Annotated in this window: 43 protein-coding genes; 28 read left to right on the plus strand and 15 right to left on the minus strand. The window is 61.4% G+C overall.

Annotation, left to right across the window (positions count from 1 at the left end; genetic code table 11):
- Window positions 1–353 precede the first annotated feature (353 nt).
- Both rhtA and AO064_RS02175 read left to right on the plus strand, forming a co-directional pair.
- Complete coding sequence (gene rhtA / locus AO064_RS02170) at window positions 354–1241, plus strand: threonine/homoserine exporter RhtA (RefSeq protein ID WP_064052258.1); 888 nt, start codon at window positions 354–356, stop codon at window positions 1239–1241.
- Between the two features lie 164 nt (window positions 1242–1405).
- Complete coding sequence (locus AO064_RS02175) at window positions 1406–1687, plus strand: hypothetical protein (RefSeq protein WP_016980214.1); 282 nt, start codon at window positions 1406–1408, stop codon at window positions 1685–1687.
- Window positions 1688–1845: 158 nt separating this feature from the next.
- Here the strand turns inward: AO064_RS02175 and AO064_RS02180 are convergent, their stop codons facing one another.
- From AO064_RS02180 to AO064_RS02190, 3 genes are all read right to left on the minus strand, one after another.
- Entirely contained in the window at window positions 1846–3654 is a 1809-nt protein-coding gene (locus AO064_RS02180; protein WP_064052259.1) for an aminopeptidase P family protein, read from the minus strand.
- A 49-nt stretch (window positions 3655–3703) separates the two neighbouring features.
- A complete protein-coding gene (locus AO064_RS02185) occupies window positions 3704–4864 on the minus strand; it encodes a cysteine desulfurase family protein (protein WP_012723305.1) in 1161 nt (386 codons plus the stop codon).
- A gap of 233 nt (window positions 4865–5097) precedes the next feature.
- Complete coding sequence (locus AO064_RS02190; protein WP_064052260.1) at window positions 5098–5367, minus strand: hypothetical protein; 270 nt, start codon at window positions 5365–5367, stop codon at window positions 5098–5100.
- Between the two features lie 400 nt (window positions 5368–5767).
- On the opposite strand from AO064_RS02190, the gene msuE reads away from it, so the two are divergent.
- The 4 genes from msuE to AO064_RS02210 are packed head-to-tail and all read left to right on the plus strand — an operon-like array spanning window position 5768 to window position 9823.
- Complete coding sequence (gene msuE, locus AO064_RS02195) at window positions 5768–6331, plus strand: FMN reductase (RefSeq protein ID WP_012723304.1); 564 nt, start codon at window positions 5768–5770, stop codon at window positions 6329–6331.
- 9 nt (window positions 6332–6340) lie between these two features.
- Window positions 6341–7483, plus strand: coding sequence for an FMNH2-dependent alkanesulfonate monooxygenase (gene ssuD / locus AO064_RS02200; RefSeq protein ID WP_012723303.1), 1143 nt, complete (start codon window positions 6341–6343; stop codon window positions 7481–7483).
- A gap of 37 nt (window positions 7484–7520) precedes the next feature.
- Window positions 7521–8708, plus strand: coding sequence for an acyl-CoA dehydrogenase family protein (locus tag AO064_RS02205; RefSeq protein ID WP_064052284.1), 1188 nt, complete (start codon window positions 7521–7523; stop codon window positions 8706–8708).
- 11 nt (window positions 8709–8719) lie between these two features.
- Entirely contained in the window at window positions 8720–9823 is a 1104-nt protein-coding gene (locus tag AO064_RS02210; RefSeq protein ID WP_012723301.1) for a sigma-54 interaction domain-containing protein, read from the plus strand.
- On the opposite strand, the gene AO064_RS02215 is transcribed toward AO064_RS02210, so the two are convergent.
- Window positions 9812–10177: an antibiotic biosynthesis monooxygenase gene (locus AO064_RS02215; RefSeq protein WP_046036543.1), complete on the minus strand. Its 366-nt coding sequence runs from the start codon at window positions 10175–10177 to the stop codon at window positions 9812–9814. The genes AO064_RS02210 and AO064_RS02215 overlap by 12 nt on opposite strands.
- A 100-nt stretch (window positions 10178–10277) precedes the next feature.
- Between AO064_RS02215 and soxR the strand changes: the two genes are divergently transcribed.
- From soxR to AO064_RS02235, 3 genes are all read left to right on the plus strand, one after another.
- Window positions 10278–10727 (plus strand): redox-sensitive transcriptional activator SoxR, encoded by a 450-nt coding sequence (soxR, locus tag AO064_RS02220; protein WP_012723299.1) that lies wholly within the window; start codon window positions 10278–10280, stop codon window positions 10725–10727.
- A gap of 332 nt (window positions 10728–11059) precedes the next feature.
- Complete coding sequence (locus AO064_RS02230) at window positions 11060–11935, plus strand: alpha/beta fold hydrolase (protein WP_064052262.1); 876 nt, start codon at window positions 11060–11062, stop codon at window positions 11933–11935.
- Between the two features lie 54 nt (window positions 11936–11989).
- Window positions 11990–12904, plus strand: a complete 915-nt coding sequence (locus AO064_RS02235) for a LysR substrate-binding domain-containing protein (RefSeq protein ID WP_208602883.1) — start codon at window positions 11990–11992, stop codon at window positions 12902–12904.
- A 126-nt stretch (window positions 12905–13030) separates the two neighbouring features.
- Here the strand turns inward: AO064_RS02235 and leuD are convergent, their stop codons facing one another.
- On the minus strand, window positions 13031–13645 hold the full coding sequence (gene leuD / locus AO064_RS02240; RefSeq protein ID WP_064052264.1) for a 3-isopropylmalate dehydratase small subunit: 615 nt from the start codon (window positions 13643–13645) through the stop codon (window positions 13031–13033).
- Entirely contained in the window at window positions 13642–15060 is a 1419-nt protein-coding gene (gene leuC, locus AO064_RS02245) for a 3-isopropylmalate dehydratase large subunit (RefSeq protein WP_012723295.1), read from the minus strand. The genes leuD and leuC overlap by 4 nt, the downstream gene beginning before the upstream one ends.
- Window positions 15061–15348: 288 nt before the next feature.
- Here leuC and AO064_RS02250 point away from each other — a divergent pair, with 288 nt between their 5' ends.
- Genes AO064_RS02250 through AO064_RS02285 form a run of 8 tightly spaced genes read left to right on the plus strand, consistent with a single transcriptional unit; the run spans window position 15349 to window position 21460 of the window.
- Entirely contained in the window at window positions 15349–16551 is a 1203-nt protein-coding gene (locus AO064_RS02250; protein WP_012723294.1) for a PepSY-associated TM helix domain-containing protein, read from the plus strand.
- Window positions 16548–17084, plus strand: a complete 537-nt coding sequence (locus AO064_RS02255) for a hypothetical protein (RefSeq protein ID WP_046036537.1) — start codon at window positions 16548–16550, stop codon at window positions 17082–17084. The genes AO064_RS02250 and AO064_RS02255 overlap by 4 nt, the downstream gene beginning before the upstream one ends.
- Window positions 17081–17410 carry a hypothetical protein gene (locus AO064_RS02260; RefSeq protein ID WP_064052265.1) on the plus strand — a complete coding sequence of 110 codons (330 nt, stop codon included), beginning with the start codon at window positions 17081–17083 and terminating at the stop codon, window positions 17408–17410. Before AO064_RS02255 ends, AO064_RS02260 begins: the two co-directional genes overlap by 4 nt.
- Window positions 17407–17967 carry a DUF6162 family protein gene (locus AO064_RS02265; protein ID WP_046036536.1) on the plus strand — a complete coding sequence of 187 codons (561 nt, stop codon included), beginning with the start codon at window positions 17407–17409 and terminating at the stop codon, window positions 17965–17967. Before AO064_RS02260 ends, AO064_RS02265 begins: the two co-directional genes overlap by 4 nt.
- A 19-nt stretch (window positions 17968–17986) precedes the next feature.
- Window positions 17987–18907: a metal ABC transporter substrate-binding protein gene (locus tag AO064_RS02270; RefSeq protein ID WP_012723290.1), complete on the plus strand. Its 921-nt coding sequence runs from the start codon at window positions 17987–17989 to the stop codon at window positions 18905–18907.
- Window positions 18904–19650, plus strand: a complete 747-nt coding sequence (locus tag AO064_RS02275; protein WP_064052266.1) for a metal ABC transporter ATP-binding protein — start codon at window positions 18904–18906, stop codon at window positions 19648–19650. The genes AO064_RS02270 and AO064_RS02275 overlap by 4 nt, the downstream gene beginning before the upstream one ends.
- Window positions 19647–20546, plus strand: coding sequence for a metal ABC transporter permease (locus tag AO064_RS02280; RefSeq protein WP_012723288.1), 900 nt, complete (start codon window positions 19647–19649; stop codon window positions 20544–20546). The genes AO064_RS02275 and AO064_RS02280 overlap by 4 nt, the downstream gene beginning before the upstream one ends.
- Window positions 20546–21460 (plus strand): metal ABC transporter solute-binding protein, Zn/Mn family, encoded by a 915-nt coding sequence (locus AO064_RS02285; RefSeq protein WP_064052267.1) that lies wholly within the window; start codon window positions 20546–20548, stop codon window positions 21458–21460. The genes AO064_RS02280 and AO064_RS02285 overlap by 1 nt, the downstream gene beginning before the upstream one ends.
- Before the next feature lie 155 nt (window positions 21461–21615).
- Here AO064_RS02285 and AO064_RS02290 read toward each other — a convergent pair whose 3' ends face one another.
- Window positions 21616–22329 (minus strand): UTRA domain-containing protein, encoded by a 714-nt coding sequence (locus AO064_RS02290; protein ID WP_043205112.1) that lies wholly within the window; start codon window positions 22327–22329, stop codon window positions 21616–21618.
- Between the two features lie 347 nt (window positions 22330–22676).
- On the opposite strand from AO064_RS02290, the gene AO064_RS02295 reads away from it, so the two are divergent.
- From AO064_RS02295 to AO064_RS02320, 6 genes are all read left to right on the plus strand, one after another.
- Window positions 22677–23753: an ABC transporter substrate-binding protein gene (locus AO064_RS02295; protein ID WP_012723285.1), complete on the plus strand. Its 1077-nt coding sequence runs from the start codon at window positions 22677–22679 to the stop codon at window positions 23751–23753.
- A gap of 126 nt (window positions 23754–23879) precedes the next feature.
- Entirely contained in the window at window positions 23880–24686 is an 807-nt protein-coding gene (locus AO064_RS02300; RefSeq protein ID WP_064052268.1) for an alkaline phosphatase family protein, read from the plus strand.
- On the plus strand, window positions 24683–25519 hold the full coding sequence (locus AO064_RS02305) for an ABC transporter permease (RefSeq protein ID WP_012723283.1): 837 nt from the start codon (window positions 24683–24685) through the stop codon (window positions 25517–25519). Before AO064_RS02300 ends, AO064_RS02305 begins: the two co-directional genes overlap by 4 nt.
- Window positions 25506–26306: an ABC transporter permease gene (locus AO064_RS02310; RefSeq protein WP_012723282.1), complete on the plus strand. Its 801-nt coding sequence runs from the start codon at window positions 25506–25508 to the stop codon at window positions 26304–26306. Before AO064_RS02305 ends, AO064_RS02310 begins: the two co-directional genes overlap by 14 nt.
- Complete coding sequence (locus AO064_RS02315) at window positions 26303–27292, plus strand: ABC transporter ATP-binding protein (RefSeq protein ID WP_064052269.1); 990 nt, start codon at window positions 26303–26305, stop codon at window positions 27290–27292. Before AO064_RS02310 ends, AO064_RS02315 begins: the two co-directional genes overlap by 4 nt.
- 30 nt (window positions 27293–27322) lie before the next feature.
- Window positions 27323–27976, plus strand: a complete 654-nt coding sequence (locus AO064_RS02320) for an HAD family hydrolase (RefSeq protein WP_064052270.1) — start codon at window positions 27323–27325, stop codon at window positions 27974–27976.
- Between the two features lie 73 nt (window positions 27977–28049).
- On the opposite strand, the gene AO064_RS02325 is transcribed toward AO064_RS02320, so the two are convergent.
- Complete coding sequence (locus tag AO064_RS02325) at window positions 28050–29012, minus strand: zinc-binding dehydrogenase (protein ID WP_064052271.1); 963 nt, start codon at window positions 29010–29012, stop codon at window positions 28050–28052.
- Window positions 29013–29150: 138 nt separating this feature from the next.
- On the opposite strand from AO064_RS02325, the gene AO064_RS02330 reads away from it, so the two are divergent.
- Complete coding sequence (locus tag AO064_RS02330) at window positions 29151–31232, plus strand: carboxy terminal-processing peptidase (RefSeq protein ID WP_012723278.1); 2082 nt, start codon at window positions 29151–29153, stop codon at window positions 31230–31232.
- Between the two features lie 118 nt (window positions 31233–31350).
- Window positions 31351–33120, plus strand: coding sequence for a bifunctional diguanylate cyclase/phosphodiesterase (locus AO064_RS02335; RefSeq protein WP_012723277.1), 1770 nt, complete (start codon window positions 31351–31353; stop codon window positions 33118–33120).
- On the opposite strand, the gene AO064_RS02340 is transcribed toward AO064_RS02335, so the two are convergent.
- The 4 genes from AO064_RS02340 to bamJ all read right to left on the minus strand — a co-directional run bounded on the left by AO064_RS02340 (window position 33117) and on the right by bamJ (window position 35497).
- Complete coding sequence (locus AO064_RS02340) at window positions 33117–33488, minus strand: hypothetical protein (protein ID WP_005786715.1); 372 nt, start codon at window positions 33486–33488, stop codon at window positions 33117–33119. The two genes, AO064_RS02335 and AO064_RS02340, sit on opposite strands and share 4 nt — an antisense overlap.
- Window positions 33485–33826, minus strand: a complete 342-nt coding sequence (locus AO064_RS02345) for a helix-turn-helix domain-containing protein (protein WP_064052285.1) — start codon at window positions 33824–33826, stop codon at window positions 33485–33487. The genes AO064_RS02340 and AO064_RS02345 overlap by 4 nt, the downstream gene beginning before the upstream one ends.
- Before the next feature lie 97 nt (window positions 33827–33923).
- A complete protein-coding gene (locus AO064_RS02350; RefSeq protein ID WP_034103060.1) occupies window positions 33924–34379 on the minus strand; it encodes a YkvA family protein in 456 nt (151 codons plus the stop codon).
- A gap of 386 nt (window positions 34380–34765) precedes the next feature.
- On the minus strand, window positions 34766–35497 hold the full coding sequence (gene bamJ, locus AO064_RS02355) for a BamJ family beta-barrel-assembly machinery protein (protein WP_012723274.1): 732 nt from the start codon (window positions 35495–35497) through the stop codon (window positions 34766–34768).
- A 258-nt stretch (window positions 35498–35755) separates the two neighbouring features.
- On the opposite strand from bamJ, the gene AO064_RS02360 reads away from it, so the two are divergent.
- The 3 genes from AO064_RS02360 (at window position 35756) to AO064_RS31455 (ending at window position 38959) form a co-directional block, all read left to right on the plus strand.
- Window positions 35756–37564 carry a di-heme-cytochrome C peroxidase gene (locus tag AO064_RS02360; protein WP_046036531.1) on the plus strand — a complete coding sequence of 603 codons (1809 nt, stop codon included), beginning with the start codon at window positions 35756–35758 and terminating at the stop codon, window positions 37562–37564.
- The gene (locus AO064_RS02365; RefSeq protein ID WP_064052272.1) at window positions 37561–38727 is read left to right on the plus strand and encodes a catalase family protein; all 1167 of its coding nucleotides are present in this window, start codon (window positions 37561–37563) and stop codon (window positions 38725–38727) included. Before AO064_RS02360 ends, AO064_RS02365 begins: the two co-directional genes overlap by 4 nt.
- A 109-nt stretch (window positions 38728–38836) precedes the next feature.
- Window positions 38837–38959, plus strand: a complete 123-nt coding sequence (locus tag AO064_RS31455) for a hypothetical protein (protein ID WP_012723271.1) — start codon at window positions 38837–38839, stop codon at window positions 38957–38959.
- Between the two features lie 7 nt (window positions 38960–38966).
- Here the strand turns inward: AO064_RS31455 and AO064_RS02370 are convergent, their stop codons facing one another.
- The 3 genes from AO064_RS02370 to AO064_RS02380 all read right to left on the minus strand — a co-directional run bounded on the left by AO064_RS02370 (window position 38967) and on the right by AO064_RS02380 (window position 43661).
- A complete protein-coding gene (locus AO064_RS02370) occupies window positions 38967–39899 on the minus strand; it encodes a LysR substrate-binding domain-containing protein (RefSeq protein WP_064052273.1) in 933 nt (310 codons plus the stop codon).
- A gap of 83 nt (window positions 39900–39982) precedes the next feature.
- The gene (locus AO064_RS02375) at window positions 39983–41992 is read right to left on the minus strand and encodes a CocE/NonD family hydrolase (protein ID WP_064052274.1); all 2010 of its coding nucleotides are present in this window, start codon (window positions 41990–41992) and stop codon (window positions 39983–39985) included.
- A gap of 85 nt (window positions 41993–42077) precedes the next feature.
- Window positions 42078–43661 carry a BCCT family transporter gene (locus AO064_RS02380; protein ID WP_064052275.1) on the minus strand — a complete coding sequence of 528 codons (1584 nt, stop codon included), beginning with the start codon at window positions 43659–43661 and terminating at the stop codon, window positions 42078–42080.
- Window positions 43662–44010: the final 349 nt, after the last annotated feature.

Here is a 44010-nt window from a genome sequence, read left to right on the forward strand (position 1 = left end):
CAACACCTCTTTTTCTCCGCTTTCGACCGAGAGGATCGAAACGTTAATAGAGCCAAACAACACTGCTCTACCAACTCCTTCTGAGCTTCGATGAACTGAAGAAACTCGCTGTCGAATTCTGCGTAACTCTTTGTTTACCAAGGAGTTTTCCGTTTCGACTGCGCCGGAAGTGGGGCGAATTATAGNACGTCAACCCTTAATTTGCTTTTTCTATCAAAGGACCTGAAAACCGCCAACATGGCCCCTTAAAGGGTGTCGGAAAGGATAATTGAGCACTATATTGCTCAACAGCAAACACTTAAGCATCATAGCGCCCACGCTTCTATCAATATGACCTCGGACAAACACTTCCAATGACCACCTCCCCCCGCAGCCTGGCCTCGACATTGTTCCCCGTCGGCCTGCTGTTGATCGCCATGGCTTCCATCCAGTCCGGCGCCTCGCTGGCCAAGAGCATGTTTCCTATCGTCGGCGCACAAGGCACCACAGCCCTGCGTCTGATTTTCGCCAGCGTTATCATGCTGCTTCTCCTACGTCCTTGGCGCGCCAAGCTGACGGCCAAATCCCTGCGCACCGTCATCGTTTATGGGATGGCACTGGGTGGCATGAACTTCCTCTTCTATATGTCCTTGCGCAGCGTGCCTCTGGGTATTGCGGTCGCCCTCGAATTTACCGGGCCGCTTGCCGTAGCCATCTATGCCTCTCGACGCGCAGTAGACTTCCTGTGGATTGTCCTCGCAATTATCGGCCTTCTCCTACTCATCCCCATGGGGGAAGCCAGCAGTGGCATCGACTTGCTCGGTGCTGGTTACGCGTTGGGGGCTGGTATCTGCTGGGCGCTCTACATTCTATATGGGCAGAAAGCCGGTAATGACAACGGCGTCCAGACCGCCGCTCTTGGCGTGATGATCGCCGCATTGTTCGTCGCGCCTATCGGCATCGTCCATGCGGGCAGCGCATTGCTGACGCCTGCACTGATCCCGGTCGCGATCGGCGTCGCCATTCTGTCCACGGCTCTGCCTTACACGTTGGAAATGGTGGCACTGACGCGCCTCCCCGCCCGCACCTTCGGCACGCTGATGAGCATCGAACCCGCTTTCGGAGCTGTTTCCGGCCTGCTATTCCTACATGAGCACTTATCCATCGCGCAGTGGCTGGCAATCACCTGCATCATTCTGGCCTCCGTAGGTGCCACAGTGACGATGCGCAGCGAGTCAAAGCCGTTGGTTCCAGCGGATTGAATTCTGTTTGAATGTAGCTCTGGCATTTAGCACGCATTTAGGCCATGTTTAAGCCGCAAACGAATGTCATTCATGGAGAATTTCGACAAGGACAGCGCGAACGCTACACCCGAGAGCGAGTAGAGCCTGCCTCTAACATTGCGAGGCGGCTATTAAGGATAGGAATGAAGCGAATTTTGATACTGTTAATGGTCATGGCCATTGCTGGCTGCGCCGCGACCACCAAGACAGAAGTAAAACGTGGCAAAAAAGGGCTGCATATCAACTGTTCCGGCCTGTCCTCTTCCTGGGACCAGTGCTACACCAGTGCAACCAACTCCTGCGGCGCCAAGGGTTACCGGGTAATCGCAAAGTCCGGTGACAACTCCGAGGAACCAGGGGATTACCCCTTCGGCCTCAACCCTGCCGGCTACACCAGCCGCAGCATGATCGTCATCTGCAAGTAATCGCTCGAGCAGTCTCCCTGACTGCTCCTATTAAACGCCAGATACACATTCGGCCCTTCATTGACGTCAATCCATGCGGTATCGGCGACAGCCGGCCCCAGGCGAGGGCGTCGACTCTATGGCCGAAGCCCTCGCCCAGGCTCCTGAACTGCAGCCGATCAGATAGCGGAGGTGCGTACCTGCAACCACTCCAGCGCGGCGCCGCTGAGCAACGGGCTCAAACGCTCACGCACGTGCGCGTGGTAAGCGTTGAACCACTCACGCTCATCCGCCGTCAGAAGCGACGGTTCCAGGCAGCGGGTATCGATCGGACACAAGGTCAGGGTTTCAAACTTGAGAAACTCACCGAACTCGGTCTCGCCCGCTTCGCGGTTCAGCACCAGGTTCTCGATGCGCACGCCCCAACGGCCCGGACGGTAAGTGCCCGGCTCGATGGAGGTGATCATCCCCGGCTGCATGGCCGTTTGCGGCGCGGTGGCGGCCTGATAGGCAATCACTTGCGGACCTTCATGCACATTGAGGAAATACCCTACGCCATGCCCGGTACCGTGGCCATAGTCCACGCCTTCAGCCCAGATCGGCGCGCGGGCAATGGCGTCCAGCAGCGGCGACAGAATTCCCTTCGGGAAATGTGCACGGGACAAGGCGATCACGCCCTTGAGTACGCGGGTGCAATCACGCTTCTGCTCGTCACTCGGCGTACCGATAGGCACCATCCGCGTGATATCCGTGGTGCCGCCCAGGTACTGGCCACCTGAATCGATCAGCAACAGGCCATCACCTTCGATCAGCGCATGTTCTTCTTCAGTGGCGTGATAATGCGGCATCGCGCCATTGGCGTTATACGCGGCGATGGTGTTGAAACTCAGCGACACATAACCGGGGCGACGGGTGCGCGCCGCAGTCAGGTGTTCGTCAATGGTCAGCTCGGTGATGCGCTCGCGGCCCAGTGCACTGTCCAGCCAAGCGAAAAATTCGCACAGCGCCGCGCCATCCTGCTCCATGGCTTGGCGGATATGCTCCGCGTCGGCCAGGCTCTTGCGGGACTTGGCCAATGTGGTCGGGTTGAGTCCTTCGACCAGCTTGACGCCCGCATCGAGGTTTTCCAGCAAGCCCGCGGTGACGCGAGCCGGGTCGACCTGCAAACTGGCGCCTGCCGGTACCGCGCGCAATGCGCCAGCCACTTCGCTGTAGTCGCGCAGCGTCACGCCATCTTGCTCCAGCACGCCCCGCAGTTGCGCATCGACTTTGCTCAGCGCCACAAACAGCGTGGCCTGCTGTTGATTGATCAAGGCAAAGGACACAAACACCGGGTTAAACGAAACGTCTCCGCCGCGCAGGTTGAACAGCCAGGCGATGTCATCCAGGGTGGCGATGAAGTGCCAATCGGCGCCCTTCTCTTTCAAGGCGGCGCGCAGTGAGGCGAGTTTTTCACCACGGCTGACGGTGGCTTGCGGTGGCAGGTGCGGATAAATCGGTTGGTTCGGCAACGCCGGGCGGTCCCGCCAGACTTCATCCAGAAGATCGATATCAGTACGCAAGCGCGCACCACGCTCCGCCAACTTGCCGCCTAGAGTGCGCGCCGAGGCCACGGCCATCACCGCACCGTCGACCGCAACGACACCCCCTTCCGGCGTTTGCTCGGCCAGCCATTCCAGCGGACCGGGTTGACCCGGCTGCAGCTTGACCAATTCGATGCCGCTGCCCTTGAGCTCCTTGCTCGCCTGTTCCCAGTAGCGGCTATCGGCCCACACACCGGCGAAGTCCGCGGTGACAATCAATGTCCCCACCGAACCATGAAAGCCCGACAACCATTGCCGCCCCTGCCAGTAACCCGGCAAGTATTCGGACAAGTGCGGGTCGGCCGACGGCACCAGCAGGGCGTGAATGCCCTCGCGGCTCATCATTTCACGGGTATGCGCCAGGCGCTGGGGTACCGTTCCATGGGTCAAGGGCTGCGTACTCATTGTGTCTCCTGCTAACCACGAATAATTATTATGTGTTGCGATAAATGAATCAGACCGCCCAGAACGCCGGTGCACTGGCAAGGGTCGCTTTGATCAACTGCACAGCCTGATCGATATCCTGCTCGGTGGTAAACCGGCCCAGGCTCAAGCGAATGGTACGGCCGGCGCTGCGTGCATCATGGCCCAAGGCAAGCAACACATGGGACGGCGTATTGCTCGCCGAATTGCAGGCGGACGTCGCGGAAAACGCGATCCCCGCACTCAACGCAGCGGCATTGAATTCGCCTTCACTGAAGGTGAGGCTCAGGGTGTGTGGAATACGTTGTGTAGCGCTGCCATTGAGGCGCACGCCGGCAATCGATTCCAACTGATCCAGCAGGCGCTGGCGCAAGGCAACGATCACGGCTTTTTCTTCAGCGAACGACGCCGCCGCCAAGGCGAACGCGGTGCCCATGCCGGCAATCTGATGAGTCGCCAACGTGCCGGAGCGCAGGCCGCCTTCGTGACCGCCGCCGTGAATCTGCGCCAGGACTTTCTGCTGCGCCCGTGGCCCGACATACAACGCGCCGATACCCTTGGGGCCATACAGCTTGTGCGCCGAAAACGACATCAGATCCACCGGCCACTGCGCCAGGTCGATCGCCACCTTGCCCGCGCCCTGCGCCGCATCCACATGCAGCAACGCGCCGTGTTCACGCACGCGAGCGCCAATGGCCGGGATGTCGTTGAGGGTGCCAAGCTCGTTATTCACCAGCATCAGCGAGACCAGGAAGGTGTCCTCGCGCAGCGCTTCGCTGACCGCCTCGACGCTGATCAACCCATCGGCATCCGGCACCAGGTAGGTCACGGCTACGCCAGCTTCCTGCAGTTGCCGCGCGGTATCCAGGGTGGCTTTGTGTTCGATCTGGCTGGTGATGATATGCCCACCCGCCACGCCCCGCGCCTGGGCCACGCCCTTGATCGCAAGGTTGTTGGATTCCGTGGCGCCGGAGGTCCAGACGATTTGTTCAGGTTGGGCACCGACCAGCTCGGCCACCTGGCGACGCGCCTGTTCAACCGTTTGCCGGGCTGCTTGGCCGAACGCATGGGAACTGGACGCGGGGTTACCGAAATTGGCATTGAAGCCCAGGCATTCGACCATCACCTGGATGACCCGCTCATCCACCGGTGTGGTGGCGGCGTAGTCGAAATACAGCGGACGTTTATTCATGACGTTAGAAACTCGCAGAGCAGGTTCCCGAGAGCAGCGTCTCAGGGGCACGGACCGGGACAGAGGTCGTCAGGTTTAACCGATCGAATGCCATTAAAGAAGGACCACTTTATGTAAATGTGCGTAGGAACGCTCCTGAAATTCAGCTTAACAGGCTGAAGTCGCCCAATGGCAAACAAAAAGCCCGAGGTTTCTTAAGGGAAACCTCGGGCTTTTTGTCGCCAGGCGCAAACTCAACTCGGACGACCGTGCAAGGTCACGCTGCGCTCGGCATTCATTTCACCTTGGCGATCAAAGCCGAAGGGTTTCTGTGGCTGGCCGGTCAGTGCAGCGCGCTGCTGTTGGTATTCATCAAACGACAAACCACGGCGGCTCAATGCTTCCAGGGCCAACTGTTTGGTTTCTTCCGCCGTGTAGGGACGCAATTCAGGTGAAGGATGATTCGCACATCCGGCAAGGACGGAGCTGACAATCAATAAGGAAACAGCGAGGAATCGGTTCATGGCGGTAGCCCTGCAAAGGAGGTTTCGAGTCAATGAACACAGGCTACTCCCGCCCCTGCACGGTGAAAAATCACCTCCCGTGATAGTTGCTATCAACCGCTTAAACACCTTCGATGGTTCCACCTTTATATTTCTTTATGATCTATAAATATGGAAATACGTTCATTTACGGAATAAAACTAACCCTCTATAAATGTCGCTACACAGCGACGGCACTGTTGCCCACGCAACTGTTGCTCACCCAACAGTCATTCAACAAATCACCAGGCAGCCAACAGCAGCAGTTTTCAGCAGTGAGCCTGCAACCCACGCCAATCAAGGCCTGCACCCGTTGGTACAGCTCTTGCTCAACAGGTTGCAACCCACCTGCTATGAACCACTGTTGAAAAAGGAACTGTTCATGACACGTCCACTGAATGTCGTTGCCCTCTCCGGCGGAACCTGGCGTCCGTCCCGCACCCTGGTGCTGACCCAGGCTGTGCTGGCTGAACTGGCCACGTTGCTGCCGATCCAGACCACCCTGATCGAATTGGGCGACATCGCCCGGCCGCTGGGCGGTGCACTGTCGCGCGATGAACTGCCCGCTGAAGTCGAAGCGCAACTGTTGGCAATCGAACAGGCCGACCTGCTGATCGTCGCCGCACCGGTCTATCGCGGGTCCTACCCAGGCTTGCTCAAGCATTTGTTCGACCTGATCGGCCTCAATGCGCTGATCAACACACCGGTATTGCTCGCAGCCACGGGCGGCAGCGAACGCCACGCACTGGTCCTCGATCATCAGTTACGACCGCTGTTCAGCTTCTTCCAGGCGCTGACCCTGCCGATCGGCGTCTACGCCACCGAGGCTGACTTCACCGACTACCAGATAACCAGCGAACTCTTAAAAGCCCGTATTCAACTGGCGGCAGAACGTGCAGCGCCTTTGTTCGCTGCGCACTCCCCCTCTCTGCTGAAAATTGCATAAGGATTTGTCATGGATGTTTTCTGGTTTCTGCCCACTCACGGCGACGGTCATTACCTGGGCACGACCCAAGGAGCACGGCCAGTCACGCTCAATTACCTCAAGCAAGTCGCCCAGGCCGCTGACAGCCTGGGTTACTACGGCGTATTGATTCCGACCGGGCGCTCGTGCGAAGACTCCTGGGTGATCGCCTCGGCGCTGGTGCCGCTGACCGAACGCCTGCGTTACCTGGTGGCGATTCGTCCGGGCATCATCTCGCCCACGGTCTCGGCGCGCATGGCGGCGACCCTTGATCGCCTGTCCAACGGTCGTCTGCTGATCAACGTGGTTACCGGCGGTGACCCTGACGAAAACCGTGGCGATGGCAGCTTCCTCGATCACAGTGAACGCTACGAAGTCTCCGACGAATTCCTACAGATATGGCGCCGCGTGTTGCAGGGCGAATCGGTGGATTTCGAAGGCAAACACCTGCGTGTACAGAATGCCAAGGCGCTTTACCCCCCGGTGCAGAAGCCTTATCCACCGCTGTATTTCGGCGGGTCGTCCGACGCCGCCCACGATCTCGCCGCCGAGCAGGTCGATGTATACCTGACCTGGGGCGAACCGCCCGCCGCCGTTGCGGAAAAACTCGCGGATGTCCGCGAGCGCGCCGCACGCCGCGGGCGCACCGTGAAGTTCGGCATCCGCCTGCATGTGATCGTGCGCGAGACCGAAGAAGAGGCTTGGAAAGCCGCCGACAAGCTGATCGAGCACATCAGCGACGACACCATCGCCGCCGCGCAAAAATCCTTCTCGCGTTTTGATTCCGAAGGCCAGCGCCGCATGGCCGCCCTGCACGACGGGCGCCGCGACAACTTGGAAATCGCCCCCAACCTGTGGGCCGGCGTCGGCCTGGTGCGCGGCGGTGCCGGTACCGCGTTGGTCGGCAACCCGCAACAAGTCGCCGAGCGCATCAAGGAATACGCCGACCTGGGCATCGAAAGCTTCATTTTCTCCGGCTACCCGCACCTGGAAGAGGCTTATCGCTTTGCCGAGTTGGTGTTCCCACTGCTACCGGAACCCTATGCCAGCCTTGCTGGGCGCGGTATTACCAACCTCACTGGCCCGTTCGGCGAAATGATCGCCAACGATGTGTTGCCAACAACAAAGGCCTGAATGCAATGAGATCGGCCAAATCATTGAGGAACACCGCGTGACAGCCACCCCCCACAGCGTCCTGCCGTCTCCTTTGCAGACCGCCAAACTGCTGGCCGCTGAATTCGCCCTCACCGCCGTCGAGCGTGACGAGCGCGGTGGCACGCCCAAAACCGAGCGTGACGCCTTGCGCCAGAGCGGCCTGCTGGCCCTGAGTATTCCCACCCAATACGGCGGGCTCGGCGCACGCTGGAGCGACACCTTGGGCATCGTGCGCGAGTTCGCCAAGGTCGACAGTTCCATCGCGCATGTCTTCGGTTTTCACCACCTGATGCTCGCCACCGTGCGCCTGTTTTCGCGCCCGGACCAATGGCAACCCTGGTTCGAACAGACCGCACGCAAAAACTGGTTCTGGGGCAACGCCCTCAACCCACTGGACACGCGCACGGTGGTCAAGGATTTCGGCGGCTGGCGCGAGTTCTCCGGCAAAAAGAGCTTCTGCTCCGGCGCCAGTGACTCGGAAATGCTGATCGCCTCGGCGGTGGATGAAACCGCCGGCGGCAAGCTGCTGATCGCGGCCATCCCCAGCGGTCGCAGCGGCATCACTTTGCACAACGACTGGAACAATATTGGCCAGCGCCAGACCGACAGCGGCAGCGCCAGCTTCGAGCGGGTACGCGTCGAAGAATCGGAACTGCTGCTCGACCCAGGCCCGCTGAGCACACCTTTCGCCTGCCTGCGCCCGTTGATCGCGCAGTTGACGTTCACGCATATGTTCCTCGGTATTGCCGAAGGCGCTTTCGAAGAAGCGCGCGACTACACGCTCACCGAGACCCGCTCGTGGCATAAGTCCAGCGCCGAAGACGTGCGCCAGGACCCTTACGTGCTGCACCACTACGGCGAATTCTGGGTCGCCCTGGAAGGTGTGCGCCTGTTGGTGGAACGCGCTGCCGAGTTGCTCGACCACGCCTGGGCGAAGGGCCCGAACCTCAGCGAAAGCGAGCGCGGCCAACTGGCTATCGCCATCGCCACCGCCAAAGTTGCCGCGACCCGCCAAGGCCTGGACCTGTGCAGCCGTCTGTTCGAAGTCACTGGCGCGCGCGCAACCCATGCATCGCTGCGCCTGGACCGTCATTGGCGCAACCTGCGCACGCAAACCCTGCACGACCCGGTGGACTACAAGCTCCATGAACTGGGGGATTGGGCGTTGAACCAATCCCTGCCGATTCCGACGTTCTATTCCTAAGAGAGGTGCCCATGCAGCTTTTGACCCTACCGCCCTCGCCCGCCCTCGCGACGTCGATCCGCGCCACGGCCCAGGTCTTCGAAGACCCCAAATCCCAGGCGCTGCTCGACCACATCCAGCAAGTGGCGCCCAGCGAAGCCAGCGTGCTGATCATCGGCGAGACCGGGACCGGTAAAGAGCTGGTGGCACGGCATATTCACAACCTCAGCGCGCGACGCAACCGGCCGTTCGTGGCGGTGAACTGCGGGGCGTTCTCCGAATCGTTGGTGGAAGCCGAACTGTTCGGCCATGAAAAAGGCGCCTTCACCGGCGCCCTCAGCGCCAAGGCCGGCTGGTTCGAAGAGGCCGACGGCGGCACCTTGTTCCTGGACGAGATCGGCGATTTGCCGATGGCGATCCAAGTCAAGCTGCTGCGCGTCCTACAGGAACGCGAAGTCGTGCGCCTGGGTTCGCGCAAGAGCATTGCGATTGATGTGCGTGTGCTTGCCGCCACCAACGTGCAACTGGAAAAAGCCATCAACGCCGGGCATTTCCGTGAGGACCTCTACTACCGCCTCGACGTGGTCAGCCTGGAACTCAGCCCGTTGCGCGAGCGGCCCGGCGATATCCTGCCGCTGACCCGGCACTTCATCGACGCCTACAGCCAGCGCCTGGGCTACGGCCCGATCACCATCAGCCGCGAGGCCGAGCACAAGCTCAAAAGCTACAGCTGGCCAGGCAATATCCGCGAGCTGGAAAACGTGATCCACCACACGCTGCTGATCTGCCGCAACGGCGTGATCGAACGCGACGATTTGCGCCTGTCGAACATGCGCATCGAGCGCCAGGACGACAGCCAGCACGGCACCGACAACAGCGCCGAAGCCTTGCTGGCGCGCGCGTTCCAAAAGCTCTTCGAGGAACAGGCCGGCGCCCTGCATGAAAAAGTCGAGGATGCCCTGCTACGCGCTGCTTATCGTTTCAGCCATTACAACCAAGTGCACACCGCCAACCTGCTGGGCTTGAGCCGCAACGTCACGCGCACGCGCCTGATCAAGATCGGCGAGCTGGCGGTGAACAAGCGCCGCCCCGGCGAAAACGTGCAGGGCGAACGCATGTTGCATCTATCCATTTAGGCGGCAATGCAGCGCGTTGTCATGGCTGCGCTCGAAACTGCGCAGCACCTGGAACGAACCAAAGGTCACGGCCGTGGCCTGGTGGGCGCGAATCAACGTCCAGAAATCTTCCTCGCCATGCTCAAAGCATTTGAAGGCCGCCTCGCCGTCCTCGCGCGAGCGCCATTGCAAGTAATTGAGCACCCGGCGCCCGTCGTCGCTGACCTGCACACTCGCATTGATAAAGCCGCCATGGCCCTGGGCCAAGCGCTCGCTTTGGGTGGACAGGGCCGCCACCAGCGCCCTTTGTTGCCGGGGCTCGATCTGAAATTCGATCAATTGAGTGAAGCTGCGATTTTTCTCTGATACCTGCATGAACACTCCCCTTTCTCTGTAGGCAGAATCTTGCGATTCGATGCCACGCAGGGTAAAACCTCTAGTTAAGTCAAGGTCAAGCGTTGTTTGGGAGTTTTTCATGCTTAACAAGGAACTCACCGTCGGCCAACTCGCCGCCCGCAGTGGTGTGGCCGTCACGGCGTTGCATTTCTACGAGACCAAGGGGCTGATCAAGAGTAATCGCAATGCCGGTAACCAACGGCGTTATCCACGGGATGTGTTGCGGCGCGTGGTGGTGATCAAGATCGCCCAGCGCCTGGGGATTCCGCTGGCAACGATTGGCGAAGCGTTGCAGGCGTTGCCGGAGGGGCGCACACCTAACGCCCGGGATTGGGAACGCTTATCGGCGCTATGGCGGGAAGACCTGGATGAGCGCATCAACAAGCTGACGCTGCTGCGCGACACACTCAATGGCTGTATTGGCTGTGGGTGCTTGTCGATGGAGGCGTGTCCGTTGCGCAATCAAGGCGACAAGCTCGGTGAGTGCGGTCCGGGCGCCCAACTGCTGGAGCCCACTCCACACCGCTGACCCGTTCCCAGTGCTTGGAGAGCACCGCGTCGGTTGCCTATAGGCCGCGCAATACGTGGCCTATAGTGAAAAAGCTGTCGCTCCACCACCGTCAAGGAGAACGATAGCGAGCCATGGAGAGGTTCAAGCAAAGCTGAGATCGGCTGAACACCACACACATTAACGGTGGGAGCGACGCACCGCCGCTCCCACAGGTGGCCTCCATTAGTGGAAAGATCGAGTCGTCACTCACCGCGCCTACACACTTCATGAACACCCCCTCCACGCTTTCGCCCTTGCCCCGAACGCCGCGTGATTCCAGGATGCAAGCACTCACCACAAGGAGCCATTCCATGTTCGCCGGATTCCAGAAAGACCAGTGCCACGTCAACGGCGTCAGCATCAGTTACCGCACAGGCGGTACAGGTCCCGGCCTGCTGCTGTTGCATGGGCACCCACAAACCCACGTCATCTGGCACAAAGTCGCCGAGCAACTGGCTGAACACTTCACGGTAGTGGCTGCCGACCTGCGCGGCTATGGCGACAGCAGCAAGCCGCCCGCCAATGACGATCACTCCAACTATTCGAAACGGGAAATGGCCCGCGACAGCGTGGAGCTGATGAAGGCCCTTGGCTTCGAACAGTTCTCGGTGCTGGCCCACGACCGTGGCGCACGCGTGGCCCATCGCGTGGCCCTGGACCATGCGGCCGCCGTGCAACGTATGGTGCTGTTGGACATCGCCCCCACCCTCTCGATGTATGCGCAAACCGACGAAGCCTTTGCCCGCGCCTACTGGCACTGGTTCTTCCTGATCCGCCCGGCGCCGCTGCCGGAGGCCTTGATCGAGAGCAACCCGCAGTTGTACCTGCGCAGCGTAATGGGCAGCCGCAGTGCCGGGCTCAAGCCGTTCACCGATGAAGCCTTCGCCGAATACCTGCGCTGCCTGAAACTGCCGGGCACCGCCACCGGTATCTGCGAAGACTACCGTGCCGCTGCCGGTATCGACCTTGAGCACGACCAGGCGGACATCGACGCCGGCCATCACCTGAACCTGCCGCTGCTGGTGATGTGGGGCGCCGAAGGCACCGTCGGCCGCTGTTTCGAGCCGCTCAAGGAATGGCAGAAAGTTGCCACTGATGTGCGCGGCAAGGCCTTGCCGGCCGGCCATTACATCGCTGAAGAAGTCCCAGAGTTGTTGCTGGGCGAAGTCCTGAGCTTCCTGCGCTGAGCCGTGGCCAGCGCAATGCTATTCTGGCGGCTCATGCCGCCACGCTTGTGTCTGATGACGAATAAGAAAGGTACCGTGCCCCTACCCGAAGACCTGCGGGTGTTCCTGACCGTGATCCGCAAGGCCGGCTTCGCTGCGGCAGCTGATGAGCTTGGGTTATCGCCTGCGTATGTCAGCAAGCGCATCCAGATCCTTGAAACCACCCTGGCCACCCGCCTGCTGCACCGCACCAGCCGGCGCATCGCCCTGACCGAAGACGGTGAACGGGTGCAGCGCTGGGCCGTGCGCATCCTGGAAGATTTCCAGCAACTTTCCGATGAACTCAGCGACGCGCATGACAGCCCGCGTGGCCGCCTGCATATCTGCAGCACGTTCGGCTTTGGCCGCAACCATGTGGCGCCGGCCCTGTCGTTGCTGGCCGAGCAGTACCCGGACCTGGAGATCCGCCTGGACCTGCTCGACCGTGTGGTCGATATCGTCAGCGAAGGTTTCGACCTGGAGATCCGCGTGGGCGACGACATCCCCGGCCAGCACATCGGCCGTCGACTGGTGAGCAACCGTCGCGTGCTATGCGCCGCCCCGGCGTATCTGCAACGACGCGGCACACCGCACCAATTGAGCGACCTGGAGCAGCACGACTGCCTGGTCCTCAAGGAGCGCGACAACGCGTTTGGCATCTGGAACCTGGAACACGACGGCGCCCAGGAAAGCGTGCGCGTGCGGGGGCCGCTGTCGTCGAACAATGGCGAAATTGTGTTGCAGTGGGCGTTGGATGGGCGCGGGGTGTTATTGCGTTCGATGTGGGATGTAAAGCCGCTGCTGGAGCAAGGCAAGCTGGTGCAGGTGCTGCACGGTTATACCCAGAGCGCCAACGTGTGGGCGGTGTACCCGACTCGCTTGGCGTATTCCGGGAAGCTGCGCGCCTGCGTGGAGTTTTTGCAGGCACACTTCAAGGGGCTCTCAATCTGAGGTCACAAACCCAATCAAAAATGTGGGAGGGGGCTTGCCCCCGATTGCAGGGTGTCAGTCACTCAAAAGTTAACTGACCCACCGCCATCGGGGGCAAGCCCCCTCCCACATTTGGATTTAAGTGTGTCAGTTGAGCCAGGGATTGGCTTGCAGGTGGCGTTGTTCGAACGTTTTGATTTGCTCGCTGCGTTGTAACGTACTGCCGATTGCATCCAGGCCAAGCAACAACGCCGTCTTGCGCAGGGTATCGATCTGAAACGGGATCACCTGGCCATCCGCCAAATGGATCTGCTGGGCTTCAAGGTCGATACTGATCTGCGCCTGTTCCGCCTGGCTGACAGTCTTGCCCAACGACTGCAACACCGCCTCGTCCAGTCTGATCAACAACACCCCGTTACGCTGGCAATTGTCATAGAAGATCCCGGCAAAGCTGCTGCCGATCAAAGCGCGGATGCCCAGTTGCTTCAGCCCCCATACCGCGTGCTCACGGCTGGAGCCGCAACCGAAGTTCGGCCCTACCACCATGAAACGTGCGCCCTGCCAGGCCGGCTGGTTCAGTACGAACTCGGGGTTGGGCTCGCCGGACGGTAAGAAGCGCAGGTCGAAGAACAGCCCCCGATCCAGGCCATTGCGGTCAATGCCCTTGAGGAACTGCTTGGGCATGATCACATCGGTGTCGATATTGGCCGCCAGCATCGGCGCGGCTTTGCCGGTGACCAGAGTGAAGGGTTGCAAGCTCATGGGCGCGCTCCAAAGTGGCGGACATCGGTGAGGCGGCCGGTAATGGCGGCAGCGGCAACCATCGCCGGGCTCATCAGGTGGGTGCGTGCGCCCGCACCCTGGCGGCCTTCGAAGTTGCGGTTGGTGCTGGAGGCGCAGCGATCGCCGGGGGCCAGCACATCGTCGTTCATCGCCAGGCACATCGAGCAGCCGGACTGGCGCCATTCAAAGCCCGCGTCGATAAAAATCGCTGCCAACCCTTCGGCTTCGGCCTGGTCACGCACTTCGGTGGAGCCCGGCACGATCATCGCCCGTACGTGCTCGGCCACCTGCTTGCCGCGCACCACGCGGGCGGCGTCGCGCAGGTCTTCGATGCGGGCGTTGGTGCAGGAGCCGATAAACGCATGGCTGATGACGATATCGCTCAACGGCATGCCGGCTTCCAGGCCCATGTAGCGGAGGGCGCGGCGCATGTCCTGGCGCAGGATCAGGTCGCTGACCTCCTGCGGGTCGGGCACGCGGGCGCCGATGGGGGCGACTTGGTCGGGGCTGGTGCCCCAGGTGACCATGGGTTCCAGGGTGGCGACGTCGAGTTGCACCTCTTGGTCGAAGACCGCGTTGGCATCCGAGTGCAGCAAGCGCCAGCCCACCAGCGCCTGCTCCCACAGCGCGCCGTGTGGCGCGCGCGGCTTGCCCTTGAGGTAGGCGAAGACTTTTTCGTCCGGCGCCATGAACGCGCCGCGCGCCCCGGCTTCCACCGCCATGTTGCAGAGGGTCATGCGCGCCTCGACGCTCAGCGCATCGACAGTGGCGCCGCAAAACTCAATGGCATAACCGGTGGCACCCGAGGCGCCGATCTTGCCGATCAGCGCCATGATCACGTCCTTGGACGTCAGGCCTGGCGCCAGGTCGCCGTATACGCTCACGCGCATGGTTTTCAGGCGCTTGTAGACCAGGGTCTGGGAAGCCAGCAGGTGTTCGATTTCCGAGGTACCGATGCCAAAACCGAAGGCCCCCAGGGCCCCGTACGTGGTGGTGTGGCTGTCGCCGGCGGCAATCACCATGCCCGGCAGGATAAAGCCCTGTTCCGGGGCGACCACGTGTTCGATGCCTTGGCGCTTGTCGAGGATGTCCAGCAGTTCGATGCCGAAGTCGCGGCAATTCTCCGCCAGGTAAGACACTTGCCGCGCGCCGCCGGCATCCGGCATCGCCGCTATGCGCTTGGGCGTAGTCGGGTTCACATGGTCGACCACCGCCAGCGCCGTGCCCGGGCGCCAAACGTTGCGCCCGGCCTCACGCAGGCCGCTGAAGGCCTGGGGGCTGGTGTACTCGTTGATCACCTGGCGATCTATATAAAGCAGGACATGGCCCTGGTCATCCAGGGCACACACCGTGTGGGAATCGATGTGTTTGTCGTAGAGGGTTCTGGCAGTCATTTTCCTGGGCTCACTTTTGTAGGCGCTCGCTCAACGGCATGCGCCCATCCTACGCAGCCGCCCCGCCCCATCAATGCCGCCAGGGTGATGGCTTGGAACATGTTTCGTGTTCGATCGAGGCGTTAAAGCGCCCTGAATGTGAACCTGAAACATTTTCTTTCATATACGCCTTAGGGATTTCTCATTCTCATCCGTCTTAACTTAGATACAGCCTGTCGCGTCAGCAAAAGCTACGACTGGCCTTTTTCGGGCCTTCACTGCCCCCCTCCGATCAAGACCCTCATTCACATGTCGAAGAAGTCGCGCTCCAAACTCTGGTTTCTCGTGCATAGCTGGCTGGCATTGCCCATCTGGTTCTTTGTACTGATCGTCTGCGTCACCGGCACCCTGGCGGTGGTCAGCCAGGAGATCGTCTGGCTGGCCAACCCGGATATCCGTGCGAGCAAACCGTCGGATGACGCCGAACCGCTGAGCTTTGACCAGGTGATCGCCGCGATCAAGCGTGACGAGCCCCAGGTGATCGTCCGCTCGATCATCCGCCCCGACGAATCGCACTTTGCACTCAGCGTCGGCCTGAGCTACCCCGACGGGCGTTCGGTCGAGGCTTACGCCAACCCCTACACCGGCGCGATCCAGGGCATCAGCCCGGCATTCAACTTCCAGCAATTCACGCGCGCACTGCACGGCTGGTGGCTGGTGCCGTTTACCAACGGCTATAGCTGGGGCTGGTACCTGGTGTCCTTCCTCGGCTTGCCGTTGTTGGCGTCACTGGTCACCGGGCTGGTGGTGTACAAGCGGTTCTGGAAAGGTTTTTTCCGGCCGACCCTGCGTATCCGCCACGGAGCGCGGATCTTCTGGGGCGACTTCCACCGCCTGAGCGGCATCTGGTCGATCTGGTTTATCGCGGTTATCTCGATTACCGGCACCTGGTTCCTGATCCAGGCATTCCTGGGGGACAACCAGATCTCCATCTCCAGCGAGCCGATTGTCCCGGTGATAGCCCGCGAGAAAGTGCCGACTTCCGCCCCTGGCGTACCGGCGCCCATGATCCCGCTCGACGACGCCATCAAGATCGCGACCCAACGCATTCCGGGCCTGGACGCAACGTTCGCGTTCCTGCCGCTCAACGCTTACAGCCATCTGCAGATTGGCGGGCGCGGTTGGTACCCGCTGATGTTCCAGACCGCGCAACTGAACCCCTATAACGGTGAAATCGCCGTCTCGCACCTGCTCTCCGACCGCACCACCCTGGAGTTCGTCACCGAATCCATGCGCCCCCTGCACACCGGCGACTTCGGTGGCCTGTGGATCAAGCTGATCTGGGCATTTTTTGGCCTGGTACTGAGCATGATGGTGTTGAGTGGCCTGCTGATCTGGACCAAGCGCACCGCCCTGGCAACGCTCAATGCGCTCAAGCGTGAAGCCAAGGCCCAACACAAGCCCGTGGCCATCCCGGCCATGCAGGCTGAAACCTCGGAGGCCCACCGATGAGCAAGGTCGCTGCTGTACCGCCTTCGCCGTTGCGCGCCTTCTGGCTGAAATGGCGCTTCCATATCAATGTGCTGCTGTTGCTGGTGCCCCTGGGCTTCATGCCCAAGTACTTCGCCGATGCGGCGCTGTTTCGCGGCGATGCCGGTATCGGCGAGCGCGTGGCCGGCGAGGTGCAGGTCGGGCCCTGGAGCCTGACCCTCGCGGAATTTCGCAATGAAGGCCCGAGCCCCGACCCGGCCGGCCCGATGAAGTTTTTCAACGCATCCCTGTGCGACACCTGCGCCAACCAGGTCAAGGCCACCTACCTGCGTATCGGCAAACCGCGCAGCCTGCGGGCCGCCGGGGTGATCTTCTTCGGCACGCCGTACCGCATGGGCGCCGCCCTGCCGATTCCGGAACGCACGCCAGCCGACGCTGAAGTCTGGATCACCATGGAAGGCTGGGACGGCAGCATGCACCAGGGTTCCATCCCGTTGAGCCAGGCCTCGCCTGCCACTATTGCCTGGCTGAACAAGCAAGGAGTTAAACCATGACTTTGATGCGCCTGACCCGCGCCTGCGGCGTGCTGTTGCTGAGCGCCGGTTTCAGTACCGTCGCCCTGAGCCACAACCCGATGTGCGAGTGCAAGGAAATCCCCGGCGAGCAGATCCAGTGCAAGGGAGGCTTCTCCGACGGCAGCGGCGCGCCCGGCGTGACCCTGGATGTGATCGGCTACGACGAAACCATCCTGCTGCCCGGCAAGCTTGGCGAGGACTCCACGCTGACCTTCAAGAAGCCGTCCGCCGAGTTCTATGTGTTGTTTGATGCAGGCCCCGGCCACGTGGTGGAAATCGACCAAGCGGATATCCAGCCACAATGAGTACCACACAGGTTGTACGCCCCGCCGGTGCCGGTCACGAAACCCTCTACGTGCTGTTGTTGTGCCTGATCATCCTGGCGGTGGCGGGTTCGGTGATCGCGCTGCACGGTGAGTCCCAGGAAGTGGCGGCCGTCCCCAGCCATCAATTGGACGCCCGTCGCGACCTGAGCGCCGCCGAGCAAGGCATCTACGCCGACCTGCGGGTGACCCTGGATGAGATCCAGCTGTTGCAGCAAGAGCAAAGCGCGCTGCCCAGCCCGGCGCAATTGGCCGAAGAAGGCTTCGCGCCGTTTGCCCAGGACGCCAGCTCGGTCAGCCGTGGTGATCATCGATGGCAATTGCTAGCCCCCTCGGCCTACCTGGGCTTGAGCCAGGCGCCGGGTACCAGCGGCTCGCTGCTGATGCGCGTGCACGGTGCCGAGCCGGATATCTGGCTCAACCGCCAAGCCAACCTCGCCGCCCCTTCCGACCTCTCTGACCAGGCGCTGATCGCAGCCGGCTGGCAGCAGGTGGTCGCGCAATTCGATGCCGGCGTCACTCGCCAGCACCGCCACTGAACGAGAAGACCGATTGCCCATGTCTACTTCATCCCCACTGTTGCGCCTGTTGCTGGTTGGCCTGTTCAGCCTGATGCTCGCCCCGCTCGCCAATGCCGAAGCGAGTAAACGCCTGCGCATCGGCATCACCCTGCACCCTTATTACAGCTACGTGGCCAATATCGTCGGCGACAAAGCCGAGGTGGTGCCGCTGATTCCGGCCGGTTTCAACCCGCATGCCTACGAGCCACGCGCCGAAGACATCAAGCGCATCGGCACCCTGGACGTCATCGTGCTCAACGGCGTCGGCCATGATGATTTCGCCGACCGCATGATCGCCACCAGCGAACGCCCGGACATCCCGGTGATCGAGGCCAACGCCAACGTGCCACTGCTGGCCGCTACCGGCAACGCCGCACGCGGTGCGGGCAAGGTGGTCAACCCGCATACCTTCCTGTCGATCAGCGCGTCGATTGCCCAGGTCAACAACATCGCCCGCGAACTGGGCAAGCTCGACCCGGACAACGCCAAGGCCTACACCCAGAACGCCCGCGCCTACGGCAAGCGCCTGCGCCAGATGCGCGCCGATGCCCTGGCCAAGTTGACCAGCGCCCCCAACCCGGACCTGCGCGTGGCCACCGTACACGCCGCCTACGACTACCTGCTGCGCGAATTCGGCCTGGAAGTCACCGCCGTGGTCGAACCGGCCCACGGCATCGAGCCCAGCCCCAGCCAGTTGAAGAAAACCATCGATGAACTGCGGGCCCTGGACGTGAAGGTGATCTTCTCGGAGATGGACTTCCCGTCCACCTACGTCGACACCATCCAGCGTGAATCCGGGGTCAAGCTGTACCCGCTGTCGCATATTTCCTACGGCGAATACAGCGCCGAGAAGTACGAAGTGGAAATGACCGGCAACCTGAATACCGTGGTGCGGGCGATTCAGGAGTCGGGCGCATGACGGCGGCGGAACAACTGAAGGCGGTCAGCGTCGGCCCGACGATTGAGTTCGATAAGGTCTCCCTGACCTTGGGTCGCACCGCGATCCTGAATGACGTGAGTTTCCAGGTACAGCCGGGCAGCATTCATGCGCTGGTCGGGCCGAACGGCGGCGGGAAAAGCTCGCTGATCAAGACACTGCTGGGGCAAACCCCGCATCAGGGCACGCTGAGCCTGCACTGGCCGACCACGCCCGGCACCATCGGTTATGTGCCCCAGGCCTTGGAGTTCGATCGGGGGCTGCCAATGACCGTCGATGACTTCATGGCTGCCATGTGCCAGCGACGCCCGGCGTTTCTCGGCCTGTCCAAGCAGTACGCCGGTGCTATTGGCGAGGCGCTGGAGCGAGTCGGCATGCAGGACAAACGCAAGCGCCGCATGGGGGCGTTATCTGGCGGTGAGCGCCAGCGCGTGTTGCTGGCCCAGGGGCTGATCCCGGCGCCGCAACTGCTGGTGCTGGATGAACCAATGTCGGCCCTCGACGAAGCCGGTATCCAGGTGTTCGAACGCCTGCTCAATGACTGGCGCCTGGCCGGGATCACCGTGCTGTGGATTGAGCACGACCTGGAAGCCGTGGGCCGCCTGGCCGACCGCGTCACCGGTCTCAACCGCCGTGTGCTGTTCGACGCCACGCCCAAGGAGGCGCTGACCCCGGACCGCCTGCTGACCCTGTTCTCCACCCACCCTCGGAGCCCGGCGCAATGAGTTATGAAGCCTTTCGCTTGATGGTCCAGGGCTGGGCCTCTTCCGGTTACCTGCCGGAGGCGCTGGCCTACGGTTTTGTGGTCAACGCCCTGCTCGCCGGTCTGCTGATCGGCCCGGTGCTGGGCGGCCTGGGCACGCTGGTGGTGGTCAAGCGCTTCGCGTTTTTCTCCGAAGCGGTCGGCCACGCCGCGCTGACCGGCGTCGCCGTGGGCATTCTGCTCGGCGAACCCTACACCGGGCCCTACGGCAGCCTGTTCGGCTACTGCCTGTTGTTCGGCATCCTGCTCAACTACCTGCGCAACCGCACGGGCCTGGCGCCGGATACCTTGATCGGCGTGTTCCTGTCGGTGTCGCTGGCATTGGGGGCGAGCCTGTTGCTGATCCTGGCCGGCAAGATCAACGTGCATATCCTGGAAAACGTGCTGTTTGGCTCAGTGCTGACGGTCAATGGCAACGATCTGGCGGTGCTGGCAATTGTCGGCGCGCTGGTGATGGCCCTGGCGTTGCCCTTGTACAACCGCATCATGCTCGCCAGCTTCAACCCGCAACTGGCGGCAGTGCGCGGCGTGGCGGTCAAGACCCTGGATTACCTGTTCGTGATCCTGGTGACGCTGATCACCGTGGCGGCGGTCAAGGTCATCGGCGCGATCCTGGTAGGCGCGCTGTTGGTGATTCCGGCCGCCGCGGCGCGCCTGTTGAGCCAGTCGCTCAAAGGCTTCTTCTGGGTGTCGGTGGTGATCGCCACCGTCAGCACCCTGTGCGGCATCCTGCTGCCGATCATCTTCGACCTGCCGATCCCCTCCGGTGCCGCCATCATTCTGGTCGCCGGTATTGCCTTCGCCCTGGCCGCCATCGCGCGCGGCACCGTGCCCAGCCTCAAAGGGAACCTTGGATAATGCGCTCCGTTCTTCACCCCCTGGCCCTGGCCATCGCCTGCTTATTCACTACGCCATTGATGGCGGCCGAAGCCGCCAAACCCGCTGCCCACGCGGCAAAACCGGTCAAAGTGCTGGCCTCGCTGCCGATCACCTACGGCCTCGCTGACGTGCTGCTCAAAGGCACCGACGTGCAATTGGAGCGAGCCGCTCCGGCCAACTTGCCCGGTTCGCGCCAGGTGTCCTACTTCACCGGCCGCGGCGCGCAGGCCCTGAGCACGTTGGCGCTGGACGCCGACGCCGCCATCGGCCTGCGCTCGCTGTGGGCCGATGACCCGCTGTACCCGGTGGCGCGACGCAGCAATATCCGCATCGTTGAAGTCGACGCCGCCCGCCCGGTGGACGGCGGTTTGCCGGGCATCGCGGTGCAGCCAGGCGTCACCGATGGCCTGAACAGCCAGCCGTGGCAGTCGAGCAACAATATGGGCCGCATGGCCGATGTGCTGGCCGCCGACCTGAGCCGCCTGGCGCCCACCGCCAAGTCGAAGATCGACGCCAACCTCGCCGCCCTCAAGCAACGCCTGCTCAAGCTCACCGCCGACAGCGAAGCGCGACTGGCCAAGGCGGATAACCTGAGCGTGGTCAGCTTGAGTGATCACTTCGCGTACCTGGTCAGCGGTTTAAACCTGGAAGTGCTCAGCGCCGACGCACGGCCTGACGCTGACTGGACGCCCGAGGCGTTGCAGGCACTCAGTGCCGAGTTGAAGGACAACGACGTCGCGGTGGTGCTGCATCATCGCCAGCCGAATGAGGCGGTCAAGGCCGCGGTTGCAGCCGGCGGTTCGCAGTTGCTGGTGCTGAATGTCGACGGTGCGGAGCCGGTGACAGAGCTGGAAACCAATGTGGACCAGGTGATCAAGGCGCTCACACCCTGACATCTGAATAAGATTGTTGTAGTGAGCGGGCTTGCCCCGCGCTGGGTGGCGAAGCCGCCCCAACCTAGCCACCTTCAGTGTGTCAGGTGCACCGCGGTGTCGGGTTTTGGGGCGGCTTCGCCACCCAGCGGGGGCAAGCCCGCTCACTACATGTCTCAGACCACATCCACGCCGACGTGGATGGCATCGTGCCGCCAGAACTCCAGGTCGCAGTCGATCAAACGCTGGTGCTGGTCATAGTTGACCCGGGCGATCCGCAAGCCTGGGCTGCCCACCGACACGCGTAACGCGGCGGCGGCTTCGACCGGCAGTGACGTCGGCACGATTTCAAAGCGTACGCGCCCGTAGTGCAGGTCGTACTTGCGCGCATACAGTTCGGTCATCGACTGATTCAAATCGCAGTCCAGAATCCCCGGAAAATACTGCGGGTTCAGGTAGTGCTCCACATACAACACCAAGCGCCCATCAATCCGCCGGCCCCGACAAATCTGGATCACGCTGGACAGCGCCGGCAGCTGCAACCACGCACACACCGCCGCCGACGCCGGTTGCAGCCGTGCAGAGATCACTTCGGTGGACGCCACGCGCCCTTGGTCGCTGACCATCGCGTGAAAATGGCTGCGCTGCATCAGGTTGTAGGCCAGTCGCGGCGGCGAGACAAACCAGCCGCGCCGCTCCTCGCGATAGATCTGGCCTTGGGCCTCCAGTTGTAACAAGGCTTCCCGCACTGTGATCCGAGTGGTACCAAACAACTCGCTGAGCTTGCGCTCGGCGGGCAGTTTGCTGGCAGGCGGCAACAGGCCGTGGTCAATCTGCTCTTGCAGCGCCAGGCCGATGGAGGTCACCGCCTTGATTGCCTCATCTCGCATCAACGTTACCTATCTGGACTAGACCAGCACCGATGAGGTGCACAAACCGCTCCGTAATCGGGCTTGCCTTACTGCATGCCAGCCTAGGCATTACAGATGACCGACAGATGACAGTCCGTGTACATCTTCCACAGCACACCCTGCAATACATCGGCCAAGTCCAATCCCTACGGGCACTTGGGCATGGTCTACGCTAAGTCAGCGCGCAGCGACATCAGCGCTTTGAAAACGACATCGACATGAAACTGTCATCCATCGCGTCTAGATTGGCTCAGGTATTGCTCTGACCTAGACCAACAACACCGTCGAAACAAACGCCGCGTTGAAAACGCCCAAAGGAGCTTCGGATGAAACAGCTTTTCCTGGCATCACTGTTAGGCTCGACCATTGCCATGTGCACCGCCGCCATGGCCGCTGATACCGATCTAAAAACCCTGGAAGCTGCCGCTAAGGCAGAAGGCGCTGTAAACAGCGTCGGCATGCCCGATGACTGGGCCAACTGGAAAGGCACCTGGGAAGACCTGGCGTCGAAGTACGGCCTCAAGCACATCGACACCGACATGAGCTCGGCCCAGGAAATCGCCAAGTTCAAGGCGGAGAAAGACAACGCCAGCGCCGACATCGGCGACGTCGGCGCGGCGTTCGGTCCAATCGCGGTGAAGCAGGAAGTCACCCAGCCGTACAAACCGTCCACCTGGGCCCAGGTGCCGGATTGGGCTAAAGACAAAGACGGTCACTGGGCATTGGCCTACACCGGCACCATCGCGTTTATCGTCAACAAGAAGCTGCTGCACGGCTCTGAAGTACCTACAAGCTGGGCTGACCTGCAGAGCGGCAAGTACAAGGTCTCCATTGGTGACGTAAGCACCGCGGCGCAAGCGGCCAACGGTGTACTGGCAGCCGCCATCGCCAATAAAGGCGACGAAAAGAACATCGCCCCCGGCCTGCAATTCTTCACCAAGATCGCCCAGCAAGGCCGTCTCTCGCTGTCCAACCCGACCATCGCCACCATGGAGAAAGGCGAAGTCGAAGTGGGCGTGGTCTGGGACTTCAACGGTCTGAGCTACAAGGCCAAGATGGCCAACCCGGATGACTACGTGGTGTTGATCCCATCGGACGGCTCGGTTAAATCCGGCTACACCACCATCATCAACAAATACGCCAAGCACCCGAACGCCGCCAAGCTGACCCGCGAGTACATCTTCAGCGATGCCGGCCAGCTCAACCTGGCGAAAGGCAATGCACGTCCGATCCGCGCTGAAACCGACCTGAAACTGCCGGCCGACATCGCCAAGAACCTGATCCCGGGCGAGCAGTACACCAAGGCCAACCCGCAGCCGATCAAGGATGCCGATGCGTGGGAAGCGACGTCCAAGAAGCTGCCGCAGCTGTGGAACGAGCAGGTCATCGTAGAAATGAAGTAAACCTGCCACCCACATTGGAGCTCCACTGGAGATCCAATGTGGGAGGGGGCAAGCCCCCTCCCACACTTGAACCCAGATGCACCAGGAATATTGAGTCAAGTCCATCGTTGCGGAGCGCCAGCCCCCATGAAGCACAATGTCATCCTAGTCGTGCTCGACGGCCTGAACTTCGAGGTTGCCCGACACGCCATGGGGCACTTGCAGGCCTATGTCGGCGCAGGACGCGCAGCCCTCTACAAACTGGAATGTGAACTGCCCGCCCTGTCCCGCCCGCTGTATGAGTGCATCTTGACCGGCGTGCCTCCCATCCAGAGCGGCATCGTCCACAACAACGTCTCGCGCCTGTCCAACCAGCGCAGCATTTTCCATTACGCCACCGACGCCGGCCTTACCACGGCAGCGGCGGCCTACCATTGGGTCAGCGAGTTGTATAACCGCACGCCCTTTCTCGCCGCCCGCGACCGTCACACCGACGACACGGAGCTGGCGATCCAGCACGGGCATTTCTACTGGAATGACCACTACCCGGATTCCCACCTGTTTGCCGACGCCGAAAGCCTGCGCCTCAAGCACGCGCCGAACTTCCTGGTGGTGCACCCGATGAACATCGACGACGCCGGCCACAAGCACGGCCTCGATACGGCGCAATACCGCAACAGCGCACGCTCGGCCGACATCATCCTGGCCGATTACCTGCAAGCCTGGCTCGACGCCGGTTACCAAGTGCTGGTGACTGCCGACCACGGCATGAACAACGACCGCTCCCACAATGGCCTGCTGCCGGAAGAGCGCGAAGTGCCGCTGTTTGTGCTCGGCGATGCCTTCAGCCTGGACACCCACGCTACGCCCAAACAGACCGAGCTGTGCGGCACCATCTGCGAACTGCTGGGCGCGCCCCACGACAAACCTGTGTGCCAGGAGCTGTTGAAATGATCCGTGGTAAATGGCTGGCACTGCTGTGCCTGGTGCCTTTCGCACTGTTCTTTATCGTGTTCGAAATCGCCCCGTTGGTGTGGGTACTGATCAACAGCCTGCAGACCGAGGAAGCCGGCTGGGGCCTGGAAAACTTCACGCGGATCTTCAGCTCGAAGTTCTACCTGCAAGCGATCCAGTTCAGCCTCGAGATCAGTTTCTACTCGAGTGTCTTCGGCATCATCATCGCCACCCTGGGCAGTTACTCCCTGCGTCGGGTGGATTCGCCGCTGCGCAATTTCGTCACCGCCTTCGCCAACATGACCAGCAACTTTGCCGGTGTGCCCCTGGCCTTTGCGTTCATCATCCTGCTGGGGTTCAACGGCAGCATCACCCTCATGCTCAAGCAGGCGGGGATCATCCAGGACTTCAACCTCTACTCCAAGACCGGGTTGATCATCCTTTACACCTACTTCCAGATTCCATTGGGCGTGCTGCTGCTGTACCCGGCCTTCGACGCGCTGCGCGAAGACTGGCGTGAGTCGGCGTCCCTGCTGGGCGCCAACGGCTGGCAGTTCTGGCGGCATATCGGCCTGCCGGTGCTCACCCCCGCCCTGCTCGGTACCTTCGTGATCCTGCTGGCCAATGCCCTCGGCGCCTATGCCACCGTCTACGCCTTGACCACCGGCAACTTCAACGTGTTGCCGATCCGCATTGCCGGGCTGGTGTCCGGTGATGTGTCGCTCGACCCGAACCTGGCCAGCGCCCTGGCCGTGGTGCTGGTGGCGTTGATGACCGTGGTCACCGTGGTCCATCAACTGCTGCTCAAGAGGAGCTACCATGTCTCGCGCTGAAGCCGGCCCGGCCTCCCTCTACCACCGCGTGGTGGTGTACCTGCTGTTTGCGATCCTGGTGTTGCCGCTGATCGGCACCTTTGTCTATTCCATTGCCAGCAGTTGGTCGGCGACGATCCTGCCCGCCGGTTTCACCGTGAAATGGTACGTGCAGCTGTGGAGCGACCCGCGCTTCCTGATGGCCTTCGGGCAGTCATTGCTGGTGTGCGTGGGCGCGCTGATCCTCTCGGTAGTGTTGATTTTGCCGCTGCTGTTCGTGGTGCATTACCACTTCCCCCGGCTCGACGCGCTGATGAACATCCTCATCCTGCTGCCCTTCGCGGTGCCGCCGGTGGTGTCGTCGGTGGGCTTGCTGCAACTGTATGGCTCCGGGCCGATGGCGATGGTCGGCACGCCGTGGATCCTGATCGGCTGTTACTTCACCGTCGCACTGCCGTTCATGTACCGGGCGATCACTAACAACCTGCAGGCGATCAACCTGCGCGACCTGATGGACGCCTCGCAACTGCTCGGTGCCAGTACCTGGCAGGCGGCGATCCTGGTGGTGCTGCCGAACCTGCGCAAAGGCCTGATGGTGGCGCTGTTGCTGTCGTTCTCGTTCCTGTTCGGCGAGTTCGTGTTCGCCAACATCCTGGTGGGTACCCGCTACGAAACCCTGCAGGTGTACCTGAACAACATGCGCAACAGCAGCGGCCACTTCACCAGCGCCGTCGTGATTTCCTATTTCTTCTTTGTGCTGGTGCTGACCTGGGCCGCCAATATCTTGAACAAGGACAAAAGCCAATGAGCTTCGTCAGCGTCCAACACCTGCAAAAAGGTTACGCCGGCACCCCGGTGTTCAGTGACATCAACTGCGAGATCGCCAAGGGCGAATTCGTCACCTTGCTCGGCCCGTCCGGTTGCGGCAAGTCCACGCTGCTGCGCTGCATCGCCGGGCTGACCTCGGTCGACAGCGGGCAAATCCTGCTCGACGGCCAGGACATCGTCCCGCTGAGCCCGCAGAAACGCCATATCGGCATGGTGTTCCAGAGTTATGCGCTGTTTCCCAACATGACCGTGGAACAGAACGTCGCCTTTGGCCTGCGCATGCAAAAGGTCAACGCCGACGACAGCCACAAGCGCGTGCAGGAAGTGCTGCAACTGGTCGAACTCAAGGACCTCGCCGGCCGCTACCCGCACCAGATGTCCGGCGGCCAGTGCCAGCGCGTGGCCCTGGCCCGCTCCCTGGTGACCCGCCCGCGCCTGTTGCTGCTGGATGAGCCGCTGTCGGCGCTGGATGCACGGATCCGCAAGCACCTGCGCGAACAGATCCGCCAGATCCAGCGCGAACTGGGCCTGACCACCATCTTCGTGACCCACGATCAGGAAGAAGCCCTGACCATGTCCGACCGGATCTTCCTGATGAACCAAGGCAAGATCGTGCAAAGCGGCGATGCCGAGACCCTCTACACCGCACCGGTGGATGTATTCGCCGCCGGGTTTATCGGCAACTACAACCTGCTGGACGCCGACAAGGCCACGCAACTGCTGCAACGCCCGATCAACAGCCGTATCGCCATTCGCCCGGAGGCCATCGAGCTGAGCCGCAATGGCGAACTCGACGCCCTGGTGCGCAGCCACAGCCTGTTGGGCAACGTCATTCGCTACCGCATCGAAGCGCGCGGCGTGGAACTGGTGGTCGACGTGCTCAACCGCTCGGCCGACGACCTGCACAAGGACGGACAACGCCTGGCACTTTCCATCGACCCCAGTGCCCTGTGTGAAGTAGCCTGATGCAACGTTTTATTTGAGAGAGCATGACGGATGGCATTGGTAATTTTTGATCTGGACGACACCCTCATCCACGGCGACTGCGCCACCCTGTGGAGCGAGCAGATGGGCCGGCTGGGCTGGGTCGATCCCGAGTCGTTCATGCGCAAGAACCACGAATTGATGGATGCCTACAGCCGGGGCGAGCTGAAGATGGAAGACTTCATGGACTTCAGCCTGGAGCCGATGATCGGCCGCACACCGGCAGAAATCGAGCACTTGGTGGAGCCGTGGGTCGAGGATGTGATCGAGCCGTTGATCTACAGCGACGCCACCCAGACCATCGCCCGCCACCGTGCGAATGGCGACCGGATTCTGGTGATCTCCGCCTCGGGCACGCACTTGGTCACGCCGATTGCGGCGCGGATCGGCATCGATGAAGTGCTGGGGATTGAACTGGACGTCAGCCATGGCGTGTACAGCGGGCGTACCGTGGGTGTCCTGACGTATCGTGAAGGCAAGATCACGCGGTTGCTGGAATGGCTGGAGCAAGAAGGGGAAACGTTGGAGGGCGCGTATTTCTATTCGGACTCGCGCAATGATTTGCCGTTGCTGAGTAAGGTGGAGTTTGCGCAAGTCGTTAACCCTGACCCGGTGCTACGCGCCCACGCCGAACAGGCTGGCTGGCCAATCCACCATTGGATCTGACTCTCTTGAAGTGAAATGCAATCAAATGTGGGAGGGGGCAAGCCCCCTCCCACATTGCTCACCGCATCCCCATTCAGCTCAGGCTTTCGTCAATCACCAACACCAGCTTCCCGGAAATCTGATTCGTCGCCAGCGCTTCAAACGCCGCCTCAGCGTCCTGGATCGAGAAGGTCTTGGCCAATTGCGGGCTCAAGCGGCCCTCAACAAACAACGGCCACACGTGTTGGCTCAAATCATTGAACAGGTCCGCCTTGAACGAGTCGTCACGACTGCGCAGGGTCGAACCCAACAATTGAATGCGCTTGCCCAGCACCTGGGCCAAGTCCAACTGCGCGTCACGACCGCCCATCAAGCCGATCAATACCCAACGCCCATCCAGGGCCAGCAGCTTGAGGTCCAGCGCCGCATAGTTGCCGCCCACCGGGTCAAGAATCACATCGAACGGCCCGAAATCCCGTAGCCCTTCGATCCCATCGGTCCGTACCACGCCGCCCTGGGCGCCGAGTTCCTCACAATAGGCCAGGCGCTCCGCCGAGCCGACACTGACCCAGCACGGGCTGCCAAATGCCTTGCACAACTGGATCGCCGCGGAACCCACGCCGCTGGCGCCAGCGTGCAACAGCACTTTTTCACCGGGTTTGAGGCCCGCCAGCTGGAACAGATTGAGCCACGCCGTGCTGTACACCTCAGGCAACGCGGCCGCTTCGATCAGCGACAGGCCTTCCGGTACCGGCAATACGTGGCGCGCATCCACCACCACTTCTTCGGCCATGCCGCCACCGGCGAGCAACGCGCAGACGCGGTCGCCGACTTGCCAGGATGAGCCTGCGCCCACTTCACTGATCACTCCGGAACACTCAAGGCCCAACACGTGACTGGCGCCCGGTGGCGGTGGATAGAGCCCCGCACGCTGTAATAAATCGGCGCGATTGAGGCCCGCTGCCGCCACACGAATGCGAACTTGCCCTACATCGCAGGTAGGACTGGGTTCTTCCAACCACTCCACATGACCGTCAACGCCTTGCAATGCTTTCACAGTGCCTCCATAGTGAGTCTGGACTGAGCCCGTAGCTGTATCGCCGGGCTTTTTGCATTATGCGACCGGACCATATGGAACCGGCTCCCTCAAAGACGGCCTAATATGCGTTATCAATTGCCCCCGCGTCGAATCAGCATGAAGCATTTGTTCCCCAGCACCGCCCTCGCTCTTTTCATTGGTCTCGGCTTCGCGTCGATGTCGACCAATACGTTCGCAGCCAACAGCTGGGACAACCTTCAGCCGGATCGCGATGAGGTGATTGCAAGCCTTAACGTCGTCGAACTGCTCAAGCGTCATCACTACAGCAAGCCGCCGCTGGACGACGCTCGCTCGGTGATCATCTATGACAGCTACCTCAAGCTGCTGGATCCGTCGCGCAGCTACTTCCTGGCCAGCGATATCGCTGAGTTCGACAAGTGGAAAACCCAGTTCGACGACTTCCTCAAGAGCGGCGACCTGCAGCCCGGCTTCACCATCTACAAGCGTTACCTGGACCGTGTCAAAGCGCGTCTGGACTTCGCCTTGGCCGAGCTGAACAAGGGTGTCGACAAACTCGACTTCACCCAGAAGGAATCCCTTCTGGTGGACCGCAAGGACGCCCCTTGGCTGACCAGCACCGCCGCACTTGACGACCTGTGGCGCAAACGCGTCAAGGACGAAGTGCTGCGTTTGAAGATCGCCGGCAAAGACCCCAAGGCTATCCAGGAGCTGTTGACCAAGCGCTATAAGAATCAGCTGGCGCGTCTGGACCAGACCCGTGCCGAAGATATCTTCCAGGCTTACATCAACACCTTCGCGATGTCCTACGATCCGCACACCAATTATCTGTCGCCAGATAACGCGGAAAATTTCGATATCAATATGAGTCTGTCGCTGGAAGGCATCGGTGCCGTCCTGCAAAGCGACAATGACCAGGTCAAGATCGTGCGCCTGGTGCCGGCGGGGCCGGCGGACAAGACCAAGCAAGTGGCGCCTGCCGACAAGATCATCGGTGTGGCCCAAGCCGACAAAGAGATGGTTGATGTCGTCGGCTGGCGCCTGGACGAAGTGGTCAAGCTGATCCGTGGGCCGAAAGGCAGCGTGGTGCGCCTGGAAGTGATTCCGCACACCAATGCACCGAACGACCAGACCAGCAAGATCGTGTCCATCACCCGTGAAGCGGTGAAGCTCGAAGACCAGGCCGTGCAGAAGAAAGTCCTCAACCTCAAGCAGGATGGCAAGGACTACAAGCTGGGCGTGATCGAGATTCCGGCCTTCTACCTGGACTTCAAGGCGTTCCGTGCCGGTGATCCGGACTACAAGTCCACCACCCGCGACGTCAAGAAAATCCTCACCGAGCTGCAGAAGGAAAAAGTCGACGGCGTGGTCATCGACCTGCGTAACAACGGCGGTGGTTCCCTTCAGGAAGCCACCGAGCTGACCAGCCTGTTTATCGACAAAGGCCCGACGGTGTTGGTACGCAACGCTGACGGCCGCGTGGATGTGCTGGAAGACGAGAACCCGGGCGCCTTCTACAAAGGCCCGATGGCATTGCTGGTCAACCGCCTCTCGGCTTCGGCTTCGGAGATTTTCGCCGGTGCCATGCAGGACTACCACCGCGCCTTGATCATCGGCGGCCAGACCTTCGGTAAAGGCACCGTGCAGACCATTCAGCCGCTGAACCATGGCGAACTGAAGCTGACGCTGGCCAAGTTCTACCGGGTTTCCGGGCAGAGCACCCAGCATCAGGGCGTACTGCCGGACATCGATTTCCCGTCGATTATCGACACCAAGGAAATCGGCGAAAGCGCCCTGCCGGAAGCCATGCCGTGGGACACCATCCGCCCTGCGATCAAGCCGGCGTCGGATCCGTTCAAGCCGTTCCTGGCGCAGTTGAAAGCTGATCACGACACCCGCTCCGCCAAGGACGCCGAGTTCGTGTTTATCCGCGACAAACTGGCCCTGGCCAAGAAGCTGATGGAAGAAAAAACCGTCAGCCTCAACGAAGTCGACCGCCGCGCGCAGCACAGCGACATCGAAAACAAGCAACTTGCACTGGAAAACATCCGCCGCAAGGCCAAGGGTGAAGATCCACTCAAGGAGCTGAAGAAAGAAGATGAAGATGCGTTGCCGACCGAGGCCGACAAGACCAAGCCGGAAGACGACGCCTACCTGGCCGAGACTGGCCGGATCCTGCTGGACTACCTGAAAATCACCAAGCAGGTGGCCAAGCAGTAAATGATGGCGATTTAATGTGGTCGCTCCTCGGAGTGTCATCATATAGACATCATTCTGTCGTGAAATGAAGGACCGCTGGCTTCTCGCCTGCGGTCCTTTTTTTTCGATCGAGATCGCCATGACCATGACCGAACAGCTGAATGCACTGGGCTCTATCTTGGCTCAAGGCAGTTTGCACAGCCTGTTCCAACCGATCATCTGCCTCTCCGAACGACGAATCCTTGGCTACGAAGCCCTCAGCCGCGGCCCCTCCAACAGCCCCCTGCACTCCCCCGTCGCCCTCTTCTCGGTGGCCAGCCATGCGGGACGTCTCAGCGAACTGGAAATAGCTTGCCGCGAAAGCGCCTGCCGACGCTTCAGCGAACAGAAGCTGCCGGGCAAGCTGTTCCTGAACATTTCGCCGGAATCCTTGATGGAAACGGCGCACCAGCCGGGACGCACGCTGCAACTGCTGCGCGACTATGGCATTCCACCCAGCCAGGTCGTGATCGAGCTCACCGAGCAGACACCCACTGACGACTTCGACCTGCTGCAAACCGCCCTGCATCACTACCGCGACATGGGCTTTGCCATCGCCCTCGATGACCTGGGCGCCGGCTATTCCAGCCTGCGGCTGTGGTCGGAGTTACGCCCGGATTACGTGAAGATCGACCGGCACTTCATCGACGGCATTCATCAGGATGCGCTCAAGCGCGAGTTTGTCGGCTCCATCCTGCAGATCGCCAAGGCTTCGCGTGCCCAGGTGATCGCCGAAGGCATCGAGTTGCCGGAGGAGTTGGCGGTGCTGACGGAGATGGGCGTGGACCTGGTCCAGGGCTACCTGCTCTGCCGCCCGCAGGAACACCCACCACAAGAAGCACGCAAGATGCTGCCCAAGCCCGACACAGCCAACATTACCCTCACGGAAGAAGGCAGCGACCTCAGCGCCTTGCTCAGCGAACACCCGGCGGTGGACCAGGACACCGCCACCGCCCAAGTGCTCGAAGCGTTTCGTCGACAGGCCAACCTCAACTCCCTGGCCGTGCTGGACGGACGCGGGCAGCCGATCGGTATCGTCCATCGGCACTTATTGTCGGATGCGCTGCTCAAGCCGTTCGCCACCGACCTGTTTGCGCGCAAGCCCATCAGCCGCCTGATGAGCACCGACTTCCTGGCGGTGGAGTTGAGCCAGTCGCTGCAACAAGTCAGCCGCCTGCTCACCAGCCGCGCGCGGCAACGTATCGAAGAAGATTTCATCATCACGCTCAATGGCGACTACCTGGGCCTGGGCCGGGTGATCGACGTGCTCAAGCTGATCACCGAGCTGAAGATCCAGCAGGCGCGCTACGCTAACCCGCTGACCCTGCTGCCGGGCAACGTGCCGATCCAGCAGTGCCTCACACGCCTGCTGCAACAACAACGGGAGTCGGTGATCTGCTACGTGGATATCGACAGTTTCAAGCCGTTCAATGACATCTACGGCTACGGGCGTGGGGATGAGGTGTTGCTGTGCCTGGCGCAGTGCCTGAATGACCGCGTCGATCCCACCCGTGACTTTGTCGGGCATATCGGTGGCGATGACTTTTTGTTGGTGCTGGGTCCGCAGGATTGGCGCAAGCGGCTCAATCAATTGCTGGATGACTTTCACACCCAATGCCGGCGCTTCTACCGCGCCGAACACCTCGACGCCGGCTGTTTCGTGGCGTTGAACCGCCAGGGTGTGCGCCAGGAGTTTGCGCTGCTGTCGCTGTCCATCGGCGTGGTGCATTTATATCCACAGGCCTGTGGACAACTCGATGCCAGCCAGTTGGCGGAACTGGCCTCGCAAGCCAAGCACCATGCCAAGGACGTGGCCGGTTACAGTATCCATGTGATCGACAGCATGGACGCCCTGCCCCAGGCGCTTTAGGCCTCGGCGGATTCCGGGTATTCGTATTCGAATACCCGCACCACTTCCGATGCATGCCAGGAGGCAGCGGCCACGCCATCGGAGGGTCCGCTGAAACGGCCAAGCCGCTCCACACATTCAAAAAAACCGGTACGCGGCAAGCGGCTGGCGCCCTGGCTGATCACCAGCGAGCTGCGCAACGGTTGCTCGGCCTTGGCATCCAGCGCCGCCAGGTGTTCCAGGGCCGCGGCCAGGGTTTGCATGGCCGGCGTAGGAAATTGCAGGCGTTCCAGCAAGGCGCGGTACGTCAGCAGATGGCGCTGGCGACGCGCCTGGTCCAGTTCGTTGAGTAACCCATCCCAATGTTGACGGCTGATACGTAGGCTCAAGATTCATCCCTCCAACCTGCAACGCCCAATTCCCAGGCCAGGCTGCGGCGGATCGCGGCATCCGGCTGGCGTTCACCACTTTCAATCAATCCAAGATATGACGGGCTGATGCCCACGGTGCGGGCCAGGGTCTCGATAGCCAGGCCCTTGGCTTCGCGCAGGCCGCGCAGGTCTGCGAGCGGGCGCAGATCCTGTCCGGGGGCGGCTTGGGCAGTCGATATAGAAGGAGGTAGCGTAGGTTGTTGCTGACCGGCAGCTTTTAGCAGCGCCTGGTACTGATCCCATGGCAACACCGCGTATTCGGGTTCGCCATTCCGTGAAATTATCTGAATATCCATGACTGCCCCGTAGGATAACAACACTTACTAAGTAAGCTCTTTCCTTAGGAGTGTAATCCCAACAGCCACAAAGGTCGCAGGGGGATAGCCCGTGTCATCAGTTTTTTTGCGGGTTTTCCTTGGACAGCAGCGCAGGCGTCGCAGGCAGGCGCTCAACCACGGCGAGCTTTTCCGGACGCTGGGCGTCACGCCAGGCGCGAAAGGCGCTCAGTTCGCCTTCCAGGGTCTTCATGACCCACGCCAACACAGCGATGTCGTCGAGCATGCCGAACATGGGGATAAAGTCCGGGATCGCATCGATCGGGCTCAGGAAATACATCAACCCCGCCACTACCGAGATCAGCGCTTTGGGACTGATCGCCCGGTATTCGCCGCGCCAGTAGGCCAGGCACAACGCCTGAAGCAACTTGAGGTCATCCTTGAGCTTGCCCAGGCGATTGCCCTGGCTCGAGCCTTTGGCGGCGACCGCGAACAACAGCGTCGGCAGACGGCCGCGCCCCAGAAGACGTGCGGCCATGGGCAGGAAACGGGTGAAATTGAAGGGTGGTTTCATTTGTCACTCCAGTTCCAGGCGACATGAAAGGTTATCCACACAAATTGTGGATAACCTTGTGAACAGAGCCCATTTTCCGGGCTGAAAGCCACGGATTACATGGCTTTCAGTCAGATCGGGCGTTTTTTGCGCACTGAAGAAAAACCCAAGATTTCATTGACTTGGCGTTGATGTGCGGATAGCCGTGCTCAGGTTTTATATCAGACTGTTGCCCGCTACAGACGTTCGTTCGGATCTGCAGAGGCTTCAATGTGGGAGGGGGCTTGCTCCCGATAGCAAGAGATCAGCCACTGCATAAGGTGACTGTCCACCGCCATCGGGGGCAAGCCCCCTCCCACAAACAACAACGCCCCGTCGAGACGGGGCGTTGTGTGTTCAGGCGCCGATTACTTCTTGGCGGCTGGTGCTGCAGGAGCTTCAGCCTTGGCTGGGTCCTTGATGGCCAGCAGTTCCAGGTCGAATACCAGCACGGAGTTGGCTGGAATCGCTGGGCTCGGGCTCTGTGCGCCGTAGGCCAGGTCGGAAGGAATGTACAACTCGACCTTCTCGCCGACGTGCATCAGTTGCAGGCCTTCGACCCAACCCGGGATCACGCCGCTGACCGGCAGGTCAATCGGGCTACCGCGATCTACGGAGCTGTCAAAGGTAGTGCCGTTGGTGAGCTTACCGGTGTAGTGCACAGTCACCACGTCAGTCGGCTTAGGCTGAGGGCCATCGGCTTTCTTGGTGATCTTGTACTGCAGACCGGAAGCGGTGGTGACGACGCCGTCTTTCTTGGCGTTGTCTTCGAGGAATTTCTTGCCGGCGGCTGCCGACTCTTCGCTCATCTTGGTCATGCGTTCTTCAGCACGCTTTTGCAAAGCGGCAAACGCTTCAACCAGCTCGTCATCTTTGAGCTTCTGTTCTTTCTTGCCGACGGCATCTTCGATGCCTTGGGCTACTGCTTTGGAATCCAGGTCATCCATGCCTTCTTGGGCAAGGCTCTTGCCCATGTTCAGGCCGATGCCGTAGGAAGCTTTCTGCGCCGGGGTTTTCAGCTCTACGCTGGTCTGCGAATCACAACCCGCAAGTACCAGGCTAACCAGGGCCACCGCCGCCGCCAACCGATGCTGTTTCATGCTATTTCCTTGTTCATGCGCCAAAAGGGCAATCGAATAAAGTCGCGAGCTTATCAGGCGGCCACGACCAATGGCTACCGGCATCTGAGCAGGAAACTTCTGATAAGTTCACGTGTTTAAAAGCATTTTCATTCATGATGGGGTCCCGCGAAGGATCGTGGGACCGCCGACTACCAGGCTCATGGCCACTTGCCGCACTTGTGGCGTAGTGGCATAACAACGCGACCCGTCGACAAGACCGAGACAAGGATAGCCATCTTGCGCATTTTTTCCCGTGTTTTACTCCTGATACTCGCCGCACTCGGCCTGATTCTGGCCGTGGTGCTCTATTACACCCTCAACCCCAAGCTACCGGACTACGTGCCTGTGGAGCAGGTGCACTACCAGGACCAATGGAGTGCCGCCGACCGCCAGACCTATTACTTCACGCCCCAGGGCACTCAAGTAAAAGGCCTGCACTACGACTGGTTCACCGCCCTGGAACTGCCGTTTTCCGAACAACGCTTCGCCACGCCGGAGTATCTGGCGCGCTTCGGTTTCCTGGTCGACCCCAAGCAGGTGCCCACCGCGCAAAACCCCGGCAACCTGCCTGTGGGGTTCGCCCGGCATAAAAACGCCGACAGCAACGTCGACTACTTGGATATCACCTGCGCCGCCTGCCATACCGGCGAATTGCATTTCAAAGGCCAGGCCCTGCGCATTGACGGCGGCTCGGCCCAGCATGTGCTGCCCTCCAGCGTCCCCACCCTGCGCGGCGGCAGTTTCGGCCAGGCCCTGGTCGCCAGCCTCGCCGCCACCTATTACAACCCGTGGAAGTTCGAACGCTTCGCACGCCAGGTGCTGGGCGACCGCTACGACGCAGAGCACAAGCAACTGCGCCAGGACTTCAAGCAGTCACTGAACAAGTTCCTCAAGGTGGCCTGGAACGACACCCACCGCGGCCTCTACCCCACCGAAGAAGGCCCCGGCCGCACGGACGCCTTTGGCCGTATCGCCAACGCCAGCTTTGGCGATGCCATTTCCCCGGACAATTATCGCGTCGCCAATGCGCCGGTGGACTACCCGCAATTGTGGGATATCTGGACCTTCGACTGGGTGCAATGGAACGGTTCGGCGCAGCAGCCCATGGCGCGCAATATCGGTGAAGCCCTGGGCGTGGGCGCGACCCTGACCTTTTTCGACGCTGCCGGCCAGCCGCTCCAGGGCGATGCACGCTACCCGTCGAGCGTACGCGTGCGCGACCTCAACCTGATTGAAGAAACCTTGCAGCGCCTCAAGCCGCCGACCTGGCCCGAGGACTTGTTCGGCGCTATCGATAAGCCGCTCGCCGCCCAAGGCCGTGCACTCTTCGCCGAAAACTGCGCCGGCTGCCACGTCCCCAGCGTCACCCAGGAAAACGGCCGCCCGGTGCAACAGCTGAAAATGCTGCCGGTGGACTACATCGGCACCGACCCCGGCACCGCCAGCAACATCGCCGACCAGCGCTATGACCTCAGCGCCCTGCAATGGGACCCGGCGGAACTGGCCACACTCAACGTCGAACTGCACCCCACGCCGACCGAGCCGCTGGACCTGAAAAAGATGTCCGTGGCCAAGGGCCTCGCCTACGTCACGGCCTTCGTCGAAGCGCATGCCTACCGCGCCGCCGGCGTGACCCCGGCCGAGCGCCCGCGCCTGGACGGTTACGGCCTGCCCATCGGCGTGCGCGAGCTGCGCGCCTACAAAGCGCGGCCACTGGCCGGCGTGTGGGCGACACCGCCGTTCCTGCATAACGGCTCGGTGCCGACGATCTACCAGTTGCTCTCGCCTCAGGACGAGCGCAGCGCCACCTTCTATAAAGGCACTTTCAACTACGACCCGCGCCATCTCGGCTTCGAGACCGCGGCATTCAAGAACGCCTTTCTGTTCGATACCAAAATCACCGGCAACCACAACAGCGGCCACGAATTCCGTGCAGGCGCTCGTGGCAATGGCGTCATCGGCCGTGGCCTGCTACCGCAGGAACGCTGGGCGCTGCTGGAATACCTCAAAGTGCTGGGCGGCCCGTTGGAGCAACAACTGCCATGATGATTCGATCCCGATACGACCAACCTTCCCTGCTCGCCCGTCTCTGGCTGCGCATCGGCAGGTTTCTCGGCAAGACCTTACTGTGGCTGGTTGGCCTCGGCCTGCTCGGTTGGCTGGGCGCCAGCGCCTGGTACGCCTGGCAGCACAGCGGCCCGGTGTCGCCGAACGAGCAGATCCCGCCCGGCGAAGCGGCGATGACCCAAGGCATCATCCAAACGGCCGTGCGCATCGTCGACCAGCATCGCGAAGGCACGCGCTACCTGCGTGATGCCCACGCCAAGGCCCATGGCTGCGTGAAGGCCGAAGTCAGCGTGCCGGCCGATCTGGACCCGACGCTGCGCCAGGGCGTGTTTGCCGAGCCGGGCAAGACCTGGCAGGCGCTGATGCGCCTGTCCAACGGCAACGCCTACCCGCAGTTCGACAGCATCCGTGATGCGCGCGGCATGGCGCTCAAGCTGCTGGACGTGCCGGGCAAGCAACTGCTGGCCGACCAGCAGACACGCACGGAACAGGACTTCGTGATGTTCAGCCACCCGAACTTCTTTGTCAGCGATGTGGCGGAATACGCGCAGAACATCGGTGCGCAGGCGGACGGCAAAAAAGTCCTGGCGTTTTTCCCCAAGGCTGACCCGCGCAGTTGGCAGGTGCGTCATTTGTTTATCGCCCTGGCCACGCTGGCGCCAGCGCCGGCCAGCCCGACGCAGACCACCTACTTTTCAGTCTCGCCCTACAAGTTCGGCAGCGCCAACGCCAAGTTCCGCGTCGCACCCGACCCGCAGAGCTGCCCGGAATATCAACTGCCCAAACAGAACCAGGACCTGCCGAATTTCCTGCGTAGCGCGTTGAGCCAGCAGTTGTCCACCGATCGCAAGCCTGCGTGTTTCGTGTTGCAGATCCAGCGGCAGAACCCGCAGAAATTCATGCCGATCGAAGACACCAGCATCGAATGGAAGGAGAGCGATGCGCCGTATGAAACCGTGGCTAAGGTGCGTATCCCGGCGCAGGATTTCGACACGCCCGAGCAGAACCTGGCGTGCGACAACCAGTCGTTCAACCCTTGGTTCGGCATTGCGGACCACCGCCCCATCGGCGGCATCAACCGCTTGCGCAAAGCCGTGTATGAAGCGGTCAGCGATTACCGCCACAGCCGTAACGCCCCGTAAAGAGTGCATAACAATGGGCCCGACGGCGTAAGGATTGCGTCGGGTCTATTGAGCCGTTTTCACCCCGCCACTACCGTGAATACCTACCCATCACCCGTAGGAAATCACCGTGGAAAACTCAACCCTCGGCATGCTCGTACTCACCCTTATTGCGGTGTTCGGCACCGCGTCTTTTTGCTTTGAACACCTGGCAACACGCCAGACCAAGAAGAAAAAGACGGCTCAGCCTTGACCCTCAGTCAACGCGCCCCCGCCTCAGCGGTCTGAGCCAGCAACCATTGACGAAAACTGCGCACCGCCAACGGCGGGTTGCGGTGGTGGGGTTGCATAAAATGCAGGCGGCCGCGGCTATGCATGGTGTGGGGCAAGGCCATTTGCAGGCGCCCGGAACCAAGGTCACTTTCCAGCAAGCTCTTCCAGCCCAGCGCGACGCCGTGCCCCATCACCGCCGATTGCATCAACAGTTGATAGCTGTTGGTACGCAAGGCATGGCGCGGGGTGTAGTAGTCGGCGCCGACGTCAGCGAACCAGTCGGTCCAGGTCAGCCAGTCGTGATAGTGGTCTTCCACGATCAGCAAGGTGTGGGCATGCAGCAGATGGTGCGCATCGCGAATCGGGCCGTGGCGCTCGATGTAGCCAGGGCTGCACACGGTGATGACCTGTTCGCTGTCGAACACCGGCGACAGTTCCAGGCCGTGGGGCGCCGGGAGTTCGTCCAGGTGATAGAACAAGCCCAGGTCATATTCACTCACATCCAGGCGGCCGGGGTTATCGCTGCACAGGATGCGGATATCCAGGTCCGGGTGTTCGCGCTGGAAGTCCGGCAATAAACCGGCCAGCCAGATAGAGCTGATGGTGGGCGTGCTGGCCAGGGTCAACTGGCGATCGGCGCCGCGACGGCGCAGCTCGGCGGACTCACGGTCCAGTTCGCGCAACAGGCGCTGGATGGTGCGGAAGTAACGCACCCCGGCAGGGGTCAGGCTCAGGCCCTGGGCCAGCCGATAAAACAGCGGCCGGGCCAGGTCCTCCTCGAGTCGCTTGACCTGGCGGCTGACCGCGCTCTGGGTCAGGTTCAGTTCATGGGCGGCCTGGGTGAAGCTCAAATGACGGGCCGCCGCTTCGAAGGTTTGCAGGCAGTTGAGCGGGGGAAGATCGACGTTTCGGCGCGACATGAGCAATTCCATTGGCAATTACGGGCCTGGGTTTGCCCAGGCCCGCAGAGATCACGTTGGCAGGCATCCTGCCAGTTGCTCGCTCAGAGCGCGACCCTGGCCACACGTTTACTCCATTGCCGGCGGTGTTCCAGTTGGCCGTTTTCCCAGGCTGTCTGTTCCGCTTCGAGGTAGAACCACTCGGCATCGGCGTGCACGCTCAAGCGGCTTTCCACTTCCACCGTCCACTGGTCACGGCCGACACGGTAGTGCCATTCAATATCGGCACGGGTCGACAGCGGGTCCCAGGGCAAGGTGTGATATTGCTCGGTGCAACGTTGGTCCACCCATAGGCCATGGTCGGTAAAGCGCATCGCGCCCAGGTCATCTTCGATCTTCACGCAAACTTCGCCACTGCCGACGTCTTCGATCAAGGTGCGTTTCGGCGCGGCGGCGCGCAGCACCTCCAGGTTCGCCGGGGTCGACGATTGTGGCGCTTCAAACGGGCACTCCACCGCGTCGCCGGTGAACACCGGCAACTGCAGGCTGTGCAGGGTCGGCAGCAAGGTCAGCGTGGTCAGTTCGCGGCTCGGCCACAGCAGAGGAAAACTCGCGGTGCTCAGCGCCAGGCGCAAACGGTAGCCGGCGGGCAGGCGCATGCCGATGTGGTCGAGGTTCAGGTGCACGTCCATCGCTTCACCCGGCACGACAGGTGTTACCTGGGAAAGGTCCTCGCGAAGCGTGAGATTAAGCACGCCGTAGCTGATCTGCGTGACCTGGCCGTCCGGCGCCACGGCATTCAGGCGCGCGACCAATTGCCCGCAGGCGGTGTCGCTGGCCAGGCGCAGCGTGAGGCGCGCATCGCCGAGCAGGGCCAGGGGCTCGGTCAGCGGTTGGGAATCGAAGCACAGCGAGTGGGCGTCATCGCGGCGCTGGTCCGTCGGGCCATCGGGGCCAAACCAGATGGCACAGTATTCGCCCTGATGCAGGCCGGTGGTCAGCGGCGAGCAGATACTGCGCGGCGTGACCAAGGGCTGCGCGCCGGCACTCAGGCCGTGCTCGCCGAGGCTGAAATCGGTCCATTGCACCTGCGGATCCGGCCAGCCCGACGTCTGCACCCAGATCCCCGGCCGCTCAGCATAACTGCCCTTCGGCGGCAGAATATCCTGTAGGTAAAAGGTGCAAGATGCGTCATCCATCACCCCGTTATCGATGCCCTTTAACCAGTGATCCCACCAGCGTTTGGCTTCTTGCAGAAAGCCGATGGCCGGATTGGGCACGGCGAAATGCGGGTATTTGTGAATCCATGGGCCGATCATGGCTTTCTTCGGCCCTGGCAGGTTTTCCATCAGGCGCGAAACGGTATTGCGGTAGGCATCCCCCCAACCGCCCACCGCGTAGACGGCGGCTTTGATCTGCGAGTAGTCCTCGCACACCGAGCCGTGGCGCCAGTAGTCATCACGGGTCTGGTGGTGCAGCCAGGTTTCGGCGAGCAGCGGCATGGCCTCCAGGCGTTGGTGCCAGAGGGTTTTCCAGTCGTCGCCAACCAGCAGAGGATCGGGCACCGCCGCGCTGAAGTTGAGCATGGTGGCGGCCCAGCCGAAGTTCTCCATCAACAGGTTGCCGCCCTTGTAATGGATGTCGTCGGCGAAGCGGTCATCGGTGGAGCAGAGGGTAATGATTGCCTTCAGCGCCTCGGGCTGGCGCGCCGCGACTTGCAGGCCGTTGAAACCGCCCCAGGAGATACCCATCATACCGACGTTGCCGTCGCACCAAGGCTGGCGGCACAGCCAATCGATCACGTCGAGGGCGTCCTCCTGCTCCTGCAGCAGGTACTCATCGGCCATCAGCCCTTGGGACTCGCCATTGCCGCGCATATCGACGCGCACGCACACATAGCCCTGCCCCGCCATCCACGGGTGGGTCAGCGCATCGCGCACGGCGGTGCCATCGCGTTTGCGGTACGGCAGGTACTCCAGAATCGCCGGGAAGGTTTGCGGGCCGGCGACTTCCGGCAGCCAGATGCGTGCGGCCAATTGCGTGCCGTCCTTCAAGGGGATCAGGCAGTGCTCGATTTCACGGACCTTGTAGGCAAACTCGGTAACGATTTCCATCGGTAACTCCAAACGCGTTTATTGCAAACAAACGGCTCCCCCGCGCCCGGAGGGGAGCGTAGGGGAGACACACAGGTTGTCGGGCTTAGCGGGCGAATGCCGCGACGGGGCTGGCGCCACGCAGCTCGGGCTCGGTGGTCGGCCTGAGGTTTTTCACATCGAGCAGCGCCGGGTTCTTCAGCCAGAAGATCAGCGAGGTACTGGCCAGCAACACCAGGATCATCCCGGGCAAGCCACCGAGGTTGGAAAGCATCTTCACGCCATCGACGCCGACAAACGCGACCATCACCCACGATACCGAGCCGATGATCAGGCCCCAGACGATCTTCAGCAGCGGGTTGCCGTCCAGGTCGGAATCGGCGGTCACGCCTTTGCTGCACAGGTTGGCGATCACATCGGTGCTGGAGTCTGCCGCGGTGACGAACGAGATAAACGCCACGAACAGCAGGAACGCAATCATCAAGCCGCTGGCCGGCAATTGCTGGAACATCTGGTACAGCACGTGCTCCACGCCCTGCTCGTTCAACACACGGTTGAGGCTGCCATCACCCAGCGCGTCGAAGTAGAGGCTGGTGCCGGAGAAGATGCAGATCCACACCGCCGTGAACAACGCCGGGTAGAGCATGTTGATGTGGATGAATTCGCGCACGGTGTAGCCGCGGCCGATCTTGCCGAGGAACAGCGCACTCACCGGGGCCCAGGCAAACCACACCGACCAATAGAACACGGTCCAGCTGTGCGGCCAGGTGTCGCCACTGGCGGCGCCGGTGAACAGGCTGCGGCTGAAGAAGGTGTCGAGGTACACGCCGAGGGACTCGACGCCCAAGCTGAACATGTAAAGGGTCGGCCCGCACAGCAGCACGAACAGCCCCAAGGCGAGCATGATCCAGGTGTTGAACGACGACAACATCACAATACCGCGCTGCAAGCCGCTGGCGGCCGAGGCGACAAAGGTGATGACGATGATCGTGATGATGATGGCCAGGCGCAATGGGGTGGTTTCACCGCCGATGTATTGGGCCATGCCACCGGCCAAGGTCAGCGCGCCAGTGCCCAGGGACGAGGCCATGCCGGCCACCAGCGCGAACATCGCCAGGGTGTCGATCAGCCCGGCATAGCGCTTGACTCGCGCTGCGCCCAACAGCGGCTCGAGCATGGCGCCGATGGAGAAGTTGCTGCGGCGGTTATAGAACACCAGCGCAAACACCAGCGACGGCACCAGGTAGATGGCGTACGGAGTGATGGTCCAGTGCAGGAACATCGTCGACATGGCAAAGCTCTTGGCCGCCGAGCTGCCCGCTTCGATCGGCAGGCTGGTGGGTGGGCCGTACAGGTGGTAGAGCGGTTCGGCGGTGGTCCAGAACAGCACACCCACTGCCAGCGTGGTGCAGAGCGCCACCATGAACCAGCGCCATTTGCTCAGCAAAGGCTGGGCGTCTTCACCGCCGATACGCACTTTGCCCAGCGCGGAGAAGTAGACGATAGCGGTCAGCACCACCATGGCAAACGAGCCGGCGCTGAACAGCCATGAGAAGTTTTTCAGGATCAGGTTGTTGAGCTGTTTGCTGACCGCAAGGAATGCAGTCAGGTCGACGTAGCTGGCGATCACCGCCGCCAGCAGGATCAGGAAAGTTGGCCAGAACACCAACGGACGCAGTGGATATTTCATGTAGAACCATTCCCCTTGCAGACTATTTTTTGTGTTAGAGAGCGGGCACCGCAGCATCCTGCTGCAGTGAGTCGCCTGGAAGTCTTTCGCGTGGCTATAGATAAACGTTTAACCGGCCAAGGGCGCAATCAACCAATGTGCATAGGGGTATTCCCCCACGTCATGACGCACCCGCACAGTTCAGGGCGAATAGGCAGTGCACAATGGCAAGGCATCAGGAGGATAAATCGCGGACGAAAAAAAGCCCGCTCAATGAGCGGGCTTCTTGTGGTGACCTGGCGTTCAGCGTTCCAGGTAACCGAATATGGCGCAGCGGACGGGACTCGAACCCGCGACCCCCGGCGTGACA

Origin of the sequence: Pseudomonas marginalis (assembly GCF_001645105.1) — a bacterium.
GTDB classification, from domain to species: Bacteria; Pseudomonadota; Gammaproteobacteria; order Pseudomonadales; family Pseudomonadaceae; genus Aquipseudomonas; species Aquipseudomonas petroselini.

Excerpts from the sequence above, each read along its gene's own strand:
- rhtA (WP_064052258.1), top strand. The coding sequence starts at position 354 with ATGACCACCTCCCCCCGCAGCCTGGCCTCGACATTGTTCCCCGTCGGC.
- AO064_RS02175 (WP_016980214.1), top strand. The coding sequence starts at position 1,406 with ATGAAGCGAATTTTGATACTGTTAATGGTCATGGCCATTGCTGGCTGC.
- AO064_RS02180 (WP_064052259.1), bottom strand. The coding sequence starts at position 3,654 with ATGAGTACGCAGCCCTTGACCCATGGAACGGTACCCCAGCGCCTGGCG.
- AO064_RS02185 (WP_012723305.1), bottom strand. The coding sequence starts at position 4,864 with ATGAATAAACGTCCGCTGTATTTCGACTACGCCGCCACCACACCGGTG.
- AO064_RS02190 (WP_064052260.1), bottom strand. The coding sequence starts at position 5,367 with ATGAACCGATTCCTCGCTGTTTCCTTATTGATTGTCAGCTCCGTCCTT.
- msuE (WP_012723304.1), top strand. The coding sequence starts at position 5,768 with ATGACACGTCCACTGAATGTCGTTGCCCTCTCCGGCGGAACCTGGCGT.
- ssuD (WP_012723303.1), top strand. The coding sequence starts at position 6,341 with ATGGATGTTTTCTGGTTTCTGCCCACTCACGGCGACGGTCATTACCTG.
- AO064_RS02210 (WP_012723301.1), top strand. The coding sequence starts at position 8,720 with ATGCAGCTTTTGACCCTACCGCCCTCGCCCGCCCTCGCGACGTCGATC.
- AO064_RS02215 (WP_046036543.1), bottom strand. The coding sequence starts at position 10,177 with ATGCAGGTATCAGAGAAAAATCGCAGCTTCACTCAATTGATCGAATTT.
- soxR (WP_012723299.1), top strand. The coding sequence starts at position 10,278 with ATGCTTAACAAGGAACTCACCGTCGGCCAACTCGCCGCCCGCAGTGGT.
- AO064_RS02230 (WP_064052262.1), top strand. The coding sequence starts at position 11,060 with ATGTTCGCCGGATTCCAGAAAGACCAGTGCCACGTCAACGGCGTCAGC.
- AO064_RS02235 (WP_208602883.1), top strand. The coding sequence starts at position 11,990 with ATGACGAATAAGAAAGGTACCGTGCCCCTACCCGAAGACCTGCGGGTG.
- leuD (WP_064052264.1), bottom strand. The coding sequence starts at position 13,645 with ATGAGCTTGCAACCCTTCACTCTGGTCACCGGCAAAGCCGCGCCGATG.
- leuC (WP_012723295.1), bottom strand. The coding sequence starts at position 15,060 with ATGACTGCCAGAACCCTCTACGACAAACACATCGATTCCCACACGGTG.
- AO064_RS02250 (WP_012723294.1), top strand. The coding sequence starts at position 15,349 with ATGTCGAAGAAGTCGCGCTCCAAACTCTGGTTTCTCGTGCATAGCTGG.
- AO064_RS02255 (WP_046036537.1), top strand. The coding sequence starts at position 16,548 with ATGAGCAAGGTCGCTGCTGTACCGCCTTCGCCGTTGCGCGCCTTCTGG.
- AO064_RS02260 (WP_064052265.1), top strand. The coding sequence starts at position 17,081 with ATGACTTTGATGCGCCTGACCCGCGCCTGCGGCGTGCTGTTGCTGAGC.
- AO064_RS02265 (WP_046036536.1), top strand. The coding sequence starts at position 17,407 with ATGAGTACCACACAGGTTGTACGCCCCGCCGGTGCCGGTCACGAAACC.
- AO064_RS02270 (WP_012723290.1), top strand. The coding sequence starts at position 17,987 with ATGTCTACTTCATCCCCACTGTTGCGCCTGTTGCTGGTTGGCCTGTTC.
- AO064_RS02275 (WP_064052266.1), top strand. The coding sequence starts at position 18,904 with ATGACGGCGGCGGAACAACTGAAGGCGGTCAGCGTCGGCCCGACGATT.
- AO064_RS02280 (WP_012723288.1), top strand. The coding sequence starts at position 19,647 with ATGAGTTATGAAGCCTTTCGCTTGATGGTCCAGGGCTGGGCCTCTTCC.
- AO064_RS02285 (WP_064052267.1), top strand. The coding sequence starts at position 20,546 with ATGCGCTCCGTTCTTCACCCCCTGGCCCTGGCCATCGCCTGCTTATTC.
- AO064_RS02290 (WP_043205112.1), bottom strand. The coding sequence starts at position 22,329 with ATGCGAGATGAGGCAATCAAGGCGGTGACCTCCATCGGCCTGGCGCTG.
- AO064_RS02295 (WP_012723285.1), top strand. The coding sequence starts at position 22,677 with ATGAAACAGCTTTTCCTGGCATCACTGTTAGGCTCGACCATTGCCATG.
- AO064_RS02300 (WP_064052268.1), top strand. The coding sequence starts at position 23,880 with ATGAAGCACAATGTCATCCTAGTCGTGCTCGACGGCCTGAACTTCGAG.
- AO064_RS02305 (WP_012723283.1), top strand. The coding sequence starts at position 24,683 with ATGATCCGTGGTAAATGGCTGGCACTGCTGTGCCTGGTGCCTTTCGCA.
- AO064_RS02310 (WP_012723282.1), top strand. The coding sequence starts at position 25,506 with ATGTCTCGCGCTGAAGCCGGCCCGGCCTCCCTCTACCACCGCGTGGTG.
- AO064_RS02315 (WP_064052269.1), top strand. The coding sequence starts at position 26,303 with ATGAGCTTCGTCAGCGTCCAACACCTGCAAAAAGGTTACGCCGGCACC.
- AO064_RS02320 (WP_064052270.1), top strand. The coding sequence starts at position 27,323 with ATGGCATTGGTAATTTTTGATCTGGACGACACCCTCATCCACGGCGAC.
- AO064_RS02330 (WP_012723278.1), top strand. The coding sequence starts at position 29,151 with ATGAAGCATTTGTTCCCCAGCACCGCCCTCGCTCTTTTCATTGGTCTC.
- AO064_RS02335 (WP_012723277.1), top strand. The coding sequence starts at position 31,351 with ATGACCATGACCGAACAGCTGAATGCACTGGGCTCTATCTTGGCTCAA.
- AO064_RS02345 (WP_064052285.1), bottom strand. The coding sequence starts at position 33,826 with ATGGATATTCAGATAATTTCACGGAATGGCGAACCCGAATACGCGGTG.
- AO064_RS02350 (WP_034103060.1), bottom strand. The coding sequence starts at position 34,379 with ATGAAACCACCCTTCAATTTCACCCGTTTCCTGCCCATGGCCGCACGT.
- bamJ (WP_012723274.1), bottom strand. The coding sequence starts at position 35,497 with ATGAAACAGCATCGGTTGGCGGCGGCGGTGGCCCTGGTTAGCCTGGTA.
- AO064_RS02365 (WP_064052272.1), top strand. The coding sequence starts at position 37,561 with ATGATGATTCGATCCCGATACGACCAACCTTCCCTGCTCGCCCGTCTC.
- AO064_RS02370 (WP_064052273.1), bottom strand. The coding sequence starts at position 39,899 with ATGTCGCGCCGAAACGTCGATCTTCCCCCGCTCAACTGCCTGCAAACC.
- AO064_RS02375 (WP_064052274.1), bottom strand. The coding sequence starts at position 41,992 with ATGGAAATCGTTACCGAGTTTGCCTACAAGGTCCGTGAAATCGAGCAC.
- AO064_RS02380 (WP_064052275.1), bottom strand. The coding sequence starts at position 43,661 with ATGAAATATCCACTGCGTCCGTTGGTGTTCTGGCCAACTTTCCTGATC.